General features: G+C 72.0%; 44 protein-coding genes, 2 tRNA genes and 2 pseudogenes (1 of these 48 running past the window's edge). 16 read left to right on the top strand and 32 right to left on the bottom strand.

The genetic code is table 11. From position 1 onward, the window contains the following. Positions 1 to 137: 137 nt before the first annotated feature. The 11 genes from AB6L24_RS26620 to bldG all read right to left on the bottom strand — a co-directional run bounded on the left by AB6L24_RS26620 (position 138) and on the right by bldG (position 17,395). A tRNA-Thr gene (locus AB6L24_RS26620) sits at positions 138 to 211 on the bottom strand. A gap of 120 nt (positions 212 to 331) precedes the next feature. Further along, a complete protein-coding gene (locus AB6L24_RS26615; RefSeq protein ID WP_405659216.1) occupies positions 332 to 1,909 on the bottom strand; it encodes an alpha/beta hydrolase in 1,578 nt (525 codons plus the stop codon). 202 nt (positions 1,910 to 2,111) lie between these two features. Continuing rightward, entirely contained in the window at positions 2,112 to 3,317 is a 1,206-nt protein-coding gene (locus tag AB6L24_RS26610) for a DNA polymerase III subunit delta' (protein ID WP_030359675.1), read from the bottom strand. A 302-nt stretch (positions 3,318 to 3,619) separates the two neighbouring features. After that, positions 3,620 to 7,021 (bottom strand): dTMP kinase, encoded by a 3,402-nt coding sequence (gene tmk / locus AB6L24_RS26605; protein ID WP_405659213.1) that lies wholly within the window; start codon positions 7,019 to 7,021, stop codon positions 3,620 to 3,622. Between the two features lie 197 nt (positions 7,022 to 7,218). Continuing rightward, a complete protein-coding gene (gene topA / locus AB6L24_RS26600) occupies positions 7,219 to 10,038 on the bottom strand; it encodes a type I DNA topoisomerase (protein WP_405659211.1) in 2,820 nt (939 codons plus the stop codon). A gap of 405 nt (positions 10,039 to 10,443) precedes the next feature. Next, positions 10,444 to 10,641 carry a hypothetical protein gene (locus AB6L24_RS26595; RefSeq protein WP_016644691.1) on the bottom strand — a complete coding sequence of 66 codons (198 nt, stop codon included), beginning with the start codon at positions 10,639 to 10,641 and terminating at the stop codon, positions 10,444 to 10,446. 287 nt (positions 10,642 to 10,928) lie between these two features. Next, positions 10,929 to 12,518: a methyltransferase gene (locus tag AB6L24_RS26590; protein ID WP_405659208.1), complete on the bottom strand. Its 1,590-nt coding sequence runs from the start codon at positions 12,516 to 12,518 to the stop codon at positions 10,929 to 10,931. 87 nt (positions 12,519 to 12,605) lie between these two features. Next, entirely contained in the window at positions 12,606 to 13,196 is a 591-nt protein-coding gene (locus AB6L24_RS26585; RefSeq protein ID WP_405659205.1) for a small secreted protein, read from the bottom strand. 261 nt (positions 13,197 to 13,457) lie between these two features. Then, positions 13,458 to 15,860 carry a sodium-translocating pyrophosphatase gene (locus tag AB6L24_RS26580; protein ID WP_405659202.1) on the bottom strand — a complete coding sequence of 801 codons (2,403 nt, stop codon included), beginning with the start codon at positions 15,858 to 15,860 and terminating at the stop codon, positions 13,458 to 13,460. A 627-nt stretch (positions 15,861 to 16,487) separates the two neighbouring features. Next, positions 16,488 to 16,913, bottom strand: a complete 426-nt coding sequence (locus tag AB6L24_RS26575) for an ATP-binding protein (protein ID WP_030359668.1) — start codon at positions 16,911 to 16,913, stop codon at positions 16,488 to 16,490. 140 nt (positions 16,914 to 17,053) lie between these two features. Beyond that, positions 17,054 to 17,395, bottom strand: coding sequence for an anti-sigma factor antagonist BldG (bldG, locus tag AB6L24_RS26570; RefSeq protein ID WP_030359667.1), 342 nt, complete (start codon positions 17,393 to 17,395; stop codon positions 17,054 to 17,056). A gap of 81 nt (positions 17,396 to 17,476) precedes the next feature. On the opposite strand from bldG, the gene AB6L24_RS26565 reads away from it, so the two are divergent. Then, positions 17,477 to 19,930, top strand: a complete 2,454-nt coding sequence (locus AB6L24_RS26565; RefSeq protein WP_405659200.1) for a DEAD/DEAH box helicase — start codon at positions 17,477 to 17,479, stop codon at positions 19,928 to 19,930. A gap of 231 nt (positions 19,931 to 20,161) precedes the next feature. Here AB6L24_RS26565 and AB6L24_RS26560 read toward each other — a convergent pair. From AB6L24_RS26560 to ssd, 7 genes and pseudogenes are all read right to left on the bottom strand, one after another. Then, positions 20,162 to 20,470, bottom strand: a pseudogene (locus tag AB6L24_RS26560) (Rv3654c family TadE-like protein); the annotation flags it as partial. 224 nt (positions 20,471 to 20,694) lie between these two features. Continuing rightward, complete coding sequence (locus AB6L24_RS26555) at positions 20,695 to 21,030, bottom strand: TadE family type IV pilus minor pilin (RefSeq protein WP_030359665.1); 336 nt, start codon at positions 21,028 to 21,030, stop codon at positions 20,695 to 20,697. Between the two features lie 115 nt (positions 21,031 to 21,145). Then, positions 21,146 to 21,364: a DUF4244 domain-containing protein gene (locus AB6L24_RS26550; RefSeq protein ID WP_405659198.1), complete on the bottom strand. Its 219-nt coding sequence runs from the start codon at positions 21,362 to 21,364 to the stop codon at positions 21,146 to 21,148. 228 nt (positions 21,365 to 21,592) lie between these two features. Then, positions 21,593 to 22,453, bottom strand: coding sequence for a type II secretion system F family protein (locus AB6L24_RS26545; protein ID WP_405659196.1), 861 nt, complete (start codon positions 22,451 to 22,453; stop codon positions 21,593 to 21,595). After that, a pseudogene (locus AB6L24_RS26540) lies at positions 22,450 to 23,339 on the bottom strand (type II secretion system F family protein). The gene AB6L24_RS26545 and the pseudogene AB6L24_RS26540 overlap by 4 nt, the downstream one beginning before the upstream one ends. Next, positions 23,336 to 24,505, bottom strand: a complete 1,170-nt coding sequence (locus AB6L24_RS26535) for a TadA family conjugal transfer-associated ATPase (protein ID WP_405659193.1) — start codon at positions 24,503 to 24,505, stop codon at positions 23,336 to 23,338. Before AB6L24_RS26535 ends, AB6L24_RS26540 begins: the two are co-directional and overlap by 4 nt. After that, a complete protein-coding gene (ssd, locus tag AB6L24_RS26530) occupies positions 24,502 to 25,614 on the bottom strand; it encodes a septum site-determining protein Ssd (RefSeq protein WP_405659190.1) in 1,113 nt (370 codons plus the stop codon). Before ssd ends, AB6L24_RS26535 begins: the two co-directional genes overlap by 4 nt. Positions 25,615 to 26,143: 529 nt before the next feature. Here ssd and AB6L24_RS26525 point away from each other — a divergent pair. After that, positions 26,144 to 26,968 (top strand): HAD family phosphatase, encoded by an 825-nt coding sequence (locus AB6L24_RS26525; protein ID WP_030359659.1) that lies wholly within the window; start codon positions 26,144 to 26,146, stop codon positions 26,966 to 26,968. A 424-nt stretch (positions 26,969 to 27,392) separates the two neighbouring features. On the opposite strand, the gene AB6L24_RS26520 is transcribed toward AB6L24_RS26525, so the two are convergent. Then, entirely contained in the window at positions 27,393 to 28,208 is an 816-nt protein-coding gene (locus tag AB6L24_RS26520) for an oxidoreductase (protein ID WP_405659186.1), read from the bottom strand. Between the two features lie 115 nt (positions 28,209 to 28,323). On the opposite strand from AB6L24_RS26520, the gene AB6L24_RS26515 reads away from it, so the two are divergent. Beyond that, entirely contained in the window at positions 28,324 to 29,310 is a 987-nt protein-coding gene (locus tag AB6L24_RS26515) for an ATP-binding protein (RefSeq protein ID WP_405659185.1), read from the top strand. Between the two features lie 90 nt (positions 29,311 to 29,400). On the opposite strand, the gene AB6L24_RS26510 is transcribed toward AB6L24_RS26515, so the two are convergent. Beyond that, positions 29,401 to 30,705: a hypothetical protein gene (locus AB6L24_RS26510; protein ID WP_380842372.1), complete on the bottom strand. Its 1,305-nt coding sequence runs from the start codon at positions 30,703 to 30,705 to the stop codon at positions 29,401 to 29,403. Positions 30,706 to 31,000: 295 nt separating this feature from the next. On the opposite strand from AB6L24_RS26510, the gene AB6L24_RS26505 reads away from it, so the two are divergent. From AB6L24_RS26505 to AB6L24_RS26480, 6 genes are all read left to right on the top strand, one after another. Then, positions 31,001 to 33,457, top strand: a complete 2,457-nt coding sequence (locus tag AB6L24_RS26505; RefSeq protein WP_405659182.1) for a bifunctional SulP family inorganic anion transporter/carbonic anhydrase — start codon at positions 31,001 to 31,003, stop codon at positions 33,455 to 33,457. Positions 33,458 to 33,506: 49 nt separating this feature from the next. Further along, positions 33,507 to 35,507 (top strand): acetate--CoA ligase, encoded by a 2,001-nt coding sequence (gene acs / locus AB6L24_RS26500; protein WP_405659180.1) that lies wholly within the window; start codon positions 33,507 to 33,509, stop codon positions 35,505 to 35,507. A gap of 240 nt (positions 35,508 to 35,747) precedes the next feature. Further along, positions 35,748 to 37,145, top strand: coding sequence for a Na+/H+ antiporter NhaA (gene nhaA / locus AB6L24_RS26495; RefSeq protein WP_405659178.1), 1,398 nt, complete (start codon positions 35,748 to 35,750; stop codon positions 37,143 to 37,145). Between the two features lie 61 nt (positions 37,146 to 37,206). Further along, positions 37,207 to 37,704, top strand: a complete 498-nt coding sequence (locus AB6L24_RS26490) for a phage holin family protein (RefSeq protein WP_405659176.1) — start codon at positions 37,207 to 37,209, stop codon at positions 37,702 to 37,704. Beyond that, on the top strand, positions 37,701 to 38,651 hold the full coding sequence (locus AB6L24_RS26485) for an alpha/beta fold hydrolase (RefSeq protein WP_405659174.1): 951 nt from the start codon (positions 37,701 to 37,703) through the stop codon (positions 38,649 to 38,651). Before AB6L24_RS26490 ends, AB6L24_RS26485 begins: the two co-directional genes overlap by 4 nt. 180 nt (positions 38,652 to 38,831) lie before the next feature. Beyond that, on the top strand, positions 38,832 to 39,029 hold the full coding sequence (locus AB6L24_RS26480) for a hypothetical protein (RefSeq protein WP_289947739.1): 198 nt from the start codon (positions 38,832 to 38,834) through the stop codon (positions 39,027 to 39,029). Between the two features lie 48 nt (positions 39,030 to 39,077). Here the strand turns inward: AB6L24_RS26480 and AB6L24_RS26475 are convergent, their stop codons facing one another. The 3 genes from AB6L24_RS26475 to nth form a co-directional block, all read right to left on the bottom strand. Continuing rightward, positions 39,078 to 40,280: a MarP family serine protease gene (locus AB6L24_RS26475; protein ID WP_405659170.1), complete on the bottom strand. Its 1,203-nt coding sequence runs from the start codon at positions 40,278 to 40,280 to the stop codon at positions 39,078 to 39,080. Between the two features lie 130 nt (positions 40,281 to 40,410). Next, positions 40,411 to 41,226, bottom strand: a complete 816-nt coding sequence (locus tag AB6L24_RS26470; RefSeq protein WP_405659168.1) for an NUDIX hydrolase — start codon at positions 41,224 to 41,226, stop codon at positions 40,411 to 40,413. A gap of 91 nt (positions 41,227 to 41,317) precedes the next feature. Beyond that, positions 41,318 to 42,214 (bottom strand): endonuclease III, encoded by an 897-nt coding sequence (gene nth / locus AB6L24_RS26465; RefSeq protein ID WP_405659165.1) that lies wholly within the window; start codon positions 42,212 to 42,214, stop codon positions 41,318 to 41,320. Positions 42,215 to 42,806: 592 nt separating this feature from the next. Between nth and AB6L24_RS26460 the strand changes: the two genes are divergently transcribed. Both AB6L24_RS26460 and AB6L24_RS26455 read left to right on the top strand, forming a co-directional pair. Continuing rightward, complete coding sequence (locus AB6L24_RS26460) at positions 42,807 to 43,481, top strand: Crp/Fnr family transcriptional regulator (protein WP_016642758.1); 675 nt, start codon at positions 42,807 to 42,809, stop codon at positions 43,479 to 43,481. A 160-nt stretch (positions 43,482 to 43,641) separates the two neighbouring features. Beyond that, positions 43,642 to 44,478: a nucleotidyltransferase domain-containing protein gene (locus tag AB6L24_RS26455; protein ID WP_405659163.1), complete on the top strand. Its 837-nt coding sequence runs from the start codon at positions 43,642 to 43,644 to the stop codon at positions 44,476 to 44,478. Positions 44,479 to 44,532: 54 nt separating this feature from the next. Here the strand turns inward: AB6L24_RS26455 and AB6L24_RS26450 are convergent, their stop codons facing one another. The 4 genes from AB6L24_RS26450 to AB6L24_RS26435 form a co-directional block, all read right to left on the bottom strand. Further along, complete coding sequence (locus tag AB6L24_RS26450) at positions 44,533 to 45,363, bottom strand: MBL fold metallo-hydrolase (protein ID WP_405659161.1); 831 nt, start codon at positions 45,361 to 45,363, stop codon at positions 44,533 to 44,535. A gap of 58 nt (positions 45,364 to 45,421) precedes the next feature. Continuing rightward, positions 45,422 to 46,333 carry an NUDIX hydrolase gene (locus AB6L24_RS26445; RefSeq protein WP_405659159.1) on the bottom strand — a complete coding sequence of 304 codons (912 nt, stop codon included), beginning with the start codon at positions 46,331 to 46,333 and terminating at the stop codon, positions 45,422 to 45,424. An 89-nt stretch (positions 46,334 to 46,422) separates the two neighbouring features. Then, on the bottom strand, positions 46,423 to 46,893 hold the full coding sequence (locus AB6L24_RS26440; RefSeq protein WP_087885212.1) for a RidA family protein: 471 nt from the start codon (positions 46,891 to 46,893) through the stop codon (positions 46,423 to 46,425). Next, the gene (locus AB6L24_RS26435) at positions 46,890 to 47,051 is read right to left on the bottom strand and encodes a DUF4177 domain-containing protein (RefSeq protein ID WP_003975360.1); all 162 of its coding nucleotides are present in this window, start codon (positions 47,049 to 47,051) and stop codon (positions 46,890 to 46,892) included. Before AB6L24_RS26435 ends, AB6L24_RS26440 begins: the two co-directional genes overlap by 4 nt. 132 nt (positions 47,052 to 47,183) lie before the next feature. Between AB6L24_RS26435 and AB6L24_RS26430 the strand changes: the two genes are divergently transcribed. Continuing rightward, the gene (locus AB6L24_RS26430; RefSeq protein WP_405659157.1) at positions 47,184 to 48,158 is read left to right on the top strand and encodes an ArsA family ATPase; all 975 of its coding nucleotides are present in this window, start codon (positions 47,184 to 47,186) and stop codon (positions 48,156 to 48,158) included. Next, complete coding sequence (locus tag AB6L24_RS26425) at positions 48,155 to 49,546, top strand: ArsA family ATPase (RefSeq protein WP_405659155.1); 1,392 nt, start codon at positions 48,155 to 48,157, stop codon at positions 49,544 to 49,546. Before AB6L24_RS26430 ends, AB6L24_RS26425 begins: the two co-directional genes overlap by 4 nt. A gap of 266 nt (positions 49,547 to 49,812) precedes the next feature. Here AB6L24_RS26425 and AB6L24_RS26420 read toward each other — a convergent pair whose 3' ends face one another. Continuing rightward, complete coding sequence (locus AB6L24_RS26420; RefSeq protein ID WP_170316297.1) at positions 49,813 to 50,157, bottom strand: WhiB family transcriptional regulator; 345 nt, start codon at positions 50,155 to 50,157, stop codon at positions 49,813 to 49,815. Between the two features lie 418 nt (positions 50,158 to 50,575). Here AB6L24_RS26420 and AB6L24_RS26415 point away from each other — a divergent pair, with 418 nt between their 5' ends. Further along, positions 50,576 to 52,828 carry a transglycosylase domain-containing protein gene (locus AB6L24_RS26415; protein WP_405659151.1) on the top strand — a complete coding sequence of 751 codons (2,253 nt, stop codon included), beginning with the start codon at positions 50,576 to 50,578 and terminating at the stop codon, positions 52,826 to 52,828. Positions 52,829 to 53,010: 182 nt separating this feature from the next. Here AB6L24_RS26415 and AB6L24_RS26410 read toward each other — a convergent pair whose 3' ends face one another. Next, positions 53,011 to 53,478 (bottom strand): GatB/YqeY domain-containing protein, encoded by a 468-nt coding sequence (locus tag AB6L24_RS26410; RefSeq protein ID WP_405659148.1) that lies wholly within the window; start codon positions 53,476 to 53,478, stop codon positions 53,011 to 53,013. A gap of 110 nt (positions 53,479 to 53,588) precedes the next feature. Here AB6L24_RS26410 and AB6L24_RS26405 point away from each other — a divergent pair, with 110 nt between their 5' ends. Continuing rightward, the gene (locus AB6L24_RS26405) at positions 53,589 to 54,524 is read left to right on the top strand and encodes a metallophosphoesterase (protein WP_405659146.1); all 936 of its coding nucleotides are present in this window, start codon (positions 53,589 to 53,591) and stop codon (positions 54,522 to 54,524) included. A 111-nt stretch (positions 54,525 to 54,635) separates the two neighbouring features. Further along, a tRNA-Pro gene (locus AB6L24_RS26400) sits at positions 54,636 to 54,709 on the top strand. 83 nt (positions 54,710 to 54,792) lie between these two features. Here the strand turns inward: AB6L24_RS26400 and xerC are convergent. The 3 genes from xerC to AB6L24_RS26385 all read right to left on the bottom strand — a co-directional run. After that, complete coding sequence (xerC, locus tag AB6L24_RS26395; protein WP_405659144.1) at positions 54,793 to 56,019, bottom strand: tyrosine recombinase XerC; 1,227 nt, start codon at positions 56,017 to 56,019, stop codon at positions 54,793 to 54,795. Between the two features lie 79 nt (positions 56,020 to 56,098). Next, the gene (locus AB6L24_RS26390) at positions 56,099 to 56,311 is read right to left on the bottom strand and encodes a helix-turn-helix domain-containing protein (protein ID WP_405659142.1); all 213 of its coding nucleotides are present in this window, start codon (positions 56,309 to 56,311) and stop codon (positions 56,099 to 56,101) included. A gap of 462 nt (positions 56,312 to 56,773) precedes the next feature. After that, positions 56,774 to 57,545, bottom strand: partial view of an ATP-binding protein gene (locus tag AB6L24_RS26385; RefSeq protein WP_405663344.1) — the 3' portion only. Its footprint extends 704 nt past the window's final position; 772 of the gene's 1,476 nt are visible here — the last part of the coding sequence; the start codon falls outside the window, past its right edge; its stop codon occupies positions 56,774 to 56,776.

Below are 57,545 nucleotides of genomic sequence, written 5' to 3'. Positions count from 1 at the left end.
CCCCTACCGATCCCAGGTTCCCCCCCGGCGCCCACCCCTCCCGAAGCCAGCCATCAGCCCGCACGCACCGACACCGCCGCACCCGCCGCACGACAAAACCCCAGGCCGGAATATCTTCCGACCTGGGGTTTCAGGTGAGCCGCCTTCGGGATTCGAACCCGAGACCTACGCATTACGAGTGCGTTGCTCTGGCCATCTGAGCTAAGGCGGCGCGCGTCCCGCACCTATGGTGCGATCAGCAACGACGCCAAGTCTACACAGTTTCCGGGGGTGCTCCGTACACCCCTGCGAGGCGGGGCTCTGGAGGGTGGGGTGGGGCGCTGAGCTGGGGTTATGTGCAGCGCTTGTCCTTCTGGGGGGCGCGGCCCGTCAGGAGGTAGGTGTTGATCGTGTCGTCGACGCAGCGGCTGCCGCGGCCGTACGCGGTGTGGCCGTCGCCCTCGTAGGTGAGGAGGCGGGCCGAGGTGAGCTGGGAGGCGAGGGCCTTGGCCCAGCGGTAGGGGGTGGCGGGGTCGCGGGTGGTGCCGACGACGATGATCGGGTCGGCGCCCTTGGCCTCGATGCGGTGCGGCTTGCCCGTGGCCTTCGTGGGCCAGTACGTGCAGTTCAGGGCCGACCAGGCGAGGCCCTCGCCGAAGACCGGGGAGGCCTTCTCGAAGTCGGGGAGCGCCTTCCGCACGTCCTCGGGCGAGGTGAAGGAAGGCGGCAGGTCGAGGCAGTTCACGGCGGTGTTGGCGTACATGAGGTTGGAGTACGAGCCGTCGCCGTCGCGCTCGTAGTAGCTGTCGGACAGTGCCAGGAGCATCGATCCGTCCTTGTCCTTCATGGCCGCGGTGAGCGCGTCGCGCAGCTGCGGCCAGGACGTCTCGTCGTACATCGCCGCGATCACGCCGGTCGTCGCCAGCGCCTCGCCGAGCGTCCGGCCGTCGGCCGGCCCGGTGTCGCCCACGGGGAGTGGGGTGCGATCCAGGTCGGCGAAGAAGCCCTTCAGGCGTTTGCCCGCGTCCGCGGCGTTCTTGGTGCCGAGCGGGCAGTCCCGCTGCCGCACGCAGTCCTTCGCGAACGACTGGAACGCCGTCTCGAACCCGGCCGTCTGGTCGCGGTTCATCCGGCGCGCGGGCAGGGAGGGGTCCATCGCGCCGTCGAGGACCAGGCGGCCGACGCGGTCGGGGAAGAGGCCCGCGTACGTCGCCCCGAGGAACGTGCCGTACGAGGCGCCCACGTACGTGAGCTTCTTGTCGCCGAGCGCCGCCCGCAGGATGTCCATGTCACGGGCCGTCTCCACGGTGGAGACGTGCCCGAGCAGCTTCCCCGACCTCTGTTTGCAGCCCGCCGCGAACTTCTTGTACGACGCGGCGAGCCCGTCGATCTCACGGCGGTCGTCCGGTGTCGTGTCCGTCTGCGTGTACGCGCTCATCTGGCGGTCGTCCAGGCAGGTCACCGGCTCGCTGCGGGCGACTCCGCGCGGGTCGACCGCCACCATGTCGTACCGGGCGCGGACCTTTTCCGGGTAGCCGAGGGCCGCGTACGACTGGAGGTATCCGACGGCCGAGCCGCCCGGTCCTCCGGGGTTCACGAGCAGTGAGCCGATGCGGCCGCCCTTGCCCGCAGCTCCTCCCGTCGCCCGCTTGCGCGACACCGCCAGCTTCACGTCGCCCGCGTCCGGCTTGGCGTAGTCCAGGGGCGCCTTCATCGTCGCGCACTGGAACCCGGGCACCCCGCAGTCGCGCCAGCGCAGCTTCTGGGCGTAGTACGACGTGAGCTCCTTCGGCGTGGCGCGGGGCAGCTCGTCCATGACCACGTCCGTCGACGAACTCGCCGACGAGCAGCCGGAGATGAGCAGGCCGACGGCCATGAAGGTCAGGCAGCCGCAGTGAAGGCGACGGGCTCGGGGAAGGAAGGTTTGCATCTCGCGAGACTAACTCTATGGAGTTGTTGAATCACTTTGCGTGCTCGTTCGGGTGATGCGGTCAACCGGCTGTTGCTGTTGCTGTCGCTCTCCCTCGCGCGGTCGGTGCGCGGTCGCCTTCCGGCGTCGGCGTGCCTCGCCCTCTCGCGGTCGCCGCGGCGTGGGCCCCTCGCCCCGCCCCGCGCCGCGCGCCCAACGACCCTCACCCCGCCCGCAGCGCCACCGTCATCGCCTCCACCGCGAGCAGCGGCGCCACGTTCCGGTCCAGGGCCGTGCGGCACGCGCCGATCGCCTCTATGCGGCGCAGCGTCGACTCGGGCGACGTCTCCCGTGCCATGCGCTCCAGCATGTCCTGCACCTCGGTGTTGGCGAGCGGGACGCGGGAGCCCAACTGGAGGGCCAGGACGTCTCGGTAGACACCGGTGAGGTCGATGAGGGCGAGGTCGAGGCTGTCGCGCTGCGTGCGGGTCTTGCGGCGCTTCTGCTTGTCCTCGAGCTCCTTCATCACGCCCGCCGTACCGCGCGGCATCCGGCCGCCCTGGGCCGCGCCGAGCGCGGCCTTCATGTCCTCGGTCTCCTTGACGTCGACGTCCTCGGCGACCTGCTTGGCCTCCTCCGCCGCCGTGTCGATCAGCTCCTGCGCGGCCTTCAGGCAGCCGCCGATCTCTCCGACGCGCAGCGGCAGCTTGAGGACGGCGGCCCGGCGCTCCCGCGCGCGCTCGTCGGTCGCGAGCCGGCGGGCGCGGCCGATGTGTCCCTGGGTGGCGCGGGCGGCGGCCGCGGCGGCGGTCGGGTCGATGCCGTCGCGGCGGACCAGCATGTCGGCGACGGCCGCCACCGAGGGCGTGCGCAAGGTCAGGTGGCGGCAGCGGGAGCGGATGGTGGGCAGCACGTCCTCGAGGGAGGGGGCGCAGAGGAGCCACACCGTGCGGGGGGCCGGTTCCTCCACGGCCTTCAGGAGGACGTTGCCCGCGCCCTCCGTGAGGCGGTCCGCGTCCTCCAGGACGATGACCTGCCAGCGGCCGCCGGCCGGGGACATCTGGGCGCGGCGGACCAGGTCGCGGGTCTCCTTGACGCCGATCGACAGGAGGTCCGTGCGGATGACCTCCACGTCGGCGTGCGTACCGATCAGGCTCGTGTGGCAGCCGTCGCAGAAGCCGCAGCCGGGCTCGCCGCCCAGCGCGCGGTCGGGGCTCACGCACTGCAGGGCGGCGGCGAAGGCGCGGGCGGCGTCGGCCCGGCCGGAGCCGGGCGGGCCCGTGAACAGCCAGGCGTGCGTCATCTTCGACGACTCGGGCAGCGGGGTGTCGGCCGCGACGGCGGTGACGAGCGCGTCGGCGTCACGGGCGGCGGCGCCGAGCTGCCCGCTCACCTTCTCCTGGCCCACCAGGTCGTCCCACACCGGCATGGGTCACCGCCTTTGCCCTACCGACGCACACCACCCCTCGGCGTACGTCCCATTTCGCACTGTCGGACTCATTGTGGGGCACCCCACTGACAACACTGCCCACGGCGCCCCTGAGCTGGGCCGTTGCCACTTCTCCGGCCCGCCCCGGGGGATATCTCAGCCCGTCCGGCGTTTGAGGACGAGGCGCGAAGCGCCGATCCGGCGGCGCCCCCGTCCCACCCGAAGGGAACACCCACCCCCGGGGCCCAGGGGCAAAGCCCCGGTTTCGGGAAGGGGTGGGACTGGGGCGCCCCCGCGAGGCCTCAGCGCCCCCGCCGCCGCCCCTCGTCCACGTCGTCGTCCTCCCGCGCCCCGAGCAACTCGTCCGCCAGCGACGGCAGGTCGTCCAGCGGCGTCTCTTCGGCCCAGTCGGGCCGAGGCCGCTGCCGCGGCGTACCGTCCTCGTCGACCTGCGGCAGCTCCCGCGTACGGTCGTTGGGACCCCGCAGGGCCTCCCCCGACGGGTCGCCGCCGGACGGGCCGTCGCCCGGCCGCTCGTCGCGGAAGTAGCCCGGCGGCACCTTGTCCGCCACGGTCTCCGCGCGCCCGCCCCGCGCCGGGGGCTCACTGCCCACGGCCGGGAGGACGGCGGTCTCGTCGGCCGCACCGGGCACGGTCGCCTTGGGCAGCTCGGCGGTCACGTCGGACTCCCCGGGCGCACCCGCGCCGGACTGCCCCGCGGCCCCGGCCTCCGGAACCTGAGGCAGCACGGCCGTCTCGTCGGCGGCGGCCTCCGGAACCTGCGGCAGCACAGCCGTCTCGTCAGCGGCCCCCGACACCTGCGGCTTCACCACGGGCGTGGGCACGGTCGTCTCGTTGTCAGGCGTCCCACTGGCCGCACCGGCCGCACCAGCACCCTTGCCCGCCGCATCACCGGACTTGCCGACCGGGCCCGAGGACGTACCGTCCGAACCCGAGGACTTCCCGGCCGACTCAGGAGACGTACCCCCCGCCCCGGCCGACGCCTGCGCCGGCTTGTCGAGCGACGCCTTCCCGGCACCCCCGGCCCCCGCGCCCCGCGAGGAACCCACAGACCCCACGGACCCCACGGACTCCGCGGCCCCCGCAGCCGCCTCCGCCAGCAGCCGGGCCTCCTCCGCCCGCCGCAGCGCCTCCTCCGCCTTGCGCTGCTTCTCCAGGCGGCGGGCCTCGGCCTCGGCGTGCAGCCGGGCCTGCTCCTCGGCCGCGCGGCGGCGCCGTTCCTCCTCGGCGGCGCGGGCCTGCTCCTCGGCCTCACGCCTGGCCTCCTCGGCGAGGACCCGCGCACGCTCCTCCTCGGCCTTGCGGCGGGCCTCCTCGGCGCGCAGCCGGGCCTCCTCGGCCTGGCGCTCGGCCTCGCGGCGCTGGGCCTCCTCCAGCTCGCGCCGCTTGCGCTCTTCCTCCTCCGCGCGGAGCTTGGCGAGCTGTTCCTGCCGCTCGCGCTCCAGGCGCTCCTCCTCGGCCTTGCGCGCGGCCTCCTCCTCGGCGCGCCGCCGCGCCTCCTCCTCGGCCTTGCGGCGGGCCTCTTCCTGGGCCTTCACCTCGGCTTCGGAGAGGGGCAGTACGACATCGAGGCGGTGCCGGATGACGGTGGTGACGGCCTCCGGCTCCTGGGCGGCGTCGACGACCAGGTACCGGCCGGGGTCGGCGGCGGCCAGGGTGAGGAAACCGGAGCGCACGCGCGCGTGGAACTCGGCGGGCTCGGACTCCAGGCGGTCGGGGGCCTCCGTGAAGCGCTCGCGGGCCGCCTCGGGGGCCACGTCGAGCAGGACCGTCAGGTGCGGGACGAGACCGCCGGTGGCCCAGCGGTTGATGCGGGCGACCTCGGTCGGCGACAGGTCACGTCCTGCGCCCTGGTAGGCGACGGACGAGTCGATGTACCGGTCGGAGATCACGACGGCCCCGCGCGCGAGGGCGGGTCGTACGACGGTGTCGACGTGCTCCGCGCGGTCGGCGGCGTACAGCAGCGCCTCCGCGCGGTGGGACAGTCCGGCCGACGACACGTCGAGCAGGATCGACCGCAGCCGCTTGCCGACCGGCGTGGCGCCCGGCTCGCGCGTGACGACGACTTCGTGGCCCTTGGCGCGGATCCACTCGGCGAGCGCCTCGGCCTGGGTGGACTTGCCCGCGCCGTCGCCGCCCTCCAGGGCGATGAAGAACCCGGAGTCGGCGGCGGCCTGCACCGGGTCGTCGCCGCCGCGCAGCGCGTCCCGCAGGTCGTGGCGGAGCGGCACGCCCTGCCGGTCGTCGGCCTTGGCGAGCACGAGCGCGGCCACGGGCAGCAGCAGCGCGCCGACCAGCATCAGCGTGAAGGACGCGCCGCCGTGGTCGAAGACGAACTTGCCGTTGACCATCCGGTGCGGCCCGATGACGGCCGCGAGCAGCGGCGCCACGAGCGCGGCGAGCGCCACGAAGAGGCGGACGACGGCCTGGAGGTGCTCGGTGGTGCGCGCCCTGCGGTAGTCCTCGACCTCCTGGTCGAGCAGCGCGTGCCCGAGGTTCGCGGCGATGCCGGCGGCGATGCCCGCGAGCCCCAGGATCAACAGGACCGTCGTCACGTCGGGGACGAGTCCGGCGGCGAGCAGCGCGACTCCGGTGACGGTGATCGCGAGCGCGAGCAGCCGGCGGCGCGAGAGGGACGGCAGCAGCGCGGGCGCGGTGCGGATGCCCGCGACCGTGCCACCGGTCAGCGCGAAGACGAACAGGCCGTACGTGACGGGCCCGCCCTGGAGGTCCTTGGCGTGCAGCACGGCGACCGCGACGGCCGCGGCGACGGCCCCGGCGACGGCGGTGCAGGCGGCCACGAGCAGCGGGATCGCGCCGGTGCGGCCCTTGTCCGTGCCGCTGCCCGTGCGCGGCCTGCGCAGGCCCTCCAGGGGGCTGCGGGCGCGGGGCGTGTGCGTACCGGGAAGCTCGATGGCGTACACGATCGACAGGGACGCGGCGAACAGTCCGGCCGCGAGGAACGAGCCGAGGCCCGCCTGGTGCTGCTCGAACCAGTCGACTCCGGCGCCGAGCAGGATGCCGACGAGGCTGACGGCGACGAGCGCGACGGCCGCGAGCGGCAGCGCCACGAATCCCGTACGCAGCGACAGGCGCCGCAGGGCGTCCATGTGGTCGGGCAGGGGGCGCACCGTGGCGCCCTCCGGGGGCGGTCCCGGCAGCAGCGCGGGCGCGGCGCTCTCGCGGGCGACCGTCCAGAAGCGCTCGGCGACACCGGCCACGAACGCGGTGACGAGCAGCATCGCGAGCGCGTTGTCGGGCGTCCAGTCGATCCACAGGGGCGCGCAGATCAGCAGCGCGGCCCGGACGCCGTCGGCGCCGACCATGGTCCAGCGCCGGTCCAGCGGGCCGTCGGGCGACGTGAGGGACGTCAGCGGGCCGAGCAGCACCGCTCCGAAGAGGAGGGTCGCGAGAACGCGCGCTCCGAAGACGGCGGTCACCGCGATGGCGACGCCTCTGTAGCCGTCGCCGAACGCCCCCTCCGCGATGGCCGCTTGGAGGGCGAGCATGACCAGGACCAGGAGCGCGAGCGCGTCACCGACGCTGCCGACGAGGTGCGCGCTCCACAACCGCTTCAGCTGCGGTACGCGCAGCAGGGCGCGCACCGCACGCTCGCGGGAGTCCGCGAGCAGGGCGTCATCGGGGGCCGTGGTCATGGCGGGTGGCTGTTCGGCACGCGTCATCCGTCCAGCCTATCTGGACGCCGAGCCTCCCCGTGGGGCCCGCCCGAACACATGGACCCGCACCCTCCCGGCCTGCACCGGAGCGGCCGCGCCGGTCCCGGGCACAGCGACGCGGCGCCGGGGCGCCCGTTCCTCGGGCACTCCGACGCCGCGTCACGCCGACCGGATCGGTCGGGTCGGTCAGGCTTCCAGCCGGGTCAGTCCTCGGCTGCCGTCGCCTTCGAAGCCGCCGCCTTCTTGGTGGTGGTCTTCTTGGCCGCAGTCGTCGTCTTCTTGGCTGCCGTTTTCTTGGCGGCTGTCTTCTTGGTCGCCGTTTTCTTCGCCGGGGCCTTCTTGGCCGCCTTCTTGGCGGTCTTCTTCGCGGGCCCCTTCGCCCGCTTCTCGGCGAGCAGCTCGAAGCCGCGCTCCGGGGTGATGTCCTCGACGCTGTCGCCGGACCGCAGGGTCGCGTTGGTCTCGCCGTCCGTCACGTACGGACCGAAGCGGCCGTCCTTGACGACGACGGGCTTGGCGCTGACCGGGTCCTCGCCCAGCTCCTTCAGCGGCGGCTTGGCCGCGGCACGACCGCGCTGCTTCGGCTTGGAGTAGATCTCCAGGGCCTCTTCCAGCGTGATGTTGAAGAGCTGCTCCTCGGCCTCCAGGGAGCGCGAGTCCGTGCCCTTCTTCAGGTACGGGCCGTAGCGGCCGTTCTGCGCGGTGATCTCCACGCCTTCGGCGTCCGCGCCGACGACGCGCGGCAGCGACATCAGCTTCAGGGCGTCCTGGAGGGTCACCGTGTCCAGGGACATGGTCTTGAAGAGCGACGCGGTGCGCGGCTTGACCGCGTTCTTGCCGGTCTTCGGGGTGCCCTCGGGGAGGACCTCGGTGACGTACGGGCCGTAGCGGCCGTCCTTGGCGATGATCTCGCGGCCGGTGCCGGGGTCCGTGCCGAGCGCGAAGTCGCCGCTGGGCTTGGCGAGCAGCTCTTCGGCGTACTCGACGGTCAGCTCGTCGGGCGCGAGGTCGTCGGGTACGTCGGCGCGCTGGTGGCCCTCGGAGTCGCGCTCGCCGCGCTCGACGTACGGGCCGTAGCGGCCGACGCGGAGCACGATGTCGCTGCCCACGGGGAAGGACGACACCTCGCGGGCGTCGATGGCGCCCAGGTCGGTGACGAGCTCCTTGAGGCCGCCCAGGTGGTCGCCGTCGCCGTTGCCGGCGTCGGCGGCGCCTCCGGAGGGCTCGCCCTCGCCGAAGTAGAAGCGCCTGAGCCACGGCACGGCCTGCGCCTCGCCGCGGGCGATGCGGTCGAGGTCGTCCTCCATGCGCGCGGTGAAGTCGTAGTCGACGAGCCGCCCGAAGTGCTTCTCCAGGAGGTTGACGACGGCGAAGGACAGGAAGGACGGCACCAGGGCCGTGCCCTTCTTGAAGACGTAGCCGCGGTCGAGGATCGTGCCGATGATCGACGCGTACGTCGACGGGCGGCCGATCTCGCGCTCTTCCAGCTCCTTGACCAGGGACGCTTCCGTGTACCTGGCCGGGGGCTTGGTGGCGTGGCCGTCGACCGTGATCTCGTCGGCGGACAGCGCGTCGCCCTCGCCGACCTGCGGCAGGCGGCGCTCGCGGTCGTCCAGCTCGGCGTTCGGGTCGTCGGCGCCCTCCACGTAGGCCTTGAGGAAGCCGTGGAAGGTGATGGTCTTGCCGGACGCGCTGAACTCGGCGTCGCGACCGTCGGCGGCCCGGCCGCCGATCTTCACCGTGACGGAGTTCCCGGTCGCGTCCTTCATCTGGGAGGCGACGGTCCGCTTCCAGATCAGCTCGTAGAGCCGGAACTGGTCGCCGGTCAGGCCGGTCTCCGCGGGCGTGCGGAAACGATCACCCGAGGGGCGGATCGCCTCGTGCGCCTCCTGCGCGTTCTTGACCTTCCCGGCGTACGTCCGCGGCTTGTCCGGCAGGTAGTCGCTGCCGTACAGCTGCGTGACCTGCGCGCGGGCCGCCGAGACCGCCGTGTCGGACAGCGTCGTGGAGTCCGTACGCATATAGGTGATGAAGCCGTTCTCGTACAGCTTCTGGGCCACCTGCATGGTGGCCTTCGCGCCGAAGCCGAGCTTGCGCGAGGCCTCCTGCTGCATCGTCGTCGTACGGAACGGGGCGTACGGCGAGCGGCGGTACGGCTTGGACTCGACCGAGCGTACGGAGAAGGCGGTCTGCTCCAGGGCGGCGGCGAGCGCGCGGGCGTTCGCCTCGTCCAGGTGCAGGGTGTTCTGGCTCTTCAGCTGCCCGAGCGAGTCGAAGTCGCGGCCCTGCGCGACGCGCTTGCCGTCGACCGTGGTGAGGCGGGCGACGAGCTGGGAGGGGTCGCTGGAGTCGCCGGGGCGGCCGGTGCCGAAGGTGCCGGTGAGGTCCCAGTACTCGGCGGAGCGGAAGGCGATGCGCTCGCGCTCCCGCTCGACGACGAGGCGGGTCGCCACGGACTGCACGCGGCCCGCCGACAGGCGCGGCATGACCTTCTTCCACAGCACCGGCGAGACTTCGTAGCCGTACAGGCGGTCCAGGATGCGGCGGGTCTCCTGGGCGTCGACCATGCGCTTGTTGAGCTCGCGCGGGTTGGCGACGGCGCCCTGGATCGCGTCCTTGGTGATCTCGTGGAACACCATGCGCTTGACCGGGACCTTGGGCTTCAGGACCTCGAGGAGGTGCCACGCGATGGCTTCGCCCTCGCGGTCCTCATCGGTGGCGAGGAAGAGTTCGTCGGAGTCCTTCAGCAGGTCCTTGAGCTTCTTGACCTGCGCCTTCTTGTCGGCGTTGACGACATAGATCGGCTGGAAGTCATGCTCGACGTCCACGCCGAGGCGGCGCACCTCGCCCGTGTACTTCTCGGGGACCTCCGCGGCGCCGTTGGGAAGGTCGCGGATGTGCCCGACGCTCGCCTCGACTACGTATCCGGGGCCGAGGTAGCCCTTGATCGTCTTCGCCTTGGCAGGCGACTCGACGATGACGAGTCGGCGGCCGCCCTGTGCGGTCTCGCTGGTCGGGGACAACTTCGCTCTTCTCTCCGGTCGACGCTCGGTGGGCAGTGCTGCGGCGGTGCGGTCCGGCGCCGTGGGGCGCCGCGACCGCGCTTGCGTTGCGCTGACGCTGCGGAGTGTGACGGTACATCCCGCCCCCGTGTCAAACGGGAAAAGCCCGCAACGGCCACTCGAACGGTAACCCGACTACCGCCATTCCTGCCGCCTGGGCTGGCCCCTGGGCCCTGGGCGGTGTCGGTGCGGGTCTCTTTCATGGTGCCGTCGGCCTGGCTCGACGTCCATCGCGCTGCGCGCTCGTCCTCAAGCGCCGGACGGGCTTTTCCCCCACCCACCCCGCCCTTTCCTCGCCGCGCGCGACCTGCCCGCCCGCACGGGCGTTCCGTCACGCGGCCTGGCGTGCCGCGGGGCCGTGCAGCCTCAGAGGCGTGTGAAGCACCACACCGCGAGGGCGAGGGCGCCGGATCCCGCCAAGGTCGCGAGGGTCGCGGCGGCCGTGGGGTGGACGCCGTGGGCCACGGGGGCGCGGTGCGCGACCCGGGTGCCCGTCCACAGCAGCAGGCCCGCCCCGAACAGCGCGAACACCGTCCCGGCGAAGATCGCTGGTCCGCTCTCCATGCCCTGGCCTCCCGCGCCGTCCGTGCGGCACCTGTCGGGTACCCCGGCTGGGGAGGCTGGCACGCCCGGACGGCGGAAGCGCGAAATCCGAGTGAACGGGGGGCGGCGCCCGGGGCCCACAATGGCTGGATTCGCTCCTGGAGGGGCTGATTTCTCCCCTCCTCCCGCCCTGTGGGCGAGCATCGGGCACAACTGCGGGCGGGACCCGGGTACGTCTCCCGGGGCGCGGCCGAGCGTGGATGCGCGGCCCCAGCGGTCTCAAGCAGTCCCTTCTGCCCTTGCCACCCCTACTGCATCTCCTGCCCCTCCAACCCCACAGGCTCCAGGAACCCCTGCTCCACCAGGAGCCGGATCTGGGCCGGGGTGCGGTCGCGAAGGAGCACCGCGTCCTCGCCCATCAACTGCGCGATGGCGTCCAGGATCCGCCCCGCGCTCAGCGTGCCGTCGCAGACGCCCGCGAAGCCCGCGCCCACCGTGTCGACCTGGGTGGCGCGCCGCATGCCGCGGTGCTGGCGCAGCACCACGTGCTCCGGGTCCTCGGCGCCGGGCAGGCCGATCTGCTCCTGCACCACGCCGTCGGCGAGCTTGAAGTGCTCGGCGAGCAGCGCCGCGTCGTCGTGCGCGCGCAAGTAGTCCTGCCGGCCGAAGAACGCCTGCACCGTCTCGCCGAGGGGCTGCTCGACGGGGTGCGTCCACTCCTCGACGGTCACGGACGGCTCGGCGGCGCCGGACTTGCGCAGGGTGATCCAGCCGAAGCCGACGCCCCGGGTCTTGCGGGCCTCGAACTCGTCCAGCCAGGCGTCGTACCGCGCGGCGTACTCGGCCGGGTCCGTGCGGTGGTCCCCGGCGTCGCGCAGCCACAGCTCGGCGTACTGCGTGACGTCCTGCACCTCGCGCTGCACGATCCACGCGTCACACCCGCGCGGCACCCAGGAACGGACCCGCTCGGTCCACTCCTCGCCCTCCACGTGCTGCCAGTTGGCGAGAAACTGCGCGTACCCCCCTTCGTTCAACCGCTCCCCCGCCTCCTGAACGATCGAGCGGCACAGATCGTCCCCGCCCATGCCGCCGTCCCGGTAGGTCAGCCGGGCGCCGGGCGAGATGACGAACGGCGGGTTGGACACGATCAGGTCGTACGTGGTGTCGCCCACCGGCTCGTACAGGGAGCCCTCCCGCAGGTCCGCCTCCGGCGCGCCGGACAGCGCGAGCGTGAGGCGGGTGCAGTGCAGGGCGCGGGGGTTGAGGTCGGTCGCGGTGACCCTGGTGGCGTGGCGGGAGGCGTGCAGGGCCTGGATGCCGGAGCCGGTGCCGACGTCGAGGGCGCTCGCGGCGGGCGTCCGCACGGTGATGCCCGCGAGTGTCGTGGACGCGCCGCCGACGCCGAGCACCACGCCTTCGTCGCGGCTGCCGATGCCTCCGGCGCCGCCGACCGCGCACCCCAGGTCGGAGACGATGAACCAGTCCTCGCCGTCGGGGCCGCCGTAGGGCCGCACGTCGACGGTCGCCCGCAGCTCGTCGGCCCTGCCGGCCCCGTACGCCCCGGCCGCCCCGGCCTTCTCGGCGCCCTCCGCACCCTCCGCGCCGACGAGCCAGCCGCTCTCCAGGAGCGCGTCCACCGGCAGCACGTCGGCCACGCGCGCGTGGGGCACGGCACGCTGCAGCAGGAACAGCCGTACGAGCGACGCCAGCGGGCCGTCGTCGCGGGTGGCCCGGAGCGCGGGCACGGTCTCGCTGCGGGCGAGCGCGGTGTAGGCGGGCGCCCCGAGCAGTTCGAGCAGTCCGTCGGCGGTGAAGTCGGCGGCGAGGAGGGCTTCCCGCAGCCGCGCGGTGACGTCGGCGCGGTCGGACGAGGGCAAGGGCATGCTGGCGTTACTCACCCCCCAATTGTGACCCGCCCGCTCAAGACGGCGCCCCCGGCGCCACTGGGCACCGGGGGCACACGGCCGTACGGATGAGCGAACGCGCTAGCCGTCGGTCTTCGGGGAGGACGCCGCCGACTTGCAGCCGTCCTGCTCGCGCATGGCCTTGCCCACGTCGCCCGCCTCCAGCTTCTTCTGGGCGGTGTTCTCGCTCTTGCTGAGCTTGCCCAGCTCCTCGGCGATCTTCGCGAGGTCGTCCGCGAAGGCCGACTGGTCCTTGGTGTCGAGCTTGTCGGTCTGCGTCTTCAGGTCGGCGTACGACTTGGAGAGGCCGTCCAGCTCCTTCACGGCGTCGTTCAGCTTCTTCTCGCCGTCGTCGGTGGGCGGGGCGCCCGCCTTCTTCAGGGCGGCGCTCCGCTGGGCGTACGCCGCTGAGATGTCGCCGAACGCCTTGGAGTCGGTGCTCTTGACCTCGTCCGGCGAACTGTTGTCGGCGGTCTGCTTCTTGATGGCCGCGTTGGCGTCGGCGATCTTCTTCGACTGCGGCCCCACGGCCGTGTCACAGACCTTCTTGGCCCAGTCGTCCAGCTTCTTGTCACCGTCGTCACTGCTGCATCCCGACAGCGCCAGTACCAGTACCGCACCGCCGGACAGTGCGGCCGCGAGCTTCTTGTTCACCGGATTGGTCCCTTCCATGGCTCTCGGCCCCGGAACTTACACGCCAACTGGGCGACAACCTCATGCCAGGGTTCGTTACGACCCCTATTGCAGCCATTTGCACCAAGCTACAGGTACGAGAGAAGGCTCACGAGGTCCGCCCCGTGACCCCGCGCACACGCCCGCGGGCGGACAGCGCCTCAAAATGCGCCGCCCGCCCGCGTGTTGAGCGGATCCACCGCGTCCGGCCGGCCCGGGTCATCCCCGTCCCGGCCCGGCGCGGCCCCGCGTCGGACTACGTCACGAAACCACCGCCGGATCCGCCGAATTGGCGACCTTGCCCTGGGGCTCGGCGTCGCCCACGGCGATCCCGCGCCGCTTGGACACGTACACCGCCCCGACGATGACCGCGATGGAGAGCACGGCGATCAGGACCCGCATCGCCACGCTCTTGTCCTCGCCGTAGCTGAATTTGACGACCGCGGGCGCGATGAGCAGCGCCACCAGGTTCATCACCTTCAGGAGCGGGTTGATCGCCGGACCGGCGGTGTCCTTGAACGGGTCGCCGACCGTGTCACCGATCACCGTCGCGGCATGGGCCTCGCTGCCCTTGCCGCCGTGGTGGCCGTCCTCGACGAGCTTCTTGGCGTTGTCCCAGGCGCCACCGGAGTTGGCGAGGAACACCGCCATCAGCGTGCCGGTGCCGATCGCGCCCGCGAGGAACGAGCCGAGCGCGCCGACGCCGAGGCTGAAGCCCACCGCGATGGGCGTGAGCACGGCGAGCAGACCCGGCGTGGTCAGCTCCCGCAGCGCGTCCTTGGTGCAGATGTCGACGACGCGCCCGTACTCCGGCTTCTCCGTGTAGTCCATGATTCCGGGGCGCTCGCGGAACTGCCGCCGCACCTCGTAGACCACGGCTCCGGCCGACCGCGACACGGCGTTGATCGCGAGCCCCGAGAAGAGGAACACGACCGCCGCACCGAGGATCAGGCCCACCAGGTTGTTGGGCTGGGAGATGTCCATCACCAGGTTCATCGGGGCGCCGTCGCCGAGCTTCTGCCCGACGTCGTCCGCCGCCTCGGCGATCGCGTCGCGGTACGACCCGAAGAGCGCCGAGGCCGCGAGCACCGCCGTGGCGATGGCGATGCCCTTGGTGATGGCCTTGGTGGTGTTGCCGACGGCGTCCAGGTCGGTGAGGACCTGCGCGCCCGCGCCCTCGACGTCGCCGGACATCTCGGCGATGCCCTGCGCGTTGTCGGAGACCGGCCCGAAGGTGTCCATGGCGACGATGACGCCGACCGTGGTCAGCAGGCCCGTACCGGCGAGGGCCACCGCGAACAGGGCGAGCATGATCGACGTACCGCCGAGCAGGAACGCCCCGTAGACACCGAGGCCGATCAACAGCGCGGTGTAGACCGCCGATTCGAGACCGATCGAGATGCCGGCGAGCACGACCGTGGCCGGGCCCGTCAGCGAGCTCTTGCCGATGTCCTTGACGGGACGCCGGTTGGTCTCGGTGAAGTAGCCGGTGAGCTGCTGGATCAGCGCGGCCATGACGATGCCGATGGCGACGGCCACGACCGCGAGGATCCGCGGGTCGCCGTCCTTGGCGAGGATCGCCGCGTTCGTGACGCCGTCCAAGTCCGCGTACGACGACGGGAGATAGATGAAGACAGCAGCGGTGACGAGCGCCAGCGAGATGCCCGCGGAGATGAAGAAGCCGCGGTTGATGGCGGTCATGCCGCTGCGGTCGGAGCGCCGGGGCGCGACCGCGAAGATCCCGATCATGGCGGTGATCACGCCGATCGCGGGCACGATCAGCGGGAACGCGAGTCCGGAGTCACCGAACGCCGCCTTGCCGAGGATCAGCGCGGCGACGAGCGTGACGGCGTACGACTCGAAGAGGTCGGCGGCCATTCCCGCGCAGTCGCCGACGTTGTCGCCCACGTTGTCGGCGATGGTCGCGGCATTGCGCGGATCGTCCTCCGGAATGCCCTGTTCGACCTTGCCGACCAGGTCGGCGCCGACGTCGGCGGCCTTGGTGAAGATGCCGCCTCCGACACGCATGAACATCGCGATCAGCGCTGCCCCGAGGCCGAAGCCTTCGAGGACCTTGGGGGCGTCGGCCGCGTACACGAGCACCACACAGGAGGCGCCGAGCAGACCGAGCCCCACCGTGAACATGCCGACGACGCCGCCCGTACGGAAAGCGATCTTCATGGCTTTGTGCGAGACGGCGGTGAGATCCTTTTCCGGCTCGCCTTCCGCCGGTGTCGCTTCCCGCGCGGCCGCGGCCACGCGCACATTGCTGCGTACGGCGAGCCACATGCCGATATAGCCGGTGGTCGCCGAGAAGGCCGCGCCGATCAAGAAGAAGATCGAGCGTCCCGCCCGCTGATTCCAGTCGTCCGCGGGCAGCAGCATGAGCAGGAAGAACACCACGACGGCGAATACGCCAAGGGTGCGCATCTGACGTCCCAGATAGGCATTCGCGCCTTCCTGGACCGCCGCCGCGATCTTCTTCATGCTGTCGGTGCCCTCGCCTGCCGCGAGGACCTGGCGCACCAGGATCCAGGCGAGCACGAGCGCCGCGACCGCGACGGCCGCGATCACCATCACGATGAGCCGGTTGTCGTCGGTCAGTACCGCGGCTGCGAGGGTTGAGGGGTGGTCAAGCTGATGAGGGGTAGAAAGCCCCGCCATTCGTCCTCCTTGACGCTTGGGCTGAGCTCAAGATGTGGACGGATTGTAGGGAGCCTGACCTGATCAAAACAGTGTGCCGCAAACGGAATTGGCGCGGGAGTGCGTGTCCGCAAATGATCGCGCCGCTGGATTGACCCCGAAAGCGGTAATGCCCCAAAAGCATTGACGCCACGACTGACGCCGACTTCTCTTCTTGATCGCCGCAGTCCTGACGTCCGGAATCACTAGTAACACAATTTAAACTCCGAACGCCCACGCCGATAACCGAACACCGTCGGCCTCACGCAACGCTCTGGCCCCACCCGTCCCGAACTCTGGTCCGACCCGTCCCCTGGCCTCTTCCGGGTCGCTGGCGCCATCCTCCAGCCCGTCGTGGGGGCACCCCCTGCTCCTTAAGAGCTTGGGGGAGTTTGAGGACGAGGCGCGAAGCGCCGACAGGGGGGCAAGGGGCGCAGCCCCATACGAACCACGGGGCCGGGGGCGAAGCACTGGGAGGGGTGGGTGGGGGAAGCGCAAAGCCCCGGCGCGGGCCGACGCGACAGCGCACGGCGGCAAGCCGGGGCACAGCAAGTACACGGGGGGGGGCGGCCCCGGACCCGACCGAGGTCAGGCCACCACAGCCGACCGTCAGGCCGTCGTGGGCCAGGTCATCCGAATCGACCCGCCGTTCTCCCCGGCGGTCACTTCCACGTCGTCCACAAGCCCACTGATGACCGCGAGGCCCATCTCGTCCTCGCCCTCGGCCTCCAGATCCTCCCCGGATCCGGGCGGAGCACCGGGCGCCCGCTCCCCGGGCGCGGAACGCGGAGCCTCATCCCCGACCTCGATGGAGAACTGCTTCTCCTCCTCGACCAGGGCGACCCGCACGGGCGCGGGAATGTCGGCGGCCTGATGCAGCCCGACGGCACGGGTGCAGGCCTCGCCGACGGCGAGCCTGACCTCGTCGAGGACCGCCTCGTCCACACCCGCCCTGCGCGCGACCGCGGCCGCCACCAAGCGGGCGGTCCGGACGTGCTCGGGCAGCGCGCTGAAGCGGAGTTCAACGGTGGCCATGCATCCCCCTCGGACATACACGCGTGCTGTCAGGGGGCCCGGCCGTCGGCCCGGCCCCCTGCCGTACTGCCACTCCGGGCCAGCGGCCCGGAAGCCCCGGGACGAGTCCCGGGGCGCCCGGCCGCAGCCGGGCAACCGGCTCAGTCGGTGGCGGCGACCGCTTCCTCGACCGAGGTGTGGATCGGGAACACCTTGGTCAGACCGGTGATACGGAAGATCTTGAGAATGCGCTCCTGGTTGCAGACCAGGCGCAGCGAGCCCTCATGGGCACGCACCCGCTTCAGGCCACCGACCAGCACGCCGAGTCCGGTGGAGTCGAGGAAGTCCACTCGCTCCATGTCGACGACCAGATGGAAACTGCCGTCGTTCACCAACTCGACCAACTGCTCGCGCAGCTTGGGCGCGGTATAAACATCGATTTCGCCACCGACCTCGACGACCGTACGATCGCCGACGGTACGGGTCGACAGAGACAGGTCCACGGATCCTCCAGCACCTTGCTATCGAGCGGTCGCCCCTCGGGACACCTCGGCCCACGCCCTCGGGACGGATCGCCAGCCGCGATGGCATTCAATCACTTACCGGCAGGCGCGCACGACGCCTTCGGACCATTGTCCATCCCGCCGGTGACACACTCGGTGCCGATGGCCAACTTTTCTCCCTCCGGAGGACCCTCTCGGGACACCCCGGCCCGCGTCTCCCCGCAGTCGGTCCTTGACCGGCTGACCACGGGGCCGAGCCGGGCTGCGCGCGTCACTCATACGGAGCACCTGCCCCCACGTGCGGCCCGTTATGCGGTCTGGCCCGATCGCATCCGCGCCGAGGTGGTCGCCGCCGTGCGGTCGGTCGGAATCGATCACCCGTGGGCCCACCAGGCGCGGGCCGCCGAACACGCCCTTGACGGCGAGTCCGTCGTCGTCGCGACCGGCACCGCGTCCGGAAAGTCATTGGCATATCTCACACCCGTCCTCTCGGCGCTGCTCGACGGCTCCGAGGCTCCGAACGGCCGCGGCACCACCGCGCTGTACCTGGCCCCCACCAAGGCCCTCGCCGCCGACCAGCGCCGCGCCGTGCGCACCCTGGCCGCGCCGCTGGGCACGGCCGTGCGGCCCGCGGTCTACGACGGCGACACCCCCGTCGAGGAACGCGAATGGGTACGCCAGTACGCCAACTACGTCCTGACCAACCCCGACATGCTGCACCGCGGCATCCTCCCGTCCCACCCCCGCTGGTCCTCCTTCCTGCGCGCCCTGCGCTACGTCGTCATCGACGAGTGCCACACCTACCGTGGCGTCTTCGGCTCCCACGTGGCCCAAGTCCTGCGCCGCCTGCGCCGCTTGTGCGCCCGCTACGGCTCCGACCCCGTCTTCCTCCTCGCCTCCGCCACGGCCGCCGAACCGGCCCTGGCCGCCGAACGCCTCACCGGCCTCCCCGTCACCGAGGTCGCCGACGACGCCTCTCCCCGCGGCGAGGTCGTCTTCGCCCTGTGGGAGCCACCGCTCACCGAACTCCACGGCGAGAAGGGCGCCCCGGTCCGCCGCACCGCCACCGCCGAGACCGCCGACCTCCTGACCGACCTGACCGTCCAGGGCATCCGCTCCGTCGCCTTCGTACGCTCCCGGCGCGGCGCCGAACTGATCTCCGTCATCGCCCAGGAACGCCTCGCCGAGGTCGACCGCTCCCTGGTCCGCCGCGTGGCCGCCTACCGCGGCGGCTATCTCCCCGAGGAGCGCCGCGCCCTGGAACAGGCCCTGCACTCCGGCGAACTCCTCGGCCTCGCCGCCACCACCGCCCTCGAACTCGGCATCGACGTATCGGGCCTGGACGCCGTCGTCATCGCCGGCTATCCCGGCACCCGCGCCTCCCTCTGGCAGCAGGCGGGCCGCGCCGGACGCTCCGGCCAGGGCGCGCTCGCGGTCCTCGTCGCCCGCGACGACCCGCTCGACACCTATCTCGTCCACCACCCCGAGGCGCTCTTCGACCAGCCCGTCGAATCGACCGTCCTCGACCCCGACAACCCCTACGTCCTCGCCCCCCACCTCTGCGCCGCCGCCGCGGAACTTCCCCTCACCGAGGACGACTTCAAGCTCTTCGGCCCGGCCACCGGGGACCTGCTCCCCCAGCTGGAGGCCGCGAAGCTGCTGCGCCGCCGCACGAAGGCCTGGCACTGGACCCGCCGCGAGCGCGCCGCCGACCTCGCGGACATCCGTGGCGGGGGCGGCCGGCCCGTGCAGGTCGTCGAGGAGGGCACCGGCCGCCTCCTCGGCACCGTCGACGCCTCCGCCGCGCACACGACCGTCCACGAAGGCGCGGTCCACCTCCACCAGGGCCGTACGTATCTCGTCCGCGGCCTGGACCTGGACGACTCCGTCGCCCTCGTCGAGGAGGCCGTCCCGCCGTACTCGACCACCGCCCGCGACACCACCGCCATCTCCGTCCTCGACACCGACACCGAGATCCCCTGGGGCCCCGGCCGCCTCTGCTACGGCTCCGTCGAGGTCACCAACCAGGTCGTCTCCTTCCTGCGCCGCAAGCTCATCACCGGCGAGGTCCTCGGCGAGACCAAGCTCGACCTGCCGCCCCGCACGCTGCGCACCCGCGCGGTGTGGTGGACGGTCACCGAGGACCAACTCGACGCCGCCCGCGTCAATCCGGAGATCCTCGGCGGCGCCCTGCACGCCGCCGAACACGCCTCCATCGGCATGCTGCCCCTCTTCGCCACCTGCGACCGCTGGGACATCGGCGGCGTCTCCGTGCCCCTGCACCCGGACACCCTGCTGCCGACGGTCTTCGTGTACGACGGCCAGCCCGGCGGCGCCGGATTCGCCGAGCGCGCCTTCCACACCGCCCGCACCTGGCTCACCGCCACCCGCGAGGCCATCGCCTCCTGCGAGTGCGAGGCCGGCTGCCCCTCCTGCATCCAGTCCCCCAAGTGCGGCAACGGCAACGACCCGCTGCACAAGCGCGGCGCGATCCGTCTCCTCACCACGCTCCTGAAGGACGCCCCCACGGCCTGACCCCCGGGCGGGGGCGGGAGGCCCGCTCCCGGCGACGGGCGAGCCCTTGAGAGCGGGCGCCCTCTCGGCGACAGGCGCCGTCCCGGCCTCGGCGACGGACGCCCCCTTGACGGCGGGCGCCCTCTCGGCAACGCCCGCACCCGGCACGGAGCCCGCAGACACCACTGGTCCACCAGACCCCACAAGCCCTGTAAACCTCACCGACCCTGCAGGCCCCGCAGGCCCCGCCCGCGACCTGACCTCCATCTCGAACGGCCCGAACTCCGCCGCCGCCGTGACGTCCGACACCTCCCCCGTCACCGCGCACCGCACGACCCGTGTGTCCTGTGCCCGCGCCACCTTCTCGGCCCGCGCGCACGCCCCCGCACGCCCCTCGCTCCAGTGCTCCGCCGCCGCAAGCGCCGCCAAGTCGGCTGCGCCTCCCGCCCGATGACGAGCCACCGTCACCTGGCCCATCGCCAGGACGACCCCCGCGACCGCGCACAGCACGGCCATCACCACCACGGTCCATACCGTCGCGGCACCCCGGTCCCCAGCCACCACGGCCCCACTGACCCCACCCGACCCGGACGCAGCTCCCACCCCAGGCCCGGCTCCGGGACCAGGCCCAACTTCCGACCCAGACGCGGCTCCCGACCCGGACGCGGCTCCCGACCCGGACGCGGCTCCCGGCCCGGGCACGGCTCCCGACCCGGACGCGGCTCCCGACCCAGGCACAGCCCCGGGCCCAAGCCCCGGCCGCCGACCACCCGCACACCCCCTCCTCACGCCCCCACCCCCACCGTCTCCTCCGCCATCGCCACGGCCTCCGCCCGCAGCCTCAGCCCGAGCCCGAGCGCCCGGGGCCCCGGCGACCGCGCCACGACCTCCACCCGGACCAGGTCGCCGTCGCGGCTCACCGCCACGCTCGCGCCGCGCGGGGCCGCCTGCCGGGCCACCGCGACCGCCGTGGCCTGCGGGTCCTGGCGGGCCATCGCGCGGGCCCCCGCCCGGGCCGCGTCCACGCACTGGATCTGCGCGGACGCGGCCAGCAGGGCCCACACGAGCGCCATCGTGAAGAGCACCAGCGTCGGCAGCACCACCGCCGCCTCCGCCGTCACGTACCCGCCGTCACTCCGGCCGCGGCGCCACCCGGACCGGTACCCGGAGCCCGATGCAGAGCCGGATCCAGCGTCGTACTCGGCATCGGACCCGACATCGGACCCGGCGCCGGGCTCAGAACTGGACATTCAGTGCTCTCTCCACCACCGCCTGGAGGGCGGCCTTGACCGGTCCGCTCGTCACGACCTTCAAGAGCAGTCCGGCGAACGCCACGGTCGCGATGATCCCCATGGCGTACTCGGAAGTGACCATTCCGGAGTCCCGCGCGGCGCCCCGCATCCGCCCCAGCGGCCGCACCGACCTCTCTGACCTCTCTGACCTCAGAGAACGCATCGGCCACTCCCGCCGCATCCACCGCGCCAGTCGCGCCACGTACAGCCGCGCCCGCGCGCGCACCTTTCCCCACATTTCAACCCCCATGGAATCTCTGTCTGTTGTTCACAGCTGGTTGTTCACAGCTGGTTTTCGAGAGCCGTTCGCCCCCGATGTCCTGCCACCCGTACGACATTTCGCCCAGGAAGCCCCCAGAACCCCACCCGCACACCGGGCCGGAGGTCCCCCTCACTGCCCACTCATCAAGCCCCCCGCCAGCCCGATCACCACCGGCGCCACCCCGATCGCGAGGAACGCGGGCAGGAAGCACAGGCCCACCGGTGCCGTCATCTGGACCGCGGCGCGCCGGGCGCGGGCCGTCGCCGTGCGTCCCTGTTCGGTCCGGCAGTCCGCGGCGAACCGGGCGACGGGTCCCGCGGCGGGCGAACCGGACTCGGCGGTGCGGTCCAGGAGGCGGGCCAGGGCGTCCGCGCCCGGTATCTCGCCGACCCTCCGCCACGCGTCGGCCGGTGTGCCGCCGAGCCGGACCTGCGCCGCTCCCCAGGCGAGCCGTTCCCCGACGGGTCCTCCCAGGGACTCGCCCACGGCCTGCGCCGCCATCACGGGCCCGGCCCCCGCCGCCACGCAGGCCGCCAGCAGATCGGCCGCCAGGGGCAGCTGCCGAGCGGCTTCTGCGGCTTCGCCCTCGGCCTTCCGGTCGGCACCCGGCCGCAGCCGCCAGACACAGCACCCCGCGGCCACACCCACCAAGCAGCCCACGATCCCCCCGACCAGCGCCCACCCCGCGCCGACCACCGCGGCCACCGTCAGCCATCTCCGCGCCAACGCCCGCCGCCCGGACTCCGCGTCGCCCCACAGCCGGAGCCACGCACGGCCGCCGGCTCCCTCGTCCCCTTCGCCGCGCCCCCAACCCCATGACCGCCCCGGCCTTCCCCCGGCCCTCAGGAGCGCCGAGGCCCGGTGTCCCGCAGCCCGTTCCCTCCGTGCCGCCACCAGGGTCAGCAACAGCCACGCCAGGGCCGCCACCGACCACACCACCGCCCCCAGGCTGTGGAGAACCCCGGCGTCGACGCCCACCTCGTCCGTCATCGCCCCTCCGCCTTCCGCATGATCCGCAGCGCCCACCACACGCCCGCGCCCTCGAACAGCCCGCCCACGACCAGGCAGCCGAGGCCCGCCCCGGTGTGCAGGAGCACCCGCAGCGGCTCGGCGCCGAGCGCGGCGCCAAGGAGCAGGCCAAGGACGGGGAGTCCGGCGAGCATCAGGGCCGTCGAGCGGGCGCCCGCCAACTGCGCGCGCAGGTCGGCCCGTTGGTCCCGCTCCGCGCGCAGCGCCGCTTCCAGGCGCTCCAGCCCCGCGGCGAGGCCCGCGCCCCGGTCCACAGCGACCCGCCAGCACGCCGCGAGTCCGAGGAGCCCTTCGGCGCCGGGGCCCGGGCGGCCCCGCGCAGCGCGCCGGGCACGTCCCCGCCGAACCGCGCCGCCGCGAGCACCCCGGCCCGCGCCCCACCGAGCCCCCGGCCGACGCTCCCGCCCGCCTCCGAACCCGCCTGCGCGCCTACCTCCGCGGCCGTCCGCAGCGCCTGCCCGGGCTGCCGCCCCGCCCGCACCTCACCGGCGAGGGTCCCGCACAGGGCGATGACCTCGTCGGCCCTGCGATCCCGTGCCCGGGCGGCCTCGCGGGCCCGGCGCACCCGGCCCGCGAGGGGCACCCCGACCGCCCCCGCGACCAGGGGCAGCACGGACTCCCCGAGGAGCCCGACGGCCGCCCCGCCCACCAGGAGCCAGACCTCGTGCCCGAGCCGTCCTCGTACCCGCGTGATCCCCCGCCGCCACCGGGGCTCCGCCGCCGGACCACCGGCCAGGAGGAGGGACCGCGCCCTCCGCAGCCCCCGGAGGGACCGCACCCGCCCGCCGAGCAGCCACACCGACCCGCCCGCGCACAGGGCGGCGCCGCACGCCGTCGTCGCGCTCATGTGTCCGCTCCCCGCTCCGCGAACAGGGCGCTCAGCCGCGGCCAGCCGCGCTCCCGGACGAAGCCCCGCTCGCCCCAGCGCAGCGCGGGCACCGTGGCCACCAGGCCCGACGGGGCGCGCTCAAGGACCTGCACCTCGGCGATCCGGCGCCGTCCCGCCCGGTCCCGTACGAGATGGAGGACCACCGACAGGGCCGCCGCCAACTGGCTGTGCAGGGCCGCCCGGTCGAGCCCGGCGGCCGTGCCGAGTGCCTCCAGGCGGGCCGGGACGTCGGCGGCGGCATTCGCGTGCACCGTGCCGCAGCCGCCCTCGTGGCCGGTGTTCAGCGCGGCCAGGAGGTGCACCACCTCGGCGCCCCGCACCTCGCCCACCACCAGCCGGTCGGGGCGCATCCGCAGGGCCTGGCGCACCAGGTCGTCGAGGCCGACGCGGCCCGCCCCTTCCTGGTTCGCGGGCCTGGACTCCAGGCGCACCACGTGCGGGTGGTCGGGGCGCAGCTCGGCGGAGTCCTCGGCCAGCACGATCCGCTCGCCCGGTCCGACGAGGCCGAGCAGGGTGCTCAGGAGCGTCGTCTTGCCACTGCCCGTGCCGCCGCTGACGAGGTACGACAGGCGGGCGTCGAGGAGGCGACGCAGCACCCGCTCGCCGCCGGGCGGCACCGTGCCGGCCGCGACCAGTTCGGCGAGGGTGAAGGCGCGGGGCCGCACCACGCGCAGCGACAGACACGCGGAGCCGACGGCGACCGGGGGCAGCACCGCGTGCAGCCGGGTGCCGTCCGGCAGGCGGGCGTCGACCCACGGCCGGGCGTCGTCCAGGCGCCGCCCGGCCACGGCCGCGAGCCGCTGGGCGAGGCGCCGCACCGCCGCCGGGTCACGGAAGGAGACCTGCGTGAGCTCCAGGCCGCCGCCGCGGTCCACCCAGACGCGGTCCGGCGCGGACACCAGGACGTCGGTCACCGAGGGGTCGGCGAGCAGCGGCTCCAGCGGGCCCGCGCCCACCAGCTCCGAGCGCAACTGCTCGGCCGCACCGAGCACTTCGGCGTCTCCCAGGATCCGGCCCTGCGCCCGCAGGGCCTCGGCGACCCGGGCCGGGGTGGGCTCGGTGCCGTTCGCCGCGAGCCACTGCCGGACGCCGTCCAGCATCCGGGCGCCCACGACGGCGGTCATACGCCCCCTCCCGCGTGGGCCGGAAGCTGCTCCCAGAAGGCCGCACAGAACCGGGCCAGGGGCCCTCGGGCCGCGCCGCCGGGCGGCTGTCCGCCGCCGCGCGCGGTGCCGAGGCCGTGCTCCCGGGGCAGTTCGCCGACCAGGGGCAGTCCGAGCAGCCGGGCCACCTCGTCCGCGTCGAGGCCGTCGCCGCCGGGCGGTCCGGGGGTGGTGACGAGCCGCAGGTCCCGCAGCACCATGCTCACGGCCGACGTGACCCGCCGGGCCCCGGCCACCGCGCGCAGCTCCGCCGGGACCACCAGCAGGCCGAGGTCCAGCTGCGCCAGCGCCTCCGCCACCGACTCGTCCACGCGGCGCGGCAGGTCGACGACCACGACGCCTCCGCGCCTGCGGGCGGCGGCCAGGACGGCCCGGACGGCCTCCGGGGCGATCGCCACCGTGTCGCCGCGGTCCCAGCTGAGGACGCGCAGGTCGTGCAGGGCGGGCAGGGACTCCTCCAGGGCGCCGCCGCCGACCCGGCCGCGGGACTGCGCGAAGGCGGGCCAGCGCAGCCCTTCGGCGGTCTCCCCGCCGAGCATCACGTCGAGCCCGCCGCCCAGCGGGTCGGCGTCGACCAGCATGGTGCGCCGTCCGGCGCGCGCCGCGGTGACGGCGAGGGCGCAGGCGAGTGTGGAGGCCCCGGCGCCGCCGCGGCCGCCGATGAGGCCGACGGTCAGCGCGGGCCGTCCGACGCCCTCGGCCACGTCGGCGATGCGGTCCACCAGCCACCGCTCGCCGTCGGGCAGGACGAGCACGTCGTCCGCGCCGATCTCCACGGCCCGCCGCCACACGCCCGAGTCGTCCTGGTCGCGCCCCACGAGCACGACCCCGCGCCGGCGTGCGGCGCCGCGCACCCGGTCGGCCGCGTCGTCCCCCACGAGGACGAGCGGGGCGGACTCCCATCCGCCGCCGCGCTCGGGCACGCCGTGGTGCACCTCGGGCCGCGCTCCCGCCGCGGCGCACAGCCGCAGCAGGTCGTCCAGCAGGTCCACGTCCTCCGTGACGATCAATGGTCCACCGGCGCGCCCTTCGGACGTCGGCGGTGTGTCGTACGCAATGACTCCAGCCATGATCTTCCGGCCCCCTCTCGCTGCAAGTCCTTCGAATGCGCGTGTGTGCGCATCCGGATCCGCGTCCGCGAAGACCGGCCAATGGAATCCGGCCAAGAACTTCACGAACGGAATCAAGCGTGCGGCGATCCCGGAAATCATGTGGATCTTGGTCAATAACTGTGGAGAAGACGTTGGCTGTGAATAACTCCTTCACCCATACCGGTGACGCCCCCGGCGCCTTCCACAGCGCAGCCTCACGGCTACACACAGTGACGGATCGCGGGCGCGCGACATCGACGTCGCTTCGACGCGCACGGCATCACGACGATCGGAAAAGATCAGGAAAGGGGCTCAAAAACCCACCCGGACATGCGACGACCCCCGCCGGGGGGGAGAGCGGGGGTCGTCCCCTCGGTCCGACTCGGGGGGGGGGGAGGAGCCAGACCGGGTTAGCACGGTCGCGAACGATCCGTGACTTCCATGGTGTACCCGAGAGCCTTCTCAGGCAAACCCACGCGCCTCAGCTTACGCCGAATGGTGGGCGCCTATGCTCAACCTCGTGGAAAACCACTCGTCCCCCCGCACAGCCGCGTTCTTTGACCTGGACAAGACGGTCATTGCGAAGTCGAGCACGCTCACCTTCAGCAAGTCGTTCTACCAAGGCGGTCTGATCAACCGCAGGGCGGTACTGCGGACCGCATATGCCCAGTTCGTGTTCCTCGCCGGCGGGGCCGACCACGACCAGATGGAACGCATGCGCGCGTACCTGTCCTCGCTCTGCCGCGGCTGGAACGTGGAGCAGGTCAAGGAGATCGTCGCGGAGACCCTGCACGACCTGATCGACCCGATCATCTACGACGAGGCGGCCTCCCTCATCGAGGAGCACCACACCGCGGGCCGCGACGTCGTCATCGTCTCCACGTCGGGCGCCGAGGTGGTCGAGCCGATCGGCGAACTCCTGGGCGCGGACCGGGTGGTGGCCACGCGGATGGTGGTCGGCGACGACGGCTGCTTCACGGGCGAGGTGGAGTACTACGCGTACGGACCCACCAAAGCGGAGGCGATCCGGGAGCTCGCCGAGTCCGAGGGGTACGACCTGGAGCGCTGCTTCGCCTACAGCGACTCGGCCACGGACGTGCCCATGCTCGAGTCCGTCGGCCACCCCTACGCCGTCAACCCGGACCGGGCGCTGCGCCGTGAGGCCCTCGCGCGCGGGTGGCCGATTCTCGATTTCCACCGCCCTGTGCGGCTCAAGCAGCGACTGCCCGCACCCCGCCGTCCCGCGCTCGTCGCGGCGGCCGCGGTCGGCGCCGCGGCGGCCACCGCGGGCCTCGTGTGGTTCGCCAGCCGACGGCGCGCGGCGGCGGGCTGACCTCGCACGACGGGGGCGCGCGCCCCCGCGCTCGGGTGTGCCGCGAGGGGCGGCCGGAACCCTGCGCCCGTTTCACCCTTGTTTGAACCTAAAAGTAAAGAAGTGCAGCCAGGGCTTCCGCTTCCTCCAGGACAGGAGTACAAAGGAGTCAACGGCCCGCGAGACCAAGGACATCCGAGAGGATTACCTTTAACCGCATTGTTTGGCCCCACGGACCGAAGCATGGTCATCGAGCACCCACGCGACGTCGACCCGTCGATTACGGGCCAGCCGCACCAGGTGACGGGCAAAGTTCCCGACCTGATGGGCAAATTTTCGAGGACGCTTGGTAACCCGGTGGACATGCCAGCGGCGGTACGAATTCTCGTACCGCCGCATCCTTGCTCAGGGCCTCTCGAAGCTCAGGGCCCCGTGAAGGTCCTGGCTACGCCGCCCCGCGCTGCAGCGCCTCGCACACCGCCGTCGACTCCCTGACGCCCAGCTCAACCGCCTTGCCGCAGTGAGCGATCCAGGCGGCCATCCCCTCCGGAGTGCCGGACACGTACGCCTCCAGGGCGCCCACATAGGCGGCGCGCCCCAGCTCCGCGTGGCCCGCCTCGGCCGGGCAGATGGACTTCGGGTCGAGGCCGCTGCCCACCAGGACGATGCGCTCGGCCGCGCGCGCCACCAGGCCGTTGCACGAGCCGAAGGGCCGCAGCGCCGCGAGTTCGCCGTGCACCACGGCCGCCGTCACCAGGGCCGGCGCCGAGCCGCCCGCGATGATCAGCTGCGCGAGGCCTTCGAGCCGCCCCGCCACCTCGTGCGCGTCCGGCAACTCCAGCTCGATCAACGGCTCGTCGACCGGTTCACCGGCGAGCCGCGGACGGCCCGCGGCCTCGTCGGCGTCGGCCGCGGCGACCAGGTGCAGCCGCGCGAGGACCCGCATCGGCGACTGCCTCCAGATGGACAGGAGCTGCCCCGCCTCGGCGGTCAGCCGCAGCGCGGCGCCCATCACGCGCGCGTCGCCCTCGCCGCCGAAGTCGGTGCGCCTGCGCACCTCCTCCAGGGCCCACTCGGCGCCGGACAGCGCCGCGGACCCGCGCGCGCCGCGCAGCGCGGCCTCGGCGGTGACCTCGTTGCTGCGGCGGCGCATGACCCGGTGGCCGTACACCCGGTCCACGGCCTTGCGCACGGAGTCCACGGAGTCGGCGACACCGGGCAGCGTGCCCAGAGCCGCCAGCGGATCGGCTTTCGTACTCATGAGTACGACCCTACGCACCAGGGGCCCGCCCGCCACGAAGGAGTGGTCTTCTTCACGCGATCCGGCCCCTCCTGAGGCGAACAGGGCCCGGCGCCAGGGCGCGCGGCTACGCTACATGAACATGAAGATCGCTTTCGTGGGGAAGGGCGGCAGCGGCAAGACCACGCTGTCCTCGCTCTTCATCCGACACCTCGCCGCCACCGGCGCGCCGGTCATCGCGGTGGACGCCGACATCAACCAGCACCTGGGCGCCGCCCTCGGCCTCGACGAGGAGCAGGCCGCCGGGCTGCCCGCGATGGGCGGCCGACTGCCGCTGATCAAGGACTATCTGCGCGGCACCAATCCGCGCATCGCCAGCGCCGAGAAGATGATCAAGACGACCCCGCCCGGCGACGGCTCGCGACTCCTTCGGGTCTGCGAGGACAACCCGGTGTACGAGGCGTGTGCGCGGGCCGTGGAACTCGACGGCGGCGCCGTGCGTTTGATGGTCACCGGGCAGTTCACCGAAGCCGACCTCGGTGTCGCCTGCTACCACTCCAAGACGGGAGCGGTCGAACTGCTCCTGAACCACCTGGTCGACGGCCGCGACGAGTACGCGGTGGTCGACATGACCGCGGGCTCCGACTCCTTCGCCTCCGGGATGTTCACCCGCTTCGACATGACGTTCCTCGTCGCAGAGCCGACCCGGAAGGGGGTCTCCGTCTATCGCCAGTACAAGGAGTACGCACACGACTTCGGCGTCACCCTCAAGGTCGTCGGCAACAAGGTCCAGGGCCAGGACGACATCGACTTCCTGCGCGAGCAGGTCGGCGACGACCTCCTGGTGACCGTCGGGCACTCCGACTGGGTGCGCTCCATGGAGAAGGGCCGTCCGCCCCGGTTCGAACTCCTGGAGGAGCACAACCACTTGGCCCTGAAGACGCTCCAGGCAGCGGCCGACTCCGCCTACGACCGCCGCGACTGGGAGCGCTACACCCGCCAGATGGTCCACTTCCACCTGAAGAACGCCCAGAGTTGGGGCAACGAGCGGACCGGGGTCGACCTGGCCGCCCAGGTCGACCCCGACTTCGTCCTGCGGGAGCACGCGCCGGCCACGGCCTAGCCCGGCCCAGCCACCACCCGGCCCAGCCACTGCCCGGCCCGGCCCGGCCACCACCCGCGCCGGGCGGTGGCCGCCACCGGCCGGGACGGGCTACCGCTTGGCCGGCTCCGCGCCCGGAACGCCCTTGGGTGCCGGGGCGGGCCGGGCGGACAGGAAGGCGGGCCAGCCCTCCTTCGGGGTCTTGCCGACGCCGAGCCGGGTCAGCTTGCCGAGCACCTGCGGGTCCTGCGCGTCCAGCCAGTCGGCGAGCTGCCGGAAGGACACACAGCGCACCTCGCGCTTGGTGCAGACGCGCTCGATCGTCTCCTCGATGGCGCGCATGTACGTGCCGCCGTTCCACGACTCGAAGTGGTTGCCGATGATCAAGGGGGCGCGGTTGCCGTGATAGGCGCGGTCGAAGCCCTTGATCAGGCCGTCCCGCATCTGGTCGCCCCAATACTCGTGCTTGTCCGGGTCACCGTTGGAGGTCGAACCTGACTGGTTCACCATGAAGTTGTAGTCCATGGTGAGCGTCTCGAAGCCGCGCCCGGGGACCGGGACGAGCTGCATCGACAGGTCCCACAGGCCCTCCTTCTTCTTGGGCCAGAGCTGGTTGTTCACACCGCTGGTGTCGTAGCGGAAGCCGAGGTCGCGGGCCGCGCGCATGAAGTTGGTGCGGCCTTCGAGGCAGGGCGTGCGGGCGCCGATGAGCTCGCGGTCGTAGTCGAAGGGCAGCGGCTGCGCCTTCCCCATGCCGGTGTTGGTCTTCCAGGCCTTCACGAAGGACTTGGCCTGGTTGATCTCGCTCTTCCAGTCGGCGACGGACCACTCGCCGACGCCGCGGCCGGTGCCGCAGAAGTGGCCGTTGAAGTGGGTGCCGATCTCATTGCCCTCGAGCCAGGCGCCGCGGAGCTGGTCCACGGTGTCCTTGATCCCCGCGCGGTCGTTGAAGCCGATGTCCGAGCTGCCGGCGAGATGCTGCGGCGGCTTGTAGAGCCTGCGCTTCTCCTCGGGGAGCATGTACACACCGCTGAGGAAGTACGTCATCGTGGCGTTGTTGCGCTTGGCGACCTTGCGGAAGTGGGAGAACAGCTTCTGGCCGTCCTCGCCCGCGCCGTCCCAGGAGAACACCACGAACTGCGGGGGCTTCTGGCCCGGTTTCAGGCGCTCGGGTCTGGGGAGCAGCGGCTGCTGACCGGTGAACGCGGTCGAGCCGTCGCCGATCAGGCGCACCGCGGCCTTGGGCGCCGGGGCACCGGCGGGCTTCTTCGCGCCATGCGCGGCCCCGGGCGCTCCCTCCTTCGTGCCGGACGAGTCGTCGGCGCACCCGGCCAGGGCCGCCGTGCAGACCATGAGCGCGGCGAGGCCCGCGGCCGTCCGCCGCACCCCCGCGCGCGTGCTTGGGTTGGCGGCCATCTCCGCCCACCTTCTTCCGTGCAAGTCGGGACAGAACGGCAGCAACTTCGCACGGGGGCTCGAGTGGCGGATTCCGACAAGCCGATCAGTATTTTTATTCACTCGTTAGAGTGATCACTTACCCCATATGCCCTGATGATCCGGCTAAGACCTTTACGCTGCATTACGATTCGTTTACCGAGAGTTGAGATATCCCGCCGCTGCAACGCCGTGACCCACGGCCGCGACCCGCCCTCCGGCCCCGCCGGAGGACCCCCTGTTCCGCGACCGCGCCGCCCCGGAGGAGACGGGAAACATGTCTGCCTGCGTCCCCACAAGCGCCGCCGACTCGGCGCACGGCCCACGCCCCCAGCAGCCCCACGCGCCGCCGCCCCGCAAGAAGTTCCGCATCGCCGGCGCCGACGTGTCCGCGTCCATCGCCGTCTTCCTGATCGCCCTGCCGCTGTCCCTGGGCATCGCCCTCGCCACCGGCGCCCCGCTCCAGGCGGGCCTCGTCGCCGCCGCCGTCGGCGGCCTCGTCGCCGGACGCTTCGGCGGCGCCCCGCTCCAGGTCAGCGGCCCCGCAGCCGGACTGACCGTCGTCACCGCCGACCTCATCCAGCGCTACGGCTGGCGGACGACCTGCGCCATCACCGTCCTCGCCGGACTCGCCCAGATCGGCCTCGGCTGCCTGCGCGTGGCCCGCACAGCGCTCGCCGTGAGCCCCGCCGTCGTGCACGGCATGCTCGCCGGAATCGGCGTCACCATCGCCGCCGCCCAACTGCACATCGTGCTCGGCGGCACCCCCCAGAGCTCCGTCACCGCCAACCTCGGGGCGCTGCCCGCCCAGTTGGCCGACCTGCACCCGGCCGCGCTGTCCGTCAGCGCGCTCACCCTCGGCGTGCTGGTCCTGTGGCCCCGCATCCCCGGCCGCGCCGGACGCGCCGCACGGGCCGTCCCCGCACCCCTCGTCGCCGTCACGGCGGCCACCGCGCTCTCCGGCCTCGCCGCGCTGACCGTCGCCAAGGTCGACCTGCCCTCCTGGCGCACCCACGCCCTCGCCGGACTGCCCGAAGGCCCCGCGCTCGGCCTGGTCGCCGCCGTGCTCACGGTCACGCTGGTGTGCGGCGTGCAGTCGCTGCTCGGCGCGGTCGCCATCGACAAGCTCACGGCCAAGCGCACCGGCGCCGAGGAACTCGTGGGCCGCTCCGACCTCGACCGCGAGCTGCGCGGCCAGGGCATGGCGAACATGGTGTCCGGAGCGCTCGGCGGACTGCCCATCGCGGGCGTCGCCGTGCGCAGCGTGGCAAATGTGCGCGCCGGTGCCGTCAGCAGGAACTCCTCGATGCTGCACGGCGTTTGGGTAGTAGCGGCATCGCTGCTGCTCGTGCCGGTCCTGGAGATGATCCCGCTCGCCTCCCTGGCCGCGCTCGTCATGGTCGTCGGCGCCCAGATGGTCAGCATCAACCACATCCGCACGGTCACCCGCCACCGCGAAGTGCTCGTGTACGCGGCCACCACCCTGGCCGTGGTGTTCCTCGGCGTCCTGGAAGGCGTGGCCATGGGCGTCGCCGTGGCGGTGGCCGTCGCCCTGCACCGCCTCGCCCGCACCCGCATCACCTGCGAGGAGGACTCGGAAGGCGTGCACCATGTGCACGTGCGGGGCCAGTTGACGTTCCTCGCGGTGCCCCGGCTGAGCCGCTGCCTGCACCACATCCCGCAGCGGGCCCACGCCGTCGTGGAGCTGGACGGCTCCTTCATGGACCACGCGGCGTACGAGTCGCTGCACAGCTGGCTCGACGCGCACGCCGCGCAGGGCGGCAGCGCCGAGGTCACCGGCCGCGGCGGCCAGCGCATCACGGAGCCCGCAGCCACCGCCCACTGCGGCTGCCGCCCCTGGACGCCCTGGCGCAACCACCAGTGCGACACCCCGCAGGAACCCCCGCGCACCGACCGCCCCGAACAGCACCAACTGGCCAAGGGAATCAGCGCGTTCCAGCAGAACACGGCGCCGCGGGTGCGGGGCGAGCTGGCCCGCCTCGCGCGCGAGGGACAGCGGCCCGCGCAGCTCTTCCTGACGTGCGCCGACTCCCGCGTCGTCACGTCGATGATCACGTCGAGCGGCCCCGGCGACCTCTTCGTCGTCCGCAACGTCGGCAATCTGGTGCCGCTGCCCGGCGCCGAGAGCGGCGACGACTCGGTGGCCGCCGCGATCGAGTACGCGGTGGACGTGCTGAAGGTCAAGTCCATCACCGTGTGCGGGCATTCGGGCTGCGGAGCCATGCAGGCCCTCCTGAACACGCCGCCGACCGGGGCGCAGACGCCGCTGAAGCGCTGGCTGCGGCACGGCCTGCCGAGCCTGGAGCGGATGGCGGAGCAGACCGCGGAGGCGACCGACCACCCCCTCGGCCCCGCCGACCAGACCCTCCGCACCGCCGACCACCCCCTCGACGCCGCCGACCAGACCCTGCGCGGAATGCCCCGCCTCGCGGGCCGCGCCCCCGCCGACGCCGTCGAGCAGCTCTGCCTCACCAACGTCGTCCAGCAGTTGGAGCACCTGCGGGCCCACGAGGCGGTCGCAAGGCGGCTCGCCGAAGGGAGCCTGGAACTGCACGGGATGTACTTCCACGTGGGCGAGGCCCAGGCATATCTGCTGGCCGAAGGCGTGGCGGAGGAGGAGGGAGGGAGAGAGGCGGGTGAGACGACGCGCGCGGGGCAGGCACCTGACGAGGTGTTCAGCCAGGTGCCACCCGCTCACCCGGTAGAGGTCTAAACCAATTTTCGGCAAGCCCTTGTCACCAGGGCCGAGTGTCTGATGAGCTGTGGTCTGGGACACAACGGACACCCTGGGAAAGGGAGATGTCGTGAGCAACGAAAGCCTGGCCAACCTGCTCAAGGAGGACCGCAGGTTCGCGCCACCGGCCGAGCTGGCGGCGCACGCCAACGTAAAGGCGGAGGCGTATGAACAGGCCAAGGCTGACAGGCTCGGCTTCTGGGCCGAGCAGGCCCGCCGGCTGACCTGGGCCACCGAACCGACCGAGACGCTCGACTGGTCGAACCCGCCGTTCGCGAAGTGGTTCGCCGACGGCAAGCTCAACGTCGCGTACAACTGCGTCGACCGCCACGTCGAAGCGGGCAACGGCGACCGCGTGGCCATCCACTTCGAGGGTGAGCCCGGCGACAGCCGGTCCCTCACCTACGCGGAGCTGAAGGACGAGGTCAGCCGCGCGGCCAACGCCCTGACCGAGCTGGGGATCACGGCGGGGGACCGGGTCGCGGTCTACCTGCCGATGATCCCCGAGGCGGTCGTGGCGATGCTGGCGTGCGCCCGCATCGGCGCCGCGCACTCCGTGGTGTTCGGCGGCTTCTCCGCCGACGCCATCGCCGCACGCATCAAGGACGCCGACGCCAAGCTCGTCATCACCGCCGACGGCGGCTACCGCCGGGGCAAGCCGTCCGCGCTCAAGCCCGCGGTCGACGAGGCCGTCGGCCGCGTGGAGGGCGTCGAGAAGGTGCTCGTCGTCCAGCGCACCAAGCAGGACGTGGCCTGGACCGAGGGCCGCGACCTGTGGTGGCACGACGTCGTCGGCAAGCAGTCGCCGGAGCACACGCCCGAGGCGTTCGACGCCGAGCAGCCGCTGTTCATCCTCTACACCTCCGGGACGACGGGGAAGCCGAAGGGCATCCTGCACACGTCCGGCGGCTATCTGACGCAGACGTCGTACACCCACAACGCGGTCTTCGACCTCAAGCCGGAGACCGACGTCTACTGGTGCACGGCCGACATCGGCTGGGTCACCGGACACTCGTACATCACCTACGGCCCGCTCTCGAACGGCGCGACCCAGGTGATCTACGAGGGCACGCCGGACACCCCGCACCAGGGCCGGTTCTGGGAGATCGTGCAGAAGTACGGCGTCACGATCCTGTACACGGCGCCGACGGCGATCCGTACGTTCATGAAGTGGGGCGACGACATCCCCGCCAAGTTCGACCTCAGCAGCCTGCGGGTGCTCGGGTCGGTGGGCGAGCCGATCAACCCCGAGGCGTGGATCTGGTACCGCAAGCACATCGGCGCCGACAGCTGCCCGATCGTGGACACCTGGTGGCAGACCGAGACCGGCGCCATGATGATCTCGCCGCTGCCCGGCGTGACCGAGACCAAGCCGGGCTCCGCGCAGCGGGCGCTGCCGGGCATCGCGGCGACCGTCGTGGACGACGAGGCGAACGAGGTGCCGGACGGCGGCGGTGGCTATCTGGTGCTCACCGAGCCGTGGCCGTCGATGCTGCGCACCATCTGGGGTGACGACCAGCGGTTCATCGACACGTACTGGTCGCGCTTCGAGGGCAAGTACTTCGCCGGGGACGGCGCGAAGAAGGACGACGACGGGGACATCTGGCTGCTCGGCCGGGTGGACGACGTGATGCTCGTCTCCGGGCACAACATCTCCACCACCGAGGTCGAGTCGGCGCTCGTGTCGCACCCGTCCGTCGCGGAGGCCGCCGTCGTCGGCGCCGCGGACGAGACGACGGGCCAGGCCATCGTCGCCTTCGTGATCCTGCGGGGCACGGCGAACGCGGAGGACGCGGAGCTGGTGGGTCAGCTGCGCAATCACGTGGGGACGACGCTCGGCCCCATCGCCAAGCCCAAGCGGATCCTGCCGGTGGCGGAGCTGCCGAAGACGCGGTCCGGGAAGATCATGCGGCGGCTCCTCCGGGACGTCGCGGAGAACCGCCAGCTCGGTGACGTGACCACGCTCACGGACTCGTCCGTGATGGACCTGATCCAGTCCAAGCTGCCGGCTGCGCCCAGCGAGGACTGAGCCCCCCCGGGGGGGGGGTCGCCCCCCTGTGAGAGGCACCGAGAGCCACCGAGAGGCACCCAGCGCCACCCGCGCCGGGTGCCTCTTTTGTGCTTAAGGTGATTTTCGCCGGATAAGTCCGCGCGCACGGTTAGGTAAGCTAAGGATCAACGTCAACAACGCGACAAGAAACACCTAGGTGCGCCGGGAAGTCTGGTCGGCATGTGCTCAGCCCTGCCTACCGACCGGAGGTCGACTCCCGTGGCCGCGCCCACCAGCAGCAACCGCAAAGTACTCGGACGCCTCTCCCTGCCCGAGCGGAACTTCGTCGCGGAGGCGCTGCGCACCGAGACGGTCGGTGGCGTACTCCTGCTCATCGCCGCCATCACGGCACTGATCTGGGCGAACACCCCGATCAAGGAGAGCTACGAGAGCGTCAGGGACTTCCACCTCGGACCCGCTTCGCTCGGCCTCGACCTGTCCATACAGCACTGGGCGGCCGACGGGCTGCTCGCCGTCTTCTTCTTCGTCGCCGGGATCGAGCTCAAGCGCGAGCTGGTCGCCGGCGACCTGCGCGAGCCCAAGGCCGCCGCGCTGCCCGTGATCGCCGCGATCTGCGGCATGGCGGTGCCCGCCCTCGTCTACACGGTGGTGAACGTCGTCGGCGGCGGCGCCACCGACGGCTGGGCCGTGCCGACCGCGACCGACATCGCCTTCGCCCTCGCCGTCCTCGCGGTCATCGGCACCTCGCTGCCGTCGGCGCTGCGGGCCTTCCTGCTGACCCTCGCCGTCGTCGACGACCTCTTCGCGATCATGATCATCGCGATCTTCTTCACCAGCGACCTGAACTTCGCGGCGCTCGGCGGCGCGGTCCTCGGCCTCGCGGTCTTCTGGCTGCTGCTCCGCAAGGGCGTGCGCGGCTGGTACGTCTACGTTCCGCTGGCCCTGGTCATCTGGGGCCTGATGTACAACAGCGGCGTCCACGCCACCATCGCCGGTGTCGCCATGGGCCTGATGCTGCGCTGCCACAAGGAGGAGGGCGAGCCGCACTCCCCCGGTGAGCACATCGAGCATCTGGTACGCCCCCTCTCGGCGGGCCTCGCCGTGCCGCTGTTCGCGCTGTTCAGCGCCGGTGTCGCGGTGTCCGGCGGGGCGCTCGGCGACGTCTTCACCAAGCCGGAGACCCTCGGCGTGGTGCTCGGCCTCGTCGTCGGCAAGACCCTCGGCATCTTCGGCGGTACGTGGCTCGCCGCCCGCTTCACCAAGGCCGAGCTGAACGAGGACCTGGCCTGGCCCGATGTGTTCGCAGTGGCCTCGCTCGCCGGAATCGGCTTCACTGTCTCGCTGCTCATCGGGGAACTCGCCTTCAGCGAGGATCCGTTGCTCACCGACGAGATCAAGGCCGCCGTGCTGATCGGCTCGCTGATAGCGGCCGTGGTCTCCGGCGTCCTGCTGAAGGTCCGCAACCGCAAGTACCGCAAGCTGTGGGAGGACGAGGAGCGCGACGACGACCTCGACGGCATCCCCGACATCTACGAACAGGACAATCCGGACTACCACCTGCGGATGGCGGAGATCTACGACAAGAAGGCCGCCGAGCACCGCAGACTTGCTCGACTGTCAGCCGGATCGAGCGACACGCACGATGGTCCGGCATGATCTGATCTGACCAGAAGGCACAGCAGAAGTCAGAGAAATTCAGAGGAATGAGGAGCAAGCGATGAGCGCACCCGACGGTCCCGTCGGCACCGAACGCAGCCTCGGCCAGCTCGTCTCCGCGGCGAGCAAAGAGATGTCGGAGCTCGTGCACGACGAGATCGCGCTGGTCAAGGCCCAGCTGACGCAGGACGTCAAGCGCGGTGCGATCGGCAGTGCCGCGTTCATCGCGGCCATTGCCGTCCTCATCTTCTCGCTGCCGATGCTGAGCTTCGCCCTGGCCTACGGCATCCGCACCTGGAGCGGGTGGAACATGGCCATCTGCTTCGTGCTCTCGTTCGCGGCGAATGTCCTGGTGGCCGGCATCCTCGCGTGGATCGGCGTGATCTACGCGAAGAAGGCCGCGAAGGGCAAGGGCCCCCAGAAGGCCGCGGCCGCCGCCAAGGAGACCGCCGCCGTCCTCGGGAACGTCAAGCCGCATCCCCGCCCCGTGGCCCCTGCGGGCACCCTTGCGCTGGAGTCCGGTGAGCGGGCCGACGCTGTGGCACGCTCGACCACATGACGGACCAAGGCCCACCCCCGGACAGGACCACCGCGCCGACCCCCTCGACCGTACGGATCGAGGGCCCCTGGACGCACCGGGACGTCGCAGCCAACGGCGCCCGCTTCCACATCGCGGAGGCCGGTGAGGGCCCGCTGGTGCTGCTCCTGCACGGCTTCCCGCAGTTCTGGTGGGCCTGGCGGCACCAGCTCGTCGCGCTCGCCGACGCGGGCTTCCGGGCGGTGGCGATGGACCTGCGCGGGGTCGGCGGCAGCGACCGCACCCCGCGCGGCTACGACCCCGCGAACCTCGCCCTGGACATCACGGGCGTCGTACGGTCCCTCGGCGAGCCCGACGCCGCGCTCGTCGGGCACGACCTGGGCGGGTACCTCGCCTGGACGGCCGCCGTGATGCGGCCCAAGCTGGTGCGCCGCCTCGCCGTCTCCTCGATGCCGCACCCGCGGCGCTGGCGCTCGGCGATGCTGCGGGACCACAAGCAGACGGCGGCCGGGTCGTACGTGTGGGGCTTCCAGCGGCCGTGGCTGCCGGAGCGTCAGCTGGTCGCGGACGACGGGGCCCTGGTGGGGCGTCTGATCCGGGACTGGTCGGGGCCGAGCCTGCCGGACGACGAGGCCGTGGAGACGTACCGCCGCGCCATGTGCATCCCCTCGACGGCGCACTGCTCGATCGAGCCGTACCGCTGGATGGTGCGCTCCCTCGCCCGGCCCGACGGGATCCAGTTCAACCGGCGCATGAAGCGGCCGGTGCGGGTGCCGACGCTGCATCTGCACGGCTCCCTGGACCCGGTGATGCGCACCCGCAGCGCGGCGGGCTCCGGCGAGTACGTCGAAGCGCCCTACCGCTGGCGGCTGTTCGACGGCCTCGGGCACTTCCCGCACGAGGAGGACCCGGTGGCGTTCTCCAACGAACTGGTGGCGTGGCTGAAGGACCCCGAGCCGGACCGGTAGCACGCGGGTCCGCGCCGGACCGGCGGCACGCATTCCACCACCGGACCGGTCAACCGTTCGTCACGGTTCGTCACCCCCACAGGGAACTACTGTCCTACGAACGCCAATTGCCTGCCGCATAGGCCAATTGAGGCCCTTGGGCGCGGTTACCGACCTTGAGGCACGGGCACACGTCCGGGTATGGGCTGGACGCACGACTACAGTGACGTAGCACGCAAGCGCCGGACGGCCACCGTGGTGAACGGCCACGAGAGGGGCGGCCCGCACGATCCGGGACACCCCGGTGACGCGGCTTCCGCCGAGGCCATCGGCATCCCCCGCATTCTTCGCCGCCGGGCCCGCTGGATGTCCGCGCGGCTGCGGCACACCCGCGACTGACCCGCACCCGCGCACACCCCCGCGCAGCGGATCCCTCCAGGGGCGCGCCTAGAGCGCGCACCCCTGGCTGTCGACCTCCTGGTTGGCGGTGCGGCCGCGCTCGATGTCCTCGCGCACCTCGTCCACCGTCAGGGCGTATCCGGTGTCCGGGTCGTCGAGCGACTTGGCGAACACCACGCCGTAGACCTTGCCGTCCGGGGTGAGCAGCGGGCCGCCGGAGTTGCCCTGGCGGACCGTGGCGTACAGCGAGTACACATCGCGGCGGACCGTGCCCCGGTGGTAGATGTCGGGGCCCTTGGCCGTGATGCGGCCGCGCACGCGCGCGGAGCGCACGTCGTAGGGGCCGTCCTCGGGGAAGCCCGCCACGATCGCGCTGTCGCCGCTCTGGGCGTCGCGCGAGGTGAACTGCAGCGGCGGGGCGGGCAGCGTCGGCACGTCGAGGACGGCGATGTCGCGCTCCCAGTCGTAGAGCACGACCTTGGCGTCGTACTTCTCGGCCTCGCCCCCTATCTGCACCTTGGGCTCGTCGACGCCGCCGACGACGTGGGCGTTGGTCATCACGCGGCGCGGGGCGAACACGAAGCCGGTGCCTTCTAGGGCCTTGCCGCAGCTGTGCGCGTCACCGCTGATCTTCACGATGGAGCGCTTGGCGTCGGCCGCGACCTTGCTGCCCACGAGCTTGGGGTCCGGGGGCGCGACGTCCTTGATGGGCTCGTTCGAGAACGGGCTGAAGACCTGCGGGAAGCCGTTCTGCGCGAGGACCGAGGAGAAGTCCGCGAACCAGGTGTCGGCCTTGTTCGGCAGGGTGCGGGAGACCCCGTGCAGCACCGTGGAGTTGCGCACCTCCTTGCCGAGCGTCGGCAGCGTGGTGCCCGCGAGGGCGGAGCCGATCAGCCAGGCGACGAGCAGCATGGCGACGACGTTGACCAGCGCGCCGCCGGTGGCGTCCAGGGCTCTTGCGGGCTGCCAGGTGATGTACCGGCGCAGCTTGTTGCCCAGGTGGGTGGTGAAGGCCTGGCCTACGGAGGCGCAGACGATGACGACGACCACGGCGACGACGGCCGCGGTCGTGCTGACCCGCGCGCCCTCGTCGGTGAAGGCGTCCCAGATGACCGGCAGCAGATACACCGCGACGAGGCCGCCGCCGAGGAAGCCGATCACCGAGAGGATGCCGACCACGAAACCCTGGCGGTAGCCGACGATCGCGAACCACACGGCGGCGAGCAGCAGCAGGATGTCCAGCACGTTCACGGAATTCAGTCCTCGCCTCGCATCATTCCCCGCCTCGCCTCGCGGTCTTCGCGCGTCACTGCCCTCGCGCCCGCCCCGCGAGCGGTACGCACCCTCACGAGCCCCGGTCGGCCCGGTCCCCGCAACCTTGTCATGAGCCCCAGTCGAGCGGGACCTCGCGGCCGCGGTCCCAGGGGCGCTCCCAGCCCGCGTAGTGCAGCAGTCGGTCGATGAGCCCGGCCGTAAAACCCCAGACCAGGGCGGACTCGACGAGGAACGCCGGGCCGCTGTGGCCGCTCGGGTGGACCGTCGTCGCGCGGTTCGCCGGGTCCGTGAGATCGGACACGGGGACCGTGAACACCCGGGCCGTCTCGGCCGGGTCGACCACGCCGACGGGGCTCGGCGCACGCCACCAGCCGAGCACCGGCGTCACGACGAAGTCACTCACCGGGATGAACAGGCTCGGCAGCACGCCGAAGAGCTGCACGCCGCTCGGGTCGAGGCCGGTCTCCTCCTCGGCCTCGCGCAGCGCGGCCCGCAGCGGGCCCGCCACGCGCGGGTCGCCGTCCTCCGGGTCGAGGGCGCCGCCGGGGAACGACGGCTGGCCCGCGTGCGAGCGCAGCGAGCTGGCCCGCTCCATGAGCAGCAGCTCGGGGCCCTGGGCGCCCTCGCCGAAGAGGATGAGGACGGCGGACTGGCGGCCCGCGCCGTTCGCCGGCGGCAGGAAGCGGCTGAGCTGGTCGGGGCGGACGCTCTCGACGGCGCGCAGCACGGGGGTCAGCCACGCGGGCAGTCCTTCGGCGGAGAGCAGGCCCTCGGCGGTGAGGGCGTGGTGGCCGTTGCGGCGCGCGGGGTCGGTCGCGGGGCCCTGGGGGCGCGCCGGGTCCTGGTCGTGGCCGTCGCTCATGTCCGTCTCGCCTGTGTGCGTGTCGCTCTCGCCTGTGTGCGTACCGCTCGCGTGCGTCATCGGCACCCCCGTCCGTCTCTGCACAACGCCTGTCGGCCCGCTGATGGTTCCTCGTCCCGGGGACCGTCCGGGCGCGCTCCCGGCCGCCCGGTCACCCGGCGGCTCCCAGGGGCGGTGCCGCCTTGCCCGGATAGCCCGGCGGGGGGTTGAGCCGCTGGCCCGGCATGCCCCCCATCTCGTACTTCAGGAGCTTCCTTGCCTTGTCGGGGTCCGTCTCGCCCTCTCCGTACGAAGGGCAGAGGGGGGCGATCGGGCAGGCGCCGCAGGCGGGCTTGCGGGCGTGGCAGATGCGGCGGCCGTGGAAGATCACGCGGTGCGAGAGCATCGTCCAGTCGCTCTTCGGGAACAGCCCGCCGACGACGGTCTCGACCTTGTCCGGGTCGGTCTCCTCGGTCCACTTCCAGCGGCGCACCAGGCGGCCGAAGTGCGTGTCCACAGTGATGCCGGGGACGCCGAAGGCGTTGCCCAACACGACGAAGGCGGTCTTGCGGCCCACACCTGGCAGCTTGACCAGGTCCTCGAGGCGGCCGGGGACCTCGCCGCCGAAGTCGTCGCGCAGCGCCGCCGACAGGCCCATGATCGACCGTGTCTTGGCGCGGAAGAAGCCGGTCGGGCGGATCAGCTCCTCGACCTCCTCGGGGTTGGCCGCGGCCAGGTCCTCGGGGGTGGGGTAGCGGGAGAAGAGCGCCGGAGTCGTCTGGTTCACCCGCAGGTCCGTCGTCTGGGCCGACATGACGGTGGCGACCAGGAGCTGGAAGGGGTTCTCGAAGTCCAGCTCCGGGTGGGCGTACGGATACACGTCGGCCAGCTCGCGGTTGATGCGGCGGGCCTGGCGCACGAGGGCGGTGTGGGACTGCGGGGGTTTGGGCTTTTTGATCCGGGTGGCCGAGGCCGCCTTCTTCGCCGTCTTCGGCGCAGCCCTCGTCGTCTCCTCCGGCACCGTCCCGCCTCCGTTCCTGGAGCCTTCTGACACGCCACGTTTCGCCATGGCGCCAGCGTACGGGCCGTCACTGACACGGACGGGGGAGATGCGCAGTTGTCACGCGCCGGAGATCATCGAGCGGACCGGGACGGACCGCCGCGCCCCTCCCGGCCACCCACCCCACCCCGCCCCGCCGCACCTCCGTTGGCGGAAAGTCGACGCACCCGGCCGAGCGCACCGAGGAGCACGCTCCGGCACGCACTCCGACACCACGCCGGGCACGCCCCCAGCACCCCCGCGATCCACCCCTCCCCCCACCCCCCAACACGCCGAACGAACCCCGCCCACACCCCGCCCAACGCCCGATATGTCCGGTTCCTCGGGGTAACGTAAGCGTGTTCGCCCACAGCAGAATCACCGGAGGTGCCCGTGACCGCTGCCGCCGTGGCCTGTGCTCTCACGGGCCAGGGAGCAGGTGTCCGACCCACGTCCGGACGTCCGTATCCGTCGCCGGTCCCCCGGATCGGCCCCCAATTGGCCCCCTTCCGCATTGCCCCCGTCGCAAGTGCGGCAGACTTGAGTGACTGATCACACTGTTTGAACCGTCCGGCAAACTGGGGGCACGGTCCCCTGATGCAGGTCGACAAGGAGAGAACTCGTGGACGACGTTCTGCGGCGCGCCCCGCTCTTCGCGGCGCTCGATGACGAGCAGGCCGCGGAGCTCCGCGCCTCCATGAGTGAGGTGACGCTCGCGCGCGGGGACGCGCTTTTCCATGAGGGCGACCCCGGAGACCGCCTGTACGTGGTCACCGAGGGCAAGGTGAAGCTCCACCGCACGTCCCCCGACGGCCGCGAGAACATGCTCGCGGTGCTCGGCCCCGGCGAGCTGATCGGTGAGCTCTCGCTCTTCGACCCGGGCCCGCGCACGGCCACGGCCTCCGCCCTCACCGAGGTCAAGCTGCTCGGCCTCGGCCACGGCGACCTCCAGCCCTGGCTGAACGCCCGCCCGGAGGTGGCCGCCGCCCTGCTGCGCGCCGTCGCCCGGCGCCTGCGCAAGACCAACGACCAGATGTCGGACCTCGTGTTCTCCGACGTCCCCGGCCGCGTGGCCCGCGCCCTGCTCGACCTGTCCCGCCGCTTCGGCGTGCAGTCCGAGGAAGGCATCCACGTGGTGCACGACCTCACCCAGGAGGAGCTGGCCCAGCTGGTCGGCGCCTCCCGCGAGACGGTCAACAAGGCCCTCGCGGACTTCGCGGGCCGCGGCTGGCTGCGCCTGGAGGCCCGCGCGGTGATCCTGCTCGACGTGGAGCGCCTGGCCAAGCGTTCGCGCTGACACCGCTCTTCCGCATCTTCCGTACGGGGCCCGAGGCGCCGTACGCGATCGGGGCCGCCCCTGGAGTCAGGGGCGGCCCCGCCGTCGTATCCCGCGCCACCAGACGACTTCAGGGCGGAAAGTGCGTGCTCCGGAGCGCGGCACGCTGCACAGTGGGCCCATGGGCACCGTCAGTCGGGGACTGGACAGTCAGGGCTACATCGAGCGTGAGGGCTCGCTGGGGCGGGTGGGCGACGCCTTCAGGCCCGTCGTCGCCGCCGCGCGCGACCGCGTCGCGGAGACCTTCGGCAAGCGCCTCGACAGCGCGTACCTGTACGGCTCCGTGCCCCGCGGCGCCGCCCGCGCGGGCCGCTCCGACCTCGACCTGCTGCTCGTCCTGCGCGAGGAGCCGACGCCGGAGGACCACGCCGACGCGGACGCCGTCGCCGCCGCCGTCGACAAGGAGTTCACCGAGGCCGACGGCGTGGGCATCCTGCTTGCGAGCCGCGCGGCCGTCCTGAGCGACCTGGAGACGTACGACCTCGGCTGGTTCGTGGCCTGCCTCTGCACGCCCCTGCTCGGCGAGGACCTGGCCGAATTCCTGCCCCGCTACCGGCCCGACGGCCTCCTCGCCCGCGAGACCAACGGCGACCTCGCCCTGTTCCTGCCCCGCTGGCGCGCGCAGGCCGCCGCGGTCGCCGACGACCCCGAAGCCCTGCGCGCCCTGGTCCGCCGCGCCTCCCGGCACCTCGTCCGCACCGGCTTCACGCTCGTCATGCCGCGCTGGGGCGGCTGGACCAGCGACCTCACGGAGATGGCGGCGGCGTTCGCGCGGTACTACCCCGAGTGGGCCGACCCGATGCGGGCGACGGCCGCCATGGCCCTCGAACCGGCCGCCGACGCCGCCGCGCTGCGGGAGTACGCCGACGTGATCGGGCCGTGGCTGGCCGAGGAGTACACGGCGGTACACGGAGTGAAGGCACCGCGCCCGGAGCAGGGCGAGCCCGGGGCGCACTGAAGAGTCCCCCGGCGCGTCCGTCGGGCCCGCGCCGCGGCGACCCACCGGACATCCCTAGATGAGCCCGTGCTCCCGCAGGTAGTCCAGCTGCGCCCGCACCGAAAGCTCCGCCGCGGGCCACAGCGAGCGGTCCACGTCCGCGTACACGTGCGCCACCACGTCGCCCGGCGCCACGTGCCCGTTCTCGACCGCCGTCTCCACCTGGGCCAGGCGGTGCGCCCGGTGCGCCAGATAGAACTCGACGGCGCCCTGGGCGTCCTCCAGGACCGGGCCGTGGCCCGGGAGCACCGTGTGCACGCCGTCGTCGACCGTCAGGGAGCGCAGGCGGCGCAGCGAGTCCAGGTAGTCGCCGAGGCGGCCGTCGGGGTGGGCGACGACCGTGGTGCCGCGGCCGAGGATCGTGTCGCCCGTCAGGACGGCCCGGTCGGCGGGCAGATGGAAGCAGAGGGAGTCGGCGGTGTGCCCGGGCGTCGGTACGACGCGCAGCTCCAGGCCGCCCGTCGTGATCACGTCGCCCGCCGCCAGGCCCTCGTCGCCGAGGCGCAGGGCCGGGTCGAGGGCGCGGACCTTGGTGCCCGTCAGCTCCGCGAACCGCGCGGCGCCCTCGGCGTGGTCGGGGTGGCCGTGCGTGAGCAGGGTGAGCCCGACGCGCGCGCCCTGCTCCTCGGCCGTCGCGATCACGTGGGCGAGGTGCGCCTCGTCGAGCGGGCCCGGGTCGATGACGACCGCGAGGCCGGAGTCCGGCTCCGTGACGATCCAGGTGTTGGTGCCGTCCAGGGTCATCGCCGACGGGTTGGGCGCGAGGACGTTGACGGCGCGGGCGGTGGCGGGGCCGCTGAGTACGCCGCCGCGGGGCTGGCCGGGGAGGGCGGCTGCTTCGGTCATGCGGGGGTGACTCCCGTCGGTTCCGGGTGGGTGCGGTGCCGTGGGGCGGCGGGGCGCCTCATGCCGTGCCGCCGACCGGGATGTGCTTGGTGAACTCGTCGTGGCCGGGCCAGGACAGGATCAGCTCGCCGTCCTCCAGGCGGGCCCTGGCCAGGACCGGGGTGAGGTCGCGGGACCCGGCGGCGGCCAGGGCGTCGGCGGCGGTGGCGCAGCCGTCGAGCTGGCGCAGCGTGGAGATGGTCGGCGGCATCATCAGGAGTTCGCCGCGGTCGTAGCGCTCGGCGGCCCTCCGGGGGCGGATCCAGACGGTGCGGTCCGCCTCCGTGGAGACGTCGCGGGTGCGCTGGCCGGCCGGGAGCACGGCGACGAAGAAGAACGTGTCGTAGCGGCGCGGTTCGAACTCCGGGGTGATCCAGCGGGCCCACGCGCCGAGCAGATCGCTGCGCAGGACCAGGCCCCGGCGGTCGAGGAACTCGGCGAAGGAGAGGTCGCGGGCGACCAGGGCGACGCGGTCCGCCTCCCAGTCGTCGCCGGTGGTGTCGTCGATGACGGTGTCCGGGGTCGGCCCGGCGAGCAGGACGCCCGCCTCCTCGTACGTCTCGCGCACGGCCGCGCACACGATGGCCTGGGCCGCCGTCTCGCCCACGCCGAGGCGGGCCGCCCACGCGGTGCGCGGCGGGCCCGCCCAGCGGACGTGGTGGTCGTCGTCGCGGGGGTCGACGCCGCCGCCGGGGTAGGCGTAGGCACCGCCCGCGAACGCCATCGAGGCGCTGCGGCGCAGCATGTGCACCTCGGGGCCCGCGCCGGTGTCCGGCCGGGCCCCGGTGTCTCCGGTGGTTCTGATGTCTCCGGTGTCCCGCAGGAGCATGACCGTGGCCGCCCGGCGGGGCGCGGCAGGCGTCAGTTCGCCTGCCGCGAGGGCACGGATGCGGTCGGGCCACTCCGGTGGGTACCACTGCCCATTTGCCATGGGCGGAGGCTATCCGGTGTGGTGCGGATGTTCGAGGGGCCGCTGGTACGCCGACCTGTACGGCGACCGCGTCGGCACCCCCGGACCCGCTACTGCGGCAGCAGCTCCACCTGGATCTCGACCTCGACCGGCGCGTCCAGCGGGAGCACCGCCACGCCCACCGCGCTGCGGGCGTGCACGCCCTTGTCGCCGAGGACCTCGCCGAGGAGTTCGCTGGCGCCGTTGAGGACGGTGGGCTGGCCGGTGAAGTCGGGGGCCGAGGCGACGAAGCCGGTGACCTTCACGACGCGCGCGATGCGGTCGAGCTCGCCCGCGACCGACTTGACCGCCGCGAGGGCGTTCAGGGCGCAGGTGCGGGCCAGGTCCTTGGCCTCCTCCGGCGTGACCTCCGCGCCGACCTTGCCGGTGACCGGCAGCTTGCCGTCCACCATGGGCAGCTGGCCGGCCGTGTACACGTACACGCCGGACTGGATCGCAGGACGGTACGCCGCGAGCGGCGGGACGACGCCGGGCAGGGTCAGGCCCAGCTCGGCGATCCGGGCCTCGACCACGCCGCTCATGCCTGCTTCTCCCGCTTCAGGTAGGCCACCAGCTGCTCGGGGTTGTTCGGCCCGGGCACGACCTGGACGAGCTCCCAGCCGTCCTCGCCCCAGGTGTCCAGAATCTGCTTCGTGGCATGGACGAGCAGCGGCACGGTTGCGTATTCCCACTTGGTCATACGGCGACTGTAATGCCTGGCACCAGGGGGCCCGCGAACACCCGCTGTCCGGCGCCCCTAAGGGGCGGGTCAGGGGTCGGTGGGGGGCAGCCACATGCGTAGCCCGCCGGGCGACTGGTTAGGCTCGAATACGTGAGCAGGCTCCAGGTCGTCAGCGGCAAGGGCGGTACCGGCAAGACCACGGTGGCCGCGGCCCTCGCGCTCGCCCTCGCGACGGAGGGCAAACGCACCCTCCTCGTGGAGGTCGAGGGCAGACAGGGCATCGCGCAGCTCTTCGAGACAGAGGCGCTGCCCTACGAGGAGCGGAAGATCGCCGTCGCTCCGGGGGGCGGGGAGGTGTACGCCCTCGCCATCGACCCCGAACTGGCCCTTCTGGACTACCTCCAGATGTTCTACAAACTGGGCAGCGCGGGCCGCGCCCTGAAGAAGCTCGGCGCCGTCGACTTCGCGACCACCATCGCGCCCGGTCTGCGCGACGTCCTGCTGACCGGCAAGGCCTGCGAGGCGGTGCGCCGCAAGGACAAACGGGGCCGGTACGCGTACGACTGCGTGATCATGGACGCCCCGCCGACGGGCCGGATCACCCGCTTCCTCAACGTGAACGACGAGGTGGCGGGGCTCGCCAAGATCGGGCCGATACACAATCAGGCGCAGGCCGTGATGCGGGTCCTCAAGTCGCCCGAGACGGACGTGCACTTGGTGACGCTCCTGGAGGAGATGCCCGTCCAGGAGACCGTGGACGGCATCGCCGAGCTGCGCGCCGCCGGCCTCCCGGTGGGCCGCGTCATCGTGAACATGGTGCGTCCGGCCCTCCTGGACGAGGCGGAGCTGGAGCTCGGCCTGGAGCGCACGCCCCGTACGGCCATCGCCAAGACCCTGGCGGCCGCAGGGCTCGGCGGGGCCCGCGGCGCCGCGGGACGGCTCGTGGACCCGCTCCTGGCCCAGGCCGCCGAGTACGCCGAGCGGTACGCCCTGGAGGGCGCCCAGCGGGCCGTGCTCGGCGAGCACGGCCTGCCCCTGCACGAACTGCCCCTGCTGGCCGACGGCCTGGACCTCGGGGGTCTGTACGAACTCGCCACCGAACTGCGACAGCAGGGGGTTTCATGAGCCTCGACCCGGCAGGTGACCCGCTCGACGTCGACGCCCTGCTCGACGACCCGAAGACCCGCATCGTGGTGTGCTGCGGCTCCGGCGGCGTCGGCAAGACGACCACGGCGGCCGCCCTCGGCCTGCGCGCCGCCGAGCGGGGCCGCACGGTGGTGGTCCTGACGATCGACCCGGCGCGCAGGCTGGCGCAGTCCATGGGCATCGACTCGCTGGACAACGTGCCGCGGCGGGTGAAGGACGTCCAGGGCGCCGGGGAACTGCACGCCATGATGCTGGACATGAAGCGCACCTTCGACGAGATCGTCGAGGCGCACGCGGACGCGGACCGGGCCAGGGCGATCCTCTCCAACCCCTTCTACCAGTCGCTCTCGGCGGGCTTCGCGGGCACGCAGGAGTACATGGCGATGGAGAAGCTGGGGCAGCTGCGCTCCCGCGACGAGTGGGACCTGATCGTGGTGGACACCCCGCCGTCGCGCAGCGCCCTCGACTTCCTGGACGCCCCGAAGCGGCTGGGTTCGTTCCTGGACGGGAAGCTGATCCGGCTCCTGATGGCCCCGGCGAAGGTGGGCGGCCGGGCCGGGATGAAGTTCCTGAACGTCGGGATGTCGATGATGACGGGGGCGCTCGGCAAGCTGCTCGGGGGCCAGCTCCTGCGGGACGTGCAGACCTTCGTGGCCGCGATGGACACGATGTTCGGCGGCTTCCGCAAGCGGGCCGACGCGACGTACCGGCTGCTGCAGGCGCCGGGGACGGCGTTCCTCGTGGTGGCGTCGCCGGAGCGGGACGCGCTGCGGGAGGCTGCGTACTTCGTGGAGCGGCTCGCGGCGGACGACATGCCGCTGGCGGGGCTCGTCCTGAACCGGGTGCACGGCAGCGGTGCCGCCGAGCTGTCGGCGGAGCGGGCGCTGGCCGCGGCGGAGAGGCTCGAGGAGGAGGTGGCGGAGGGCCGCGGGGAGCAGGACGCGGAGGGCTCCGTGGAGGGCTCCGGGAAGGCCGCCGGGGAGGGCTCCGGGAAGGACGCCGGAGGCGCCGCCGAGGAAAATCTTGCGGCGGGCGGCATTGTGGATCAGGAGGACGGGAATGTTGGTCTGCGTAACTCCTCAGAGTCCGAGGCTCCCAACTCCCCTGAGGCGATCGGCACTTCTCCTTCAACCAAAGACGACGACTCCGGCGCGTCCGTCGAGCAGCTGACCGCGGGCCTGCTGCGGCTGCACGCCGAGCGCATGCGGCTGCTCGCCCGCGAGCGGCACACCCGGGACCGCTTCACCGCGCTGCACCCGGAGGTGGCCGTGGCGGAGGTGGCCGCGCTGCCGGGCGACGTGCACGACCTCGACGGCCTGCGCGCGATCGGCGAGCGGCTCGCCGCGGCCACCGGTGACCACGCGTGACCGCCCGTCCAGGCGTGCGCGCACGCCCTTCGTACCTCTGCCGCACAGGACACCGCCTGTCCTGACGCGCGCTGTCGAATCACCTGGCGTACAGCCCATACGTCAGGTGTCGCACAGTCCGTGCGTCAGGCTGCCCGGCAGCCCCGGTGCCGCCTGTGAACGGCGGCACTCCTGGGGGCCGGTGGTCGGCGGTGGTGCTGCGACGGATGCCGCGTGGTGCCACCTGGCATGGCGTACGACGCGGCGTGATGCTGCGCGACGAGGGCTCAGCCCACGGCCGCGTAGCTCTCGTAGGTCTCTTCGTCGTCCAAGTCCACGGGCAGCAGGCCCGTGCCACGCTCGTACTCGGAGCGTGCTGTCTCAAGGAGCCTGCGCCACGAGGTGACCGTGGGACGCCTGCGCAGCAAGGCGCGGCGCTCCCGCTCTGTCATGCCACCCCACACGCCGAACTCGACGCGATTGTCCAGCGCGTCGGCCAGGCACTCCGTGCGCACCGGGCAGCCGGTGCACACCGCCTTGGCCCTGTTCTGCGCTGCTCCTTGTACGAACAGTTCATCCGGATCGGTAGTGCGGCAGGCGGCCTGCGCACTCCAGTCGGTTACCCAGCCCATACCGGCGCCGTCCTCTCCCGAATCGAGGCTCCCCCACGGCGGCAGCGGCATATTCACCGCCGCCAGTTGAGGACGTTACGGAAGGTGGGCACAGCGCAACACCCCCTGCGGGCCCAATCTTGAATGGCCCGAACGGACTATGCGTAAGCGGCAGATCACCCGACGGAGTGAGCTGGCGACATGCGTGACCAACCCGGCAAATGCGGGCAGTTCAGCTGGGTCACAGCGGACGCGAGGAGACGGACGAGGCGGATTCGGACATCGTTTCCAGCTGCGCTCGTCCTGCACTCGTCGTGCGCTCGTCCTGCACTTGTCGTGGCACGAGGCTTGTTGCGCGACCGCACTGCTGTGACAGTTGAGAGCAGCTTAGGCCAAGGCATATACGCGTGTCCGGCGAATCAGAACGTAGGCTGCCCCCATGGCAAACAAGCGATCGGGCGGTGGTCTCTCCCCCGCGCAGCAGGCCGCCAAGTTCCTGGGCGTGAGCGTGCTCGCGGGCGCGGTGCTCGCCGGGATCGCGCTGCCCGCGGCGGGCGTGATCGGCCTCGCGGCCAAGGGGTCGGTCGAGGGCTTCGACGAGATCCCGGCCAACCTGAAGCAGCCGCCGCTGAGCCAGCGCACCACGATCCTGGACTCGGCGGGCGGCGCCATCGCCACGGTGTACTCGCGCGACCGCACAGTGGTGCCGCTGAAGGGCATCTCGCCGTACATGCAGAAGGCGATCGTCGCGATCGAGGACTCCCGTTTCTACGAGCACGGCGCGGTGGACCTCAAGGGCATCCTGCGCGCGGTGAACCAGAACGCGCAGAGCGGCGGCGTCGCGCAGGGCGCCTCCACGCTCACGCAGCAGTACGTGAAGAACGTCTTCGTGGAGGAGGCCGGCGACGACCCCGACAAGGTCGCCGAGGCCACCCAGCAGACCCTCGGCCGCAAGATCCGCGAGCTGAAGTACGCGATCCAGGTCGAGGAGGAGCTCGGCAAGAAGCGGATCCTCAAGAACTACCTGAACATCACGTACTTCGGTCAGCAGGCGTACGGCGTCGAGGCCGCCTCCCAGCGGTACTTCTCCAAGCCCGCCAAGGACCTCAAGCTCCAGGAGGCCGCCCTCCTCGCCGGCATCGTGCAGTCGCCGAGCCGCTACGACCCGGTGAACGACCCGGCCGAGGCCAAGCAGCGCCGCAACGTCGTGCTCCAGCGCATGGCCGAGACGCACGACATCTCGCAGCGCGAGGCCGACGAGGCGAAGCAGACCAAGCTCGGCCTGGACGTCAGCCGCCCCAAGAACGGCTGCATCACCGCCGTGAAGGGCGCCGGGTTCTTCTGCAAGTACGTCGAGAAGACCTTCCTGAACGACCCGGTCTTCGGCAAGACCAAGGAGGCCCGCGCCAAGCTGTGGAACCGCGGCGGCCTGCGCATCAGGACGACGCTCGACCCGCAGACCCAGACCTCGGTGCAGGCCTCGATCAAGGATCACGTCTACCAGACCGACGACGTGGCCACCGCTGCCACCATCGTCGAGCCCGGCAGCGGCAAGATCCTCGGCATGGGCCAGTCCCGCCCGTTCGGCTACAACAAGAACGAGACGGAGATCAACCTCTCCGTCGACGACAACATGGGCGGCGGCGCGGGCTACCAGCCCGGTTCGACGTTCAAGCCGATCGTGGCCGCGGCGGCCCTGGAGCGCGGCATGTCGCCGGGCAAGCGGTACGACTCCCCGTACGAGATGCCCTACCCCGAGCGGGTCTCCGCCTGTGACGGCAAGACCTGGCGGAACTTCGGCAACCAGAAGCTCACCAACGAGAACGAGTCCGAGGTCGGCCCCTACCGCATGCGGGAGGCCACCGCGAAGTCGGTCAACACCTACTTCGTGGAGATGATCGGCGACATCGGCATCTGCCCGGTGACGAAGATGGCCGACAAGATGGGCGTCCAGCGCGCCAACGGCAAGCCGATGGACCAGGCGCCGTCGATCGCGCTCGGCACCCAGGAGGTCTCGCCGCTGACGATGGCCAGCGCGTACGCGACCTTCGCGGCGCGCGGCAAGTACTGCACGCCGATCGCCATCGAGTCGATCCGCACCCTCGGCGGCAAGTCCCTGCCGGTGCCGAAGTCCACGTGCTCGCAGGCCATGTCGGAGCGGACCGCCGACACGATCAACACCCTCCTCAAGGGCGTGGTCGAGGACGGCACCGGCAAGCAGGCCGGCCTCGGCTCCCGCGACAGCGCGGGCAAGACCGGTACGACGGACTTCCGCTACGCCGCCTGGTTCGCGGGCTACACCCCGAACATGTCCGGCGCCGTCTGGGTCGGCGACCCGGCCCACGACCGCCGCATGGTCAACATCACCATCGGCGGCCGCCCCTACGGCAAGGTCTTCGGCGGCGAGGTCCCCGGCCCGATCTGGCGCGACGCCATGAGCGGCGCCCTGGAGGGCAAGCCCGACCCCGACTTCGAGACGGTGCGCCTGCCCGGCGACAAGGACCGGGACCGGGATCGCGGTGACGGCGACGGCGGCAATGGGGGCAACGGCGGCGACGACGGGAAGCCGGGCAACGGCAACGGCGGCCACAACGGTGGGGGCGGTGGCGACGACGATGACGACAACCCGTGGCCGGACCTGCCCGGGGTCATCGGTGGTGGGGACGGCGGGTCCGGGGGCTGGCGGGACTAGGCCGGGCCGGGGGCCTCGGGGCCGCTGAGTGCGCCGCCCCACGGGGCGTCCGCATCCGCAGATACAGATGGGGCGCCGCCCGAGTCGGGAAGTTCGACTCGGACGGCGCCCCATCGACGTACGAGACGGCGCCCCGCCGACATACGAGACGGCGCCCCGCCGACCTACGAGAACGCGGAAACTCAGCCGCCGGCGAGGAGCTTCTTGACCGTGGCGGCGACCCGGCCGCCCTCCGCGCGCCCGGCGACCTTCGGGTTCACGATCTTCATGACCTGGCCCATGGCGCGCGGCCCCTCGGCGCCCGCGCCCTTCGCCTCGGCGACGGCCGCGGCGACGATCTGCTCCAGGTCGTCGTCGGAGAGCTGCTGCGGCAGGTACTCGGCGAGCACCTCGCCCTCCGCCTTCTCCCGCTCGGCCTGCTCGGGGCGGTTGCCCTGGGTGAAGGCGTCGGCGGCCTCGCGGCGCTTCTTCGCCTCGCGGGTGATCACCTTCTGCACCTCGTCGTCGGAGAGCTCGCGCTTCTCCTTGCCCGCGACCTCCTCCTTCTGCACGGCGGCGAGGGTCATCCGCAGCGTCGAGGAGCGCAGCTCGTCGCGCCCCTTGATCGCGGCGTTGAGGTCGTCCTGAAGCTTCGACTTGAGCGTGGTCATGGGGCAATTGTGGCAGGTGGACCGTGTGTGTGGCCCCTTCATTTCCGGGGGCGGCCGCCCGGGGACCCCGGGGCGTCCGACGGGCGTACGGGGTCTGACACGATGGAGGCATGCGCGCGCGATACGCAGTACCTCTGGGAATCACGGCGACGGCCGCGGCCGGAATCGCCTACTCGGTGGGCATCGAGGCCCGCTTCTTCCGGCTGAGGCGGGTGACGGTCCCGGTGCTCCCCGCCGGAATGCGCCCCTTGCGCGTGCTACAGGTCTCCGACATCCACATGGTGTCCGGTCAGCGCAAGAAGCAGCGCTGGCTGCAGTCGCTCGCGGGCCTGCGCCCGGACTTCGTGATCAACACGGGCGACAACCTGTCGGACCCGCAGGGCGTGCCGGAGGTCCTGGACTCGCTCGGCCCGCTGATGTCCTTCCCCGGGGCGTACGTCTTCGGCTCGAACGACTACTACGGCCCGACGCTGCGCAACCCCGGGCGCTACCTGATCGAGAAGATGCAGGGCCGCCACGGCCTCAACGGCAACAAGCCCGTGGTCGGGGCGGTCCACAACCCGTGGGAGGACCTGCGGGACGGCTTCGACGCGGCGGGCTGGGTGAACCTCACGAACACCCGCGGGGCGCTGAAGATCGACGGCTACGACATCGCGCTGACCGGCCTTGACGACCCGCACATCAAGAGGGACCGGTACGCGCGCGTGGCGGGCGGCCCGGTGGCCGACGCCGACTTCTCGATGGGCATCGTGCACGCCCCGTACCTGCGCGCCCTCGACGCCTTCACGGCCGACGGCTACCCCCTGGTCCTCGCCGGCCACACCCACGGCGGCCAGCTGTGCATCCCCTTCTACGGAGCCCTGGTCACCAACTGCGACCTGGACACGGACCGGGTGAAGGGCCTGTCGACGCACGAGGCCGAGGACCACACGTCCTACCTGCACGTCTCCGCGGGCTGCGGCACCAGCCGCTACACCCCCCTCCGCTTCGCCTGCCCCCCGGAGGCCACCCTCCTGACCCTCACGGAACGCTCCCCCGCCGCCTGAGCCCCACCCGCGCCCCACCCCGCAAAACCGGATTTCGTCTCCGGCCGCCGGTCCGCTAAAGTAATCGATGTCGCCGCGACCTGCCCAGCAGGACCGCCGGAACAACGACATCGGGGTGTGGCGCAGCTTGGCAGCGCGCTTCGTTCGGGACGAAGAGGTCGTGGGTTCAAATCCCGCCACCCCGACACAGGTCAGAGGCCCATTCGCTTGATCGCGAATGGGCCTCTGTCGTGCTCGGGGAGCCAAACAGGGGGCCAACCGCTTCTGATCAGGCGCCTGCGTCGCCCTCTTCCGGGTCGCGCGCCTCGTCCTGTCCCTGGTCCTCGGCGAAGATCACATCCATCGCTTCGGCGCCCTTGGTGATCACAGGCCGTAGCTGTTTGCGGTAGACGACCTCCGTGGTCGTCTGGCTGGTGTGTCCGACCAACAGCGCGATGGTCTCCAGCGGGACGCCGTGGTCGGAGAGCAGGGACACGAAGCTGGTCCGCGTCTCCCGCGTCGTCCACTCGTGCGGCTTCAGCTCGATGCCCGGCATCTTGGCCGCTTTGGCGACGATGGCACGGAAGTCACGCCGGACGTTGGCCGCATCGATCGGCTCGCCGCTCCGGGTCGTGAAGACTAGCCCGTTCGGGCTCCACTCCTTCCCCTTCGACGCGCGCTCCTGCTTCTGCCACCGCATGTGCTCTTCGAGCACTTCGACCACCATCGTCGGCAGAGCGATGGTCCTGCGGCTCTTCCTGGTCTTGGTCTCGCCGTGCTTCCGGACCGAGCGCCACACCGCGACGTGCGGCGGGATGCCGTCCTTCGTCTCCAGGAAGACGTGATCCCAGGTGAGCGGCCGTGCCTCCTCTGTGCGTACGCCGCTGAGGAACGAGAGGACGAGGTAGGCGTAGAGCCGTGACGGGCGAGCCGCAACAAGCACGGCCTTCGCTTGCTCCAGGTTCAACGCCTTGCTCGGGCGACCGGGGCGCCCTTCTGGTGCAGTGACGAGCAGGGCGACGTTCCGCGCCGCCTTATCGCGGCGCTGCGCGTGCGCGGTGGAACGCCGCAGGATCGCGAGCAGGTCCCGGAGGCTTCGCGTCGCGAGGAACTCGGACCGGTCGTCCAGCCAGTCGTCGATGTCGTCCGCACTCAGGTCCTTCAGCTTTGCCTTGCCGATGAACGGGATCAGGTGCTTGTCCGCCACGGAACGGTTCTTGCCGATGGTGCCCTTCTCGTCACGTCCCTTGAGGCCGCGCTGCAGCCAGTCGTTCACCGCGTCGGCCACGGTGTAGTTGGCTGGGGCCTTGACGCCCGACTGCACCTCCTTCTTCAAGTCCCGGATCTTCTGCCGGACTTCGGTCTTCGTCTTGCCGTAGACCTTCGGTCGTCGGCGCTTGCCGTTCGGGGCGTACCCCAGGGACACGGCACCCACGAAGCGGTTCTTCGCCGCGTCCCAATAGATCGTGTCCTCACCGTGGCCAGCTCTGCGGGCAGGCTTCGGGGTCTCGCTCATGCGGTGCTCTCCAATCGACACAGCCGCGCCCCCATGGGAGGCGCGGCTGTGTCGAAGTGCGTAGGGACGGAAGGGGAGTTCAGGCAGCGGCTTCGGCCTCGCGCTTGAGGAGTTCGACGTACTTCGCGACGTACTCAAGCGGGACTAAACGACGGCGGCCGATGCGAACGGTCTGGAGCCGTCCGAGGCGGATCTCCTCGTAGACCATCGAGCGGCCGATGCGCAGCACCACTGCGGCCTCTTCCGGTCGGTACAGGAGCTGCTCGGCGGGGGCGGCGAGCGCGGTGCTCATCCGGGGTGCCTCCTCGGTGGGAAGGTCTTGAGTGCTCCTCGGGGGACTGCGTCTGTCCGAGGTTCGGATTTCTGCGTCATTGCGTCATCAGCGTCATCCGGGCTTCTGACCTGGGGCTTTGCGTGACGCATGGATTCGGGCGTGCGTCATCGGCGCGTCATGGCCTGCGTCATCGCATGACGCAGATGACGCAGGATGACGCAGGGCCCGTCGTCTGCGTCATGGCTGTAGCCGCAGGCCAGGGGCCGTTTTCCCGGCCGGATGACGCAGATGACGCAGCGTCTTCCCTCTTAGGACAAAAGAGGGGCTGTCTGTTGTCATGGGGTGCGCCTCACAGCGTGGAGGTGGAGAAGGAGCCGCTTCGCGGCGCGACCTTTGGGCGGCGCGGTGCGCCGAACAGCAAGAAGAGCACGCCCGCGCGGGGTGCTCTTCTTGCTTGTCCGCGCGAACGCCTGGCGCGGGTTAGAAGATCGGCTTCTGCTCGTGTGGGGGTGGGGTGGGCAGGCGGGTCATTTCGAGGTAGCGGCCCTCGCTGGTCCGGCCGGAGTCGATGAGGACGCCCCGGGCGGCCAGCGTCGGCTGGAGACGCTTGAGGCGGTCGGAGAGGACCTTTCCCGTGGTCGGCCACCCCTTGGGCAGGGGACGCAGGTCCTCGTCGCTGTAGAGGCCGCTGAGGCTGTGCAGCCACTCAGTTGAGGTCATCCGCTCCGCTGCGCCCTCCTCCATGGTCTCGGCGTGCCGGAGAACGGTCTGCGCCAGGAGATCGCCCTCGATCACGTCGTCGTTCAGGTCATCCAGGCTGGCCCGGTACGCGCTGAGTGCCCCCAGGCCGGTTGCCGCGTCGAGCTGCGCGCACAGGTGCGCGAAGTCCGCCATCCGCAGATCGGTGGGGGTCTCCGCCTCGGCCGCGCGGACCTTGACCGTCAGATCGAGCAACGACCCGAGCACGACGGGCAGCACCTCCGCGTACTCCGCCCACAGTTCCGCCTCGGTGCGCCGAACTTGGGGCCGCTCCAGCCGCAGGGGCAGGAGCCGTTCGGCGAGGTCGGGCCGGATGACGCCGACGTCGATGCCGGTCAGCAGCAGAGGGCGTCGGTAGCGGGCCCGGAAGACGTCCCCGTCGGTGAACAGGGCGCGCTTGACGCTCTCGGCGCCGGTCACGATGCAGCACATGGCATCCGACAGGTCCGGGGTCATGTGGGACAGGTTGTCCAGGGCCGTGACCCAACCGGCC

The sequence above is a fragment of the Streptomyces sp. RK9 genome, assembly GCF_045070545.1.
In the GTDB taxonomy this organism is placed as follows: Bacteria; Actinomycetota; Actinomycetes; order Streptomycetales; family Streptomycetaceae; genus Streptomyces; species Streptomyces alboflavus.
The sequence above is the reverse complement of the archived record's forward strand: the minus strand, read 5'-3'. Positions and strand labels throughout refer to the sequence as shown.

What these genes read in the sequence shown, in the direction of transcription:
- AB6L24_RS26575 (WP_030359668.1), bottom strand. Translation starts at nt 16,913, where the DNA reads ATGGCCACCGTTGAACTCCGCTTCAGCGCGCTGCCCGAGCACGTCCGG.
- AB6L24_RS26455 (WP_405659163.1), top strand. Translation starts at nt 43,642, where the DNA reads ATGGGCACCGTCAGTCGGGGACTGGACAGTCAGGGCTACATCGAGCGT.
- AB6L24_RS26595 (WP_016644691.1), bottom strand. Translation starts at nt 10,641, where the DNA reads ATGGAGAGCGGACCAGCGATCTTCGCCGGGACGGTGTTCGCGCTGTTC.
- AB6L24_RS26435 (WP_003975360.1), bottom strand. Translation starts at nt 47,051, where the DNA reads ATGACCAAGTGGGAATACGCAACCGTGCCGCTGCTCGTCCATGCCACG.
- AB6L24_RS26415 (WP_405659151.1), top strand. Translation starts at nt 50,576, where the DNA reads ATGGCAAACAAGCGATCGGGCGGTGGTCTCTCCCCCGCGCAGCAGGCC.
- AB6L24_RS26480 (WP_289947739.1), top strand. Translation starts at nt 38,832, where the DNA reads ATGGGCTGGACGCACGACTACAGTGACGTAGCACGCAAGCGCCGGACG.
- nth (WP_405659165.1), bottom strand. Translation starts at nt 42,214, where the DNA reads ATGGCGAAACGTGGCGTGTCAGAAGGCTCCAGGAACGGAGGCGGGACG.
- AB6L24_RS26535 (WP_405659193.1), bottom strand. Translation starts at nt 24,505, where the DNA reads ATGACCGCCGTCGTGGGCGCCCGGATGCTGGACGGCGTCCGGCAGTGG.
- AB6L24_RS26390 (WP_405659142.1), bottom strand. Translation starts at nt 56,311, where the DNA reads ATGAGCACCGCGCTCGCCGCCCCCGCCGAGCAGCTCCTGTACCGACCG.
- tmk (WP_405659213.1), bottom strand. Translation starts at nt 7,021, where the DNA reads ATGACGCGTGCCGAACAGCCACCCGCCATGACCACGGCCCCCGATGAC.
- AB6L24_RS26505 (WP_405659182.1), top strand. Translation starts at nt 31,001, where the DNA reads ATGTCTGCCTGCGTCCCCACAAGCGCCGCCGACTCGGCGCACGGCCCA.
- ssd (WP_405659190.1), bottom strand. Translation starts at nt 25,614, where the DNA reads ATGGCTGGAGTCATTGCGTACGACACACCGCCGACGTCCGAAGGGCGC.
- AB6L24_RS26440 (WP_087885212.1), bottom strand. Translation starts at nt 46,893, where the DNA reads ATGAGCGGCGTGGTCGAGGCCCGGATCGCCGAGCTGGGCCTGACCCTG.
- AB6L24_RS26515 (WP_405659185.1), top strand. Translation starts at nt 28,324, where the DNA reads ATGAACATGAAGATCGCTTTCGTGGGGAAGGGCGGCAGCGGCAAGACC.
- AB6L24_RS26610 (WP_030359675.1), bottom strand. Translation starts at nt 3,317, where the DNA reads ATGCCGGTGTGGGACGACCTGGTGGGCCAGGAGAAGGTGAGCGGGCAG.
- AB6L24_RS26485 (WP_405659174.1), top strand. Translation starts at nt 37,701, where the DNA reads ATGACGGACCAAGGCCCACCCCCGGACAGGACCACCGCGCCGACCCCC.
- AB6L24_RS26565 (WP_405659200.1), top strand. Translation starts at nt 17,477, where the DNA reads ATGGCATTCAATCACTTACCGGCAGGCGCGCACGACGCCTTCGGACCA.
- AB6L24_RS26470 (WP_405659168.1), bottom strand. Translation starts at nt 41,226, where the DNA reads ATGACGCACGCGAGCGGTACGCACACAGGCGAGAGCGACACGCACACA.
- AB6L24_RS26550 (WP_405659198.1), bottom strand. Translation starts at nt 21,364, where the DNA reads ATGCGTTCTCTGAGGTCAGAGAGGTCAGAGAGGTCGGTGCGGCCGCTG.
- AB6L24_RS26410 (WP_405659148.1), bottom strand. Translation starts at nt 53,478, where the DNA reads ATGACCACGCTCAAGTCGAAGCTTCAGGACGACCTCAACGCCGCGATC.
- AB6L24_RS26510 (WP_380842372.1), bottom strand. Translation starts at nt 30,705, where the DNA reads ATGGCCGCCAACCCAAGCACGCGCGCGGGGGTGCGGCGGACGGCCGCG.
- AB6L24_RS26585 (WP_405659205.1), bottom strand. Translation starts at nt 13,196, where the DNA reads ATGGAAGGGACCAATCCGGTGAACAAGAAGCTCGCGGCCGCACTGTCC.
- AB6L24_RS26580 (WP_405659202.1), bottom strand. Translation starts at nt 15,860, where the DNA reads ATGGCGGGGCTTTCTACCCCTCATCAGCTTGACCACCCCTCAACCCTC.
- AB6L24_RS26520 (WP_405659186.1), bottom strand. Translation starts at nt 28,208, where the DNA reads ATGAGTACGAAAGCCGATCCGCTGGCGGCTCTGGGCACGCTGCCCGGT.
- AB6L24_RS26490 (WP_405659176.1), top strand. Translation starts at nt 37,207, where the DNA reads ATGAGCGCACCCGACGGTCCCGTCGGCACCGAACGCAGCCTCGGCCAG.
- AB6L24_RS26405 (WP_405659146.1), top strand. Translation starts at nt 53,589, where the DNA reads ATGCGCGCGCGATACGCAGTACCTCTGGGAATCACGGCGACGGCCGCG.
- AB6L24_RS26545 (WP_405659196.1), bottom strand. Translation starts at nt 22,453, where the DNA reads ATGACGGACGAGGTGGGCGTCGACGCCGGGGTTCTCCACAGCCTGGGG.
- AB6L24_RS26615 (WP_405659216.1), bottom strand. Translation starts at nt 1,909, where the DNA reads ATGCAAACCTTCCTTCCCCGAGCCCGTCGCCTTCACTGCGGCTGCCTG.
- AB6L24_RS26450 (WP_405659161.1), bottom strand. Translation starts at nt 45,363, where the DNA reads ATGACCGAAGCAGCCGCCCTCCCCGGCCAGCCCCGCGGCGGCGTACTC.
- AB6L24_RS26525 (WP_030359659.1), top strand. Translation starts at nt 26,144, where the DNA reads ATGCTCAACCTCGTGGAAAACCACTCGTCCCCCCGCACAGCCGCGTTC.
- AB6L24_RS26425 (WP_405659155.1), top strand. Translation starts at nt 48,155, where the DNA reads ATGAGCCTCGACCCGGCAGGTGACCCGCTCGACGTCGACGCCCTGCTC.
- xerC (WP_405659144.1), bottom strand. Translation starts at nt 56,019, where the DNA reads ATGAGCGAGACCCCGAAGCCTGCCCGCAGAGCTGGCCACGGTGAGGAC.
- AB6L24_RS26445 (WP_405659159.1), bottom strand. Translation starts at nt 46,333, where the DNA reads ATGGCAAATGGGCAGTGGTACCCACCGGAGTGGCCCGACCGCATCCGT.
- AB6L24_RS26420 (WP_170316297.1), bottom strand. Translation starts at nt 50,157, where the DNA reads ATGGGCTGGGTAACCGACTGGAGTGCGCAGGCCGCCTGCCGCACTACC.